The following is a 56,374-nucleotide window of genomic DNA, read 5'->3' on the forward strand; positions in this document are numbered from 1 at the left end:
ACGTCCAGGCCTCCACCGCGCTGCACCTCATCGACGCCAACCCCGAGCAGGCGAGGACCGCCCTGTCCACCATCAAGACGGCGTCGAAGGAGGTGCTCGGCGAGATGCGCTCGGTGCTGAACGTCCTGCGCGAGGGCGCCCCCCGTGCCCCCACCTCCGGGCTCGACCGCCTCGACGACCTGGTGGAGCGCTCCGGGGTGAAGGTGACGCTCGAACGCGTCGGCTCCCGGCCGCTGCCGTCCCAGGTGGAGCGGGCCGCGTACCGGATCGTGCAGGAGTCGCTCACCAACGCCGCCCGGCACGCCCCCGGCTCCGAGGTCTCCGTGCGCCTGGAATACGGCGAGCGCGAGCTGGTCGTCGCGGTGGCCGACACGGGCGCGACGGACGTCCCCCTCCTGTCCGAGGCCGGCAGCGGCAACGGCATCCCCGGCATGCGCGAGCGGGCCTCCGCCCTGGGCGGCACGCTGGTCGCAGGCCCGTCAGGCACCGGCTTCCAGGTCGAGGCCCGGCTCCCCCTACCTGAGGAGACCCCATGATCAAGGTGCTGCTGGCCGACGACCAGGCACTGGTGCGCGCGGGCTTCAAGGCGCTGCTCGACGCCCAGCCCGACATGACCGTGGTGGCCGAGGCCTCCGACGGCGCGGAGGCGGTGCGGCTGGCGGGCGAGCACCAGCCCGACGTGGTGCTGATGGACATCCGCATGCCGGGCACCGACGGGCTGACCGCCACCCGCCAGATGCCGCCGGGGCCGCACATCATCATCCTGACGACGTTCGAGCTGGACGAGTACGTCTTCGAGGCCCTGCGCGGCGGCGCCAGCGGCTTCCTGGTCAAGGACACCGAGCCGGCCGAGCTGATCCAGGCCGTCCGGGTGGTCGCGGCCGGCGAGGCGCTGCTGTCGCCCAGCGTGACCCGCCGCCTGATCGCGGAGTACGCCACCCGCGCCAAGGCCCCGGTCGCCGTGGACGGGCTCGACCAGCTCACCGAGCGCGAGCGGGAGGTGCTCGCCCTGGTGGGCACCGGCATGACCAACGACGAGATCGCGGCCAAGCTGTTCATGTCGCCGGCCACGGCCAAGACGCACGTGAGCCGGGCCATGATGAAGCTGCACGCCCGCGACCGCGCCCAGCTCGTCGTCATCGCCTACGAGTCCGGCCTGGTGAAGCCGGGCTGGGCCTGACTCAACTAGCCGAAATCGAATTAGGCTAACTGAGTTTTGGCTAACATGACTTTCATGGAGGTCACCAAACCGAGCGCGGTGTTCGATCGGGTCGACGAATGGAAAGATCTAGCCCACTTCGCCACCGATCTCACACCAGGTCTGCGCATCGGCGTTGTACGCGGACGCCGCCGTCACGGCAAGTCGTTCCTCCTGGAGCACCTGTGTGAAGCGGCGAGCGGGGTCTACACCGTGGCTCTCAGGCAGAGCAGAGCCGCGGCTCTGACACGATTCTCCGATTCTCTGTCACAAGCCCTCGGTTATCGCCTCGGCGCCTTTCCTGACTGGGTGACAGCGCTCGACACCGCGGTGGACGCCCTGTCGAGCAGAACAACAGGCCGTCCGCCGCTGCTGGTCATGGACGAGTTTCCGTATCTGGCGGATCATTCACCGGAACTGCCCTCCGCCATCCAGGCTCTCTACGACAAACGCGGACCTCGCAAGGGCTATCCGCCTTTCAAGCTCGTCCTGTGCGGCTCGGCGATCTCTATCATGTCCTCCCTGCTCGCGGGCGATCAGGCGCTGCGGGGAAGAGCGGTCCTCGACCTGCGCATCGGCCAGTTCCGCTTCCGAGACGCCGCGAAATACTGGGAAACAGACCCGCGGACCGCCTTCCTCATCGACGCGGTGCTGGGAGGCGCGCCGGGCTATCGCGACATTGTGGGCGATCCGCCGGAACCTGGCGAGGAAGGGCTTTTCCACTGGCTGGAGCGGACCATACTCAACCCATCACACGTTCTGTTCACCGAACCCGACTACCTCCTCGCGGAGGACCCCCGCATCCGTGACCGCGCCATCTACAACGCGATCTGGTGGGCGGTCGCCATGGGAGCGACTTCCCCCACCCAGATCGGCGGCCTGGTCGGCATGGAAGCCAAGGCCCTGACGTACCACCTGAACGTTATGAAAGACGGCGGCTTCCTCCGGCACGAGCAGGACCTCCTACGGCAGCGCCGCCCCACGATCACCATCGCCGACCCGACCGTGAGATTCCACAACCTGATCGTCCAGCCGAACGTCAGCGCCCTGGAGATGCGCCAGGCCGGGGTGGTGTGGGACCGGTCGCGCAAGACCTTCTCCGACAAGATCCTCGGTCCGCACTTCGAGGAAGCAGCCCGCACATGGGTTCGATGGCACGGCGCTGAGACAGGGCTGGACGACATCGGCCACGTCGGCACGACGGAGGTCGCCTGCAGGGAACACCGTGGCCACGAGGTGGACATCATGGCCGTCAGCCGGACGGCGCTGCCCCGGTCGAAAAGCGCGCGCATCACCCTGATCGGTGAAGCCAAGTGCACCAACAAGACCCGTACGATGGCCGACCTCCACAGATTGCGGCACCTACGCGAGCTGCTCTTGTCGCTCGGCTGGGACGCTGGAGACGCCTCATTTGTGCTCTTCTCGCGGGACGGATTCTCCTCCGACCTGGAGACGGCCGCTTCGGACGGGCAGGTGCACCTCCTGGACCTCGAAACCATGTACGCGCTCTAAAGGGGTGAACCAGTGCGCGGCCGCCTCGCGTGACGAAATATGGTTGAACGCCGGGCCCGGCCCCTGACAGGGTCGGAGGATGCGGCGCACGTACGACGACCTCGTCCAGGAGGCGGCCGGCGTCTCCGTCGACGGCTGGGACTTCTCCTGGCTCGACGGCCGGGCCACCGAGGAGCGCCCTTCATGGGGCTACGCCAGGCTGCTCGGCGAGCGCCTGGCCACGGTCGGGTCGGTGCTCGACATACAGACGGGCGGCGGCGAGATCCTGGCCGGGGTGCCCACGCTGCCGCCGGTCACCGTGGCCACCGAGTCGTGGCCGCCCAACCTCAAGCTGGCCGCCTCCCGGCTGCGCTGGCGCGGCGCCTGGGTGGTGGCCGACGACGAGGAGCCGCGCCTGCCGTTCGCGAGCAACGTCTTCGACCTGGTGACCAGCCGCCACCCCGTGCAGACGTGGTGGAAGGAGATCGCCCGCGTGCTGCGCCCCGGCGGCTCCTACCTCTCCCAGCAGGTCGGGCCCAGGAGCGTGTTCGAGCTCGCGGAGTTCTTCCTCGGCCCGCTCGACGGCTCGGCCCGCGACCCCGAGCAGGTCGGGCAGGAGGCCGAGGCCGCCGGGCTGGAAGTGGTCGATCTGCGGTCGGAGCGGCTGCGCATGGAGTTCCGCGACATCGGGGCGGTCGTCTACTTCCTGCGCAAGGTCATCTGGATCGTGCCGGGCTTCTCCGTCGAGCACCACCAGGAGAGGTTGCGCGCGCTGCACGACCGGATCGAAAGCGAAGGACCGTTCGTGGCCCACTCCGCCAGGTTCCTGATCGAAGCGAGGAAACGTCATGGCCAGACTGCGTGACGTGGTGGTCGACTGCCGGCACCCGGCCTCACTGGCGAGGTTCTGGGCGGCGGTGCTCGACGGCTACGCGGTGGCCCCCTACGACGAGGCCGAGCTCGCGCGGCTGCGCGCCGACGGGATCGACGACCCGGAGGACGACCCGACGGTGCTGGTCGAGGGCGGGCCGCCGCGGTTGTGGTTCCAGCACGTGCCGGAGCACAAGGTGGTCAAGAACCGCCTCCACCTCGACGTCGACTCCGACGACCCCGGCGCGGAGATCGACCGCCTCACCGAGCTGGGCGCCAGGGTGGTGGCCACCCACGACGACTGGGTGGTCATGGCCGACCCGGAGGGCAACGAGTTCTGCGTGTTCTGACCCCGGGCTCGTGGACGGAGAAGGCGCCGCGTACGGACGAGTGGGCCAGGTGAAGAGCCGTGCCCACCTTCGCGGTTCGCGGGACGAGCGGACCGGGCCGAGCGCCGCGCCTACTTCCTCGGGCGTACACCGGCCCGCCCTGAGCACTCCCTCGGGCGCAGGGGAAACAGGACCCGGCGTGCGATTCGCCGGACGGCCCCTTGGCGGATTCTGAAAGCAGCAAACCGTCAAGGAGGAGACTTGACTTCTCCCCCTCGTGGACGAGGGGGTTCCCACGGTCGCCCGTGAGGGTTCCTGTTTCACCGCCGGTTGCCCCGTCCGAGAGGACTCTCGTTGAGGTCTTACACCAGCTCCACAGGCGTTTCAGCTCTCCGCCAGCCCGGCGGCGAGCACGTTCTTCGCGGCGTTGACGTCCCTGTCGTGGGTCGCGCCGCAGGCGCAGGCCCACTCGCGGACGTTCAGCGGCATGGACTGGTGCAGGGTGCCGCACGTCGAGCACAGTTTGGAGGAGGGGAACCAGCGGTCCACCGCCACCAGCGTGCGCCCGTACCAGGCCGCCTTGTACTCCAGCATCATCCGCAGGTCACGCCAGGCCGCATCCGAGATGGCGCGGGCCAACGGGTGGTTCTTGACCATGTTGCGGACGGTCAGGTCTTCCACGGCGATCACTTGGTTCTCGCGAACAAGCCGTGTGGTGACCTTGTGCAGGTGGTCGCGTCTGCAGTCGGCGATCCGGGCGTACACCCTGGCGACGCGCAGCCGGGCCTTGGCCCGGTTGTTCGAGCCCTTCTCCTTACGGGCCAGCGCCCGCTGAGCGCGGGCAAGCTTGCGCCGGTCTCGCCGTTCGTAACGCGCGTTGGCGATCTTCTCTCCGGTGGAGAGCGTGGCCAGGGCGGTGATGCCCGCGTCCACGCCCACCGACGCCGCGACCGGCGACAGCGGACGGATCGCCTCCTCCACCAGGACGGCCACGAACCAGCGGCCCGCCGCGTCCCTCGACACCGTGACCGTGGACGGCTCGGCATCCTCGGGAAGGGGGCGCGACCACACGATGTTCAGCGGCGCGTCCATCTTCGCCAGCGTTAAGGCGCCGTCCCGCCAGCGGAACGCGCTACGCGTGTACTCCGCCGACAAGCGCGCCTTCTTCTTGCTCTTGAAGGTCGGGTACTTGGCCCGCTTGGCGAAGAAGTTCGCGAACGCGGCCTGCAGGTGGCGCAGGGCCTGCTGAAGCGGCACGGACGACACCTCGGACAGGAAGTCGTAGTCACCGCTGCGCTTCCACGCCGTCAGCGCTGCGGACGACTCCACGTAGGAGACGCGGCGGCCGTCCAGGGCGTAGGCGCGGGTGCGCTCTTCCAGCGCCTTGTTGTAGACGAGGCGGACGCAGCCGAACGTCCGGGCAAGCTCTTCGGCTTGCCCGGACGTCGGGTAGAAGCGGTACTTGTAGGCCCGCTTCACGATCTGCGCCACGCCTCACATTCTACCGTACGATCAGCTGAGAATAGTGCGGTAGTTCGATACGGCGGTCCGCCCGGCGGCCAATCACCTACCCCTGCCCTGCTCCGCAGGAGTCCGATTCCTCCCCCGCCTGAAGCTGAAGGCGGGGGTTTCCTTGGAGGTATCTGATGAACACCATCGCACTGCTGGTGCCCCACTGGGGCGGTTCCGGCGCGTTCTGGCCGATCATCCCGCTGTTCTGGGGCCTGTTCTGGGTCGGCGTCGTGGCGCTCGCCATCACCGCCCGGCGCAAGGGCTGGTGGGGCCCTCGGCAGGCTCACCCGGCCGGGCCCGCCGGATCTGCCGGGACTGCCGGGACTGCTGGGTCGCCCACCGCGTCCGCGGAGCGGATCCTCGCCGAGCGGTACGCCCGCGGCGAGATGGGCGACGACGAATACTACGAGAAGCTCTCCGTTCTCAAGGGCGGGGCATCGTAACTTGCTCCCCGGCCTGACCTCCGCAACCCGGGCCTTGCGTCGCTTCCACCCAAACGTCACCGCCGGTGCGACAACTGTCACTCGCCGCAAGCGGGGCGCCGGGTTACGTTGCGTGTACGGGCTTCGTAGGAAGTGGGGACGACAATGCGGTCCAGCACCGATTTCCGCCGTACGTTCGCCGGCCGCGCCGCGCTCGCCCGCTAGGCGTGAGCGCCGCCGCCCTGTTCGCCGGTGGGGTCGCCGCCGGGCTCGTGGCCGGCACCGCCTCGTGCACCGCCGCACAGGGTGGGCTGCTCATGGGGCTCGCCGACGGCCGCCACGGGCGCGATCCCGCGCTCGTGGCCTGGTTCCTGGCCGGCCGGCTGGCCTCCCACACGATCGCCGGCGCGCTGCTGGGGCTGCTCGGCTCGGCCGTCACCCTGCCGCCGCGGGCGCGGGCCGTGCTGCTCGTCGTGGCCGGCCTCACGGTGATCGTGTTCGCGATCCGGCTCATGCGGCGCGGGCACGCCGGCTGCGCGGCGGCCCCGTCGGAAGCCCTGTCGGAAGCCCCGTCGGAAGCCGCGTCCGAGGCTTCGCCGAGGGCTCCGTTCGGGGTTCTGTCCAGGTACAAGGCGCCGCTGCTGGGCGCGGCCACAATCCTGGTGCCCTGCGGCGTGACGCTCGGCGTGGAACTGGTCGCGGTCTCCAGCGGGTCGCCGGTGGCGGGGGCGGCGGCCATGGCGGGGTTCGTCGTCGGTACGGCTCCGGCGTTCGCGCTGCTCGGCTACGTGCTGCGGCGGGTCTCCCGCACCCGGCTTGCCAGGCTGGCCGGGGTCGTCGCGATCTCCGCCGGGCTCTGGACCGCCGCCTCCGGGGTCAGCCTCGGCGGCTGGCTGCCCGCCCCCGACCCCGCACAGGCGGTCACCGGGCCGGGAGGCCAGACCGTCACGGTGTGGGCCACCCGCGACGGCTACCGCCCGGCGATCGTGTCGGCCCGCGCGGGCGTGCCCGTCGAGGTCGTCTTCAAGGTGGCCGAGCACGGCTGCACGGACACCGTCGTGATCGGCGGCCGTGACGTCGCGCTGCCAGCCACCGTACGCCTGCCGCCGCATCCACCGGGAAGCCTGCGCTACGTCTGCGGCATGGGCATGTACTCCGGGATTCTCACCTTCTCCTGAACCCGGTTCGCCGGCCTGCCCCGAGCGGTGCTGCCGGTCGCACCACTTGGGGCCGTTGTTCTGTCGCTGGTCAGCATCCGTGGTCGCCGCCCCTTCATACGGGCATGGAGGAGCGACGATCAGCGACGCTGCCTCAGTCCAGGATGCTGAGCCCCCAGGGGTAGTTCGGGGGACCCACCGCATCGCAAGCCCACGCCTTCGCGCCTTGGGCCCCCACGTACGCCGCCCCCGCGTCGCGGCACTCCTGCCAGGTCATGTAGTAGCCCTCGCACCACCACACGGATGGCGATGACAGCCCGGCGCCCGGCGCCACTCCGTCGCAGGCTGCCGCGGCGGCGGTTCCGGGGAAGGCCAGGCACAGCCCGGTCGCAGCCACGACGGCCGCGAGGATGCCTGTGGCGGTCCTCTTACGCATCATCGTCTTTCTCCCTTCGGGTGCGCTCCCGCCTTGTACGGAGCCGCTGTCCAGCTCCAGGAGTGAGCGGCGTTACTCTGTGCGATCTTCATCGTCATGCGCCCGGACAGACCGGGCCAGGGCCTCATGAGGACTTTCAGCGGACACAACGGCGCGACGAGAGACCGCGCCCCGGCGTTCACTCTGGAGCACTTGTCGGCGATTACGGTTCGCGATCGCGTGATCACGTGCCACTCTGTCGCCATGGCCTGGCAAGGAGAGGTGACGGCGCCGGCCGTACCGGCGCCACGGATGGGAGACGAGCACGAGCTGCTGGCCGCTGCGCGGGCGGGCGACGCGCAGGCCGCGCACCGGCTCGGCAGGCTCTACGCCCAGCACGGTGACCGCACGGCCGCCAAGCACTGGTGGGAGCGGGCGGCCGCGGGCGGCAACGTCGACAGCGCCTACAACCTGGGCATCTGGCACGAGAAGCACGGCAGCCTGGAGGAGGCCGTCTCCTGGTACGAGCTGGCCGCGAGCACCGGCGACGCCGAGGCCGCGGCCAACCTGGCGACGCTGCTGCTCGAACAGCGCGGCGACGCGGAGGCCGCCAGGGGCTGGTTCGAGGCCGCGGCGCGCGACGGGTCGAGGGCGGCCGCCCGCAGGCTCGCTCTGCTGTGCGAGGACTCGGGTGAGCTGGCGGCCGCCCGCGAATGGCACCGCCAGGCGGCCGCCGACGGCGACGTGGCCTCGGCGCACGACCTGGGGTTCCTGGCCTATTCCGCGGGCGACGACGAGGAGACCGTGCACTGGTGGGAGCGCGGGGCCAGGGGCGGCCACGCCGAGTCGGCGCACTGCATGGGTCTTTACCTGCACGCCAGCCGCGACCCCGAGGGGGCGGAGGGCTACTACCGGCTGGCCGCCAAGCACGAGCACGCCGGCTCCTCGTCCCGGCTCGGCGGTCTCGCGCTGTCCCGGGGCGACCTGCGTACGGCCCGCGCCTGGTTCGAGCGGGCGGCGGGCGCCGGGCGGGTGGAGGACCAGCGGATGGCCGGGTTCGTCTGCGTGGAGCTGGGCGACAACGCGGCGGCCAGCCACTGGTTCGGCCGGGCGGCGGCGGGCGGCGACCCCGAGTCGGCCTACGACTACGCGCTGCTGCTCATCGCCGAGTTCGGCGATCTGTCGGGCGGGCAGCACTGGTTCAGGCAGGCGGCGCTGGCCGGGCACCACGCGGCCGCGGTCGAGCTGGGCGGGCTGCTGTCGGTGGCGGGGGAGCACGGCGAGGCGCGCGAGTGGCTGTCCGACCCGCCGCCGCCGGCCTGGGGCAGGTCCGCCGAGCCGGAGCTGACGGCTCGGGCGGAGCTGGCCTCGGCCGCCACCGGGCGCAGGGGCGGTGTGCCGCTGGACGTGGCGGACCTGGCGGAGGTGCTGGGCACGTGGGATCTGGTGACCCGGCCGCTGCACGACCATTCCGAGGTGGTCGGGTGGCTGGTGGAGCGGAGCGGGGTGCACGTGAGCGCGATCGAGCACCTGGCTTCGGTGCGCGGCACGCTGCTGCGTCCCGGCAGCGCCCCGTGGCCGAGCCCGGGCGAGCTCCGGCACGTCCTGGCCACCGCGCGCGACCTGCGCAGGCGGTTGGGAGTGCGCTGAGCGGCCGGGGCCGGAACCCGGGTGCGATGGTCAGCGCCGGCCGGGTGGACCCCGGTGCGGTGGTCAGCGCCGGCCGGGGTGGACCACGGTGCGGTGGTCAGAGCCGGGTGAATGCGGTGCGGTGGTCAGCGCTGGCCGAGGTGGAACTGGTGGCCTTCGTCGTCCTTGAAGACGGCCGACCAGCCCCACGGCTGGTGTTGCGGCTCGGTGACGAACTCGACGCCGCGCGCCACGAGCTCCTGGTGTGTCCTGACGATGTCGTCCGCCTGGAACAACACGTAGTGGGGCATGCCCGTGGCCGGCGCGGGCCAGGCGGGGTCGGCCTTGATGAGGACCAGCCGGGCGCCCCCGTCGGGCGGCTGGACCTCGATCCAGCGGTCGTCGCCGTAGGGCATGTCGGTGGTGACCGTGAAACCCATCTTGCCGGTCCAGAAGTCGACCGCTCGCTGCTGGTCACCGACGTAGAGGGTGACCTGGCTGATGGAGAGCGCCATCATACCTCCCTGGTTGTATCCACGACGGATATAACCAGAGTGGTGCTATGGTGTCAATCATGCTCACCGCCGCCGGCTTCCACGTGCTCCTGGCACTGGCCGGCGGCCGCGGGCACGGCTACGCGGTGATGCGGTTCGTCGAGGAGATCAGCGGTGGCGCGGTCAGGCTCGGGCCCGGCACGCTCTACCGCACCATCAACCGGCTGGTGGCCGACGGGCTGGTCGAGGAGGTCGACGCCGGAGACCCGGCCGCACCCCACGACGCCAGAAGGCGCTACTACCAACTGACCCCGCAAGGTGTGCGGGCCGCACGGGACGAGGCAGAGCTGATGTCACGCCTGGTGACGGCCGCGAGAGAGGCAGGGCTGGTCACATGACGTCGCTACGGCCGCAAGGGCTGTGCCCGCACCTGTTCGTGCGCGACGCGGAGGCGGCGATCGGGTTCTACCGGGAGGGCCTCGGCGCGGTCGAGGTGTTCCGCAACACGCTGTCCGACGGGACGATCCTCTTCGTCGAGCTCCAGCTCGGCGCCGGACGGCTGCTGGTGAGCGAGGAGACCCCGGCCTTCGGCGCGCCGGCGCCGCCGACGCTGGGCGGCAGCCCCGTGCTGATCCTGCTGGAGGTCGACGACCCCGACGCGGTGGCCGAGCGGGCGATCGGCGCCGGGGCCGAAGTGGAGATGCCGGTGGGCGAGATGTTCTGGGGCGAGCGGTACGGCGTGCTCCGCGACCCCTTCGGCTTCGGCCACCGCTGGGCCGTGACGACCGCCAGGGAGCAGCTCACCCCCGAAGAGATCGTGCGCAGCACGACGTACCGCGTGGACGGCTAGACGACTTCGGTCACCGGCGTGTACGCCAGCCCGAGCGCCTCCGCCACCGGCTGGTTCGTCAGCCGGCCGCCCTGCGTGTTGAGCCCGCCCGCGAGCCCCGCGTCGGCCTTGACGGCCTCCCGCCAGCCCATGTTCGCCAGCTTGACCGCGTACGGGAGGGTCGCGTTGGTGAGGGCGTAGGTGGAGGTGTTGGCGACGGAGCCCGGCATGTTGGCCACGCAGTAGAAGACCGAGTCGTGCACCGGGTAGGTGGGCTCGGCGTGCGTGGTCGGGCGCGAGTCCTCGAAGCAGCCGCCCTGGTCGATGGCGATGTCGACGAGCACCGAGCCCGGTTTCATGCGGGACACGAGGTCGTTGGAGACGAGCGTCGGGGCCTTGGCGCCGGGGATCAGCACCGCGCCGATGACCAGGTCGGCCTGCAGGACCTCCCGCTCGATCGCGTACGACGTCGAGACCAGCGTCTTGAGCCGGCCCTGGTAGATGGCGTCGACGAAGCGCAGCCGGTCGACGTTGGTGTCGAGCACGGTCACGTCGGCGCCCATGCCGACGGCGATCTGAGCGGCGTTCAGCCCCGACACGCCGCCGCCGATCACGACCACCTTGGCCGGGGCCACGCCGGGCACTCCGCCCGGCAGGACGCCGCGGCCGCCGTTGAAGCGCATCAGGTTGTACGCGCCCACCTGCGGCGCGAGGCGGCCGGCGACCTCGGACATCGGGGCGAGCAGCGGCAGCGCCCCGCCGACCTGCACCGTCTCGTAGGCGATCCCCGTGGTCCTCGCCCTGAGCAGGGCGTCGGTGCACGGGCGGGAGGCGGCCAGGTGCAGGTACGTGAACAGCACCAGCCCGTCGCGCAGCCGGTGGTACTCCTCGGCGACCGGCTCCTTCACCTTGAGCACCAGGCTCGCCTCGCCCCACACCGCGTCGGCGCTGTCGACGATCTTGGCGCCCGCCGCGAGATATTCCTCGTCCGTGATGGACGAGCCCAGACCCGCACCCTGCTGGACGGTGACGTCGTGGCCGTTGCGCACGAGTTCGTGAACGCCCGCGGGGGTCGCCGCGACCCGATATTCGTGGTTCTTGACCTCGGCGGGAACGCCGATCTTCATCCGTGGATCCTTTCGCGCGCCGGCACGTCGTACCGGATGGTGTGACGGCGAGCGGCCCCTAGAGGCGCGCCCATGCTTCGGTGAGCACGTTGCGGAGGATGGACCCGATCTCGGCGAACTCCTCGGGTCCGGCGATCAGCGGGGGCGCCAGCTGAATGACGGGGTCGCCGCGGTCGTCGGCCCGGCAGTAGAGGCCGGCTTCGTACAGCGCCCTGGACAGGAAGCCGCGCAGCAGCCGCTCCGACTCCTCGGCGTCGAACGTCTCCTTGGTGGTCTTGTCCTTGACCAGTTCGATGCCCCAGAAGTAGCCGGAGCCGCGCACGTCGCCGACGATCGGGAGGTCGCGCAGCCCTTCGAGGGTCTCCTTGAACAGCGGCTCGTTCCTGGTGACGTGGCCGAGCAGGTCTTCGCGTTCGAAGATGTCGAGGTTGGCCAGCGCGACGGCGGCGGAGACGGGGTGGCCGCCGAAGGTGTAGCCGTGCGCGAACATGGTGTCGCCGCCCTTGAACGGCTCGAACAGCCGCTCGTGCGCGATCATGGCACCGATGGGCGAGTAGCCGCTGGTCAGGCCCTTGGCACAGGTGATGATGTCCGGCACGTAGTCGAACTTCTGGCCGCCGAACATGGTGCCGAGCCGGCCGAACGCGCAGATGACCTCGTCGGAGACGAGCAGCACGTCGTACTCGTCGCAGATCTCGCGCAGGCGCTGGAAGTAGCCGGGGGCGGGAGGGAAGCAGCCGCCGGCGTTCTGCACGGGCTCGGCGAAGACGGCGGCCACCGTGTCGGGGCCCTCCATCTCGATGGCGCGGGCCACGCGTTCGGCGGCCCAGAAGCCGTACTCCTCGGGGGTCATGCCCTTGACGCCGGTGATCTCGTCGGCGCGGTAGTGGTTGGTGTTGGGCACCCTGATGGAGCCGGGCACGAGCGGCTCGAACATCTCCTTGAACGCCGGGATGCCGGTGATCGACAGGGCGCCCTGCGGGGTGCCGTGGTAGGCGATCTGGCGGCTGATGACCTTGTGCTTGAGCGGCTTGCCGACGAGCTTGAAGTACTGCTTGGCGAGCTTCCACGCGGATTCGACCGCTTCGCCGCCCCCGGTGGTGAAGAAGACGCGGTCGAGCTCGCCGGGGGTGTGGGAGGCCAGGCGCTGGGCCAGCTCCGCCGCCTTGGGGTGGGCGTAGGACCACAGCGGGAAGAACGCGAGCTCCTGGGCCTGCTTGGCGGCGGCCTCGGCGAGCTCCTGGCGCCCGTGCCCGGCCTGGACCACGAACAGCCCGGCCAGACCGTCGAGATAGCGCTTGCCGTGGATGTCGTAGATGTAGGAGCCCTCACCCCGGACGATGGTCGGGATCTCGGACTGCTGGTAGGAGCTGTGCCTGGTGAAGTGCAACCACAGATGGTCTTGCGCGGCCTTGAGGACGTCGTTTTCCGGCTGCGTCATGGCTATCTTCCCTCGTGTCTGACTTCCCACAGTTTGCCTGTTCACCTGATGCTTGCCAAGCGAATCGGTCGCGACACTCTGCAAGAAAATCGAGATCCGCAGAACCGCTCTGTAACAGCAACGAAATCCGTACACCTGCCGCAGTGGCTCAGCGCGGTCAGCGCGTCACGGAACCTCGTATCCTCCCTCCATGACGGCAAAGCGCCTGTCACCCTGTAGAACTGTTCGAGAAATCTCTGTGAGAACGACCCCCGAGGGAACCGTCCGTGACTCCTGACCAGATAGAAAGCGCTGTCGCCGCCGCGATGCCCCAAGGCGTCGAGGAGCTCAAGCGGCTCGCCGCCATCCCTTCCGTGGCCTTCCCCGGGCATCCGGAGGAGCCGGTGCGCGCCGCCGCCGCGCTGACGGAGGAACTGCTGCGTTCCGCCGGTCTGCCGCGCGTCCAGCAGGTGCAGGTGGAGGGAAGCTTCCCCGCGGTCTACGGCGAGGCGCCCGCACCGCCCGGCGCGCCCACCGTCCTGCTCTACGCCCACTACGACGTGCAGCCCGCCGGTGACCTGAAGGCGTGGCGCACCCCGCCGTTCGAGCCGACCCTGATCGACGGCCGCCTGTACGGGCGCGGCTGCGCCGACGACAAATCCGGCATCATCTCCCACGTCACCGCCCTGCGCGCCTTCCAGGGCCGGTTCCCTGTGGGCATCAAGGTCATCATCGAGGGCCAGGAGGAATACGCGGGCGAGCGCCTGGAGGCGTTCGTCGAGCAGAATCCCGAGCTGCTGCGGGCCGACGCCATCGTGGTGGCCGACACCGGCAACCCGCGCGTGGGCGACGCCTCGGTCACGACGTCGCTGCGCGGCATGGCCGCCTTCACCGTCGAGGTCCGCACGCTGCGCGAGGCCGTGCACAGCGGATCGTTCGGCGGCGCCGCCCCCGACGCGCTGGCGGCCCTGATGCGCATGCTGACCGCGCTGCACGGCGACAACGGCGACGTCCGAGTGCCGGGCCTGCCCAGGGGCAACTTCTTCGGCCAGGGGCCGTCGGAGGAGGAGTTCCGGCAGACCGCAGGGGTGCTCGACGGGGTCTCCCTGGTGGGCTCAGGCTCGCTGGCCGACCGCCTGTGGTCGTCCTACTCGATCACCGTGACGGGCATGGACGTGCCGACGGTGTCGGGCGCGGTCAACGCCGTGCAGCCGGTCGCCAGGGCCAGGGTGACGCTCCGCATCCCGCCGGCCGGCGACCCGAGGACGACGGTCAGCGCGGTGACGGAGTTCCTGCGGCAGGTGGCGCCGTGGGGCGTGCAGGTGACGTTCGGCGACGTCGTCGTGGGCTCCGGCTTCCAGGCCGACTCCGGCGGCAAGGCCAGGTCGGCGCTCAACCGGGCGATGGAGCGCGCCTTCGGCCGCCCGCCGCGCGACGTGGGCGCGGGCGGGTCGATCCCGCTGGTCAACACGCTGCTGAAGCAGTACCCCGCGGCGGAGATCCTGCTGTTCGGCGCGGAGGACGAGGACGCCGCCATCCACGCGCCCAACGAGCGGGTCGACCTGGAGGAGCTCCGCCGCGTCGCCACCGCGGAGGCGCTGTTCCTGCACGAGCTGAGCCTCCCGTCGGCGCTCGGCGTCTAGGAGGGGCTCTCGCCGGTCGTTCCTAGGTCGGGGCGAACATGCGGGGGCGGGCGTGCAGGACCACGACGCTCGGCCCCGGCTCGGCCAGGGAGTCGGCGAGCTCCTTGGCCAGGGAACCGGGCGTCGCGTCGCGGGCGGCGACCCCGAACGACGCGGCCAGGCGGGCGAAGTCCGGCCTGGCCAGTTCGGTGCCGGTAGGCGTGCCGAACGCGCCGGTCATGTACTCCCGCAGGATGCCGTAGCCCCCGTCGTCGACGATCAGCCAGGTGACGTCCAGGCCGTGCTGGCGCATGGTGGCGAGTTCCGCCAGGCCGTACATCGCGCCGCCGTCGCCCGAGATCGCCAGCGTGCGCTGTCCCGAGGCCGCCGCGCCGACCGCGGCGGGCAGCGCGTATCCGAGGCCGCCGGCGCCCTGCGCCGACCACATGTGGCCGGGGAAGGCCGACCACGCCCAGTAGGTGAGGATGGTCATGTCCCAGAACGCCGGCACGCCGGACGGGATCGCCTCCAGCAGCGCGAACTCCTGCTCGTGGCCGGCGAGCCGGTCGCGCACCCGCCGCAGCACGTCCGCCACGGCCGCTTCCGCGCGCCCGTCGCCCTCCCTGGTCCGCACCGCCGCGGCGAGCGCGCCCAGCGTCGCCTTCGCATCTCCGTGCACGGCGAGCGAACCGCTCGTGTTGGCCTCCAGCTTTCCCGGATCGGCCTCGATGTGGACGACGCGCCCCCGCGGGCGCATCGTGTGGTAGTTGCTGGACAGCTCCCCCAGCCCCGAACCCGCGACCAGCAGCACGTCCGCCTCCTCGAGGAACTCGGTGACGAAGCGGTCCTCCAGCCACGACTGCAGCGACAGCGGGTGCTCGCGGGGGAAGACACCCTTCGCGGAGAACGTGGTGGCCACCGGCGCGCGCAGCCGCTCGGCCAGGGCGAGGAGCTCCGGCCCCGCCCCTGACAGGTTGACCCCGCCGCCGGCCAGGATGACGGGGTTCGACGCGGAGTCGAGCGCATGTACGGCCTGCCGTACCAGCTCGGCACGGGGCTGCGGCGTGCGCGGGCACACGCTCGGGCCGGCCACCACCGGGACGTCCGTGGGCGCGAGCAGGACGTCCTGCGGGATCTCCACCCACGCGGGGCCCTGCGGCACGCTGAGCGCCGCCTCCCAGGCCTGGGCCAGGGCGGACGGGATCTGCGAGGCCGCCCGCACGACCTGGACCGACGTGGCCACGCCGCGGAAGGAACCCGCCTGGTCGGGGAGCTCGTGGAGGTATCCCTTCCTGCGGCCGCCCAGCCCGTCGGACGGGATCTGGCTGGAGATCCCGACCACCGGGGCGCAGGCCAGGCGCGACTCCATCAGGGCGGGCAGGGTCGCCAGCGCACCGGGGCCGGTGGAGACCAGGAACGGGGTCGCCGTCCCGGTGGCCCGGGCATGGCCGTCGGCCGCGAAGGCGACGCCCAGTTCGGTGCGGCATCCGACGTAGCGCAGCGGGGAGCGGCGCAGGGCGTCGAACATGGCGAGCGCGTGCTGGCCCGGCTCGCCGAACACGGTGGTGGCGCCGAGCGCGGCCAGGGTCTCGGCGACCAGGTCTCCCCCGGTTCTCATGTCCGTTTCCCCAGCGCGAACAGGCTGATCAGGTCGTAGGCGACGTGCGCGGCGGCGACCGAGGTGATCTCGGCGTGGTCGTAGGCGGGGGCCACCTCCACCACGTCGGCGCCGACCAGGTTGCAGCCCGACAGCCCGCGCAGGATCTCCAGCAGCTCGCGGCTGGTCAGGCCGCCCGCCTCCGGGGTGCCCGTGCCCGGGGCGTGGGCGGGGTCGAGCGCGTCGATGTCGACGGAGATGTAGAGCGGCCGGTCGCCGATCCGCTGGCGCAGGGCGTCGGCGATCTCGTCGGGGCCGCGCCGCATGACGTCGGCCGAGGTGACGATGCCGAAGCCGAGCCTGCGGTCCTCGGCCAGGTCGGCCTTGCCGTACAGCGGTCCTCTGGTGCCGACGTGGCTGAGTGCCTCGGTGTCGAGGATGCCCTCCTCCACCGCGCGGCGGAACGGCGTGCCGTGCGTGTACTCGGCCCCGAAGTAGGTGTCCCAGGTGTCCAGGTGGGCGTCGAAGTGCAGCAGCGCCGGCGGCCCGTGCTTGCGGTGCACGTCACGCAGGAGCGGCAGCGCGATGGTGTGGTCGCCCCCGATGGTGACCAGCTTGGCGTCGAACCCCCCGGCGGCCTGCTCGATCGTGTCGATGGCCTGGCCGATGTCGAACGGGTTGCAGGCGATGTCCCCGGCGTCGGCGACCTGCAGGTCGGCGAACGGAGAGACGTCCAGCGCGGGATTGTAGGGCCTGATCAGCTTGCTGCCCTGGCGCACCGCGGCCGGGCCGAAGCGGGCGCCGGAACGGTAGGAGACCCCGCTGTCGAACGGCACGCCCACGATCGCGACATCCGCCCGCTCCACCTGGTCGAGGCGGGGCAACCGGGCATAGGTGTCGGGACCTGCGAAGCGTGGGACCTGCGAGGCGTCGACGGGTCCCTGAAACATGAAACTCCCTCGTTAACGGCATATTTCTGCTTAAGAGGTGCTATTGACACCCCTGGCAACGCAGACCACTATGTCGGAAAACTTCGTTTACCGGAAGGCAACCGCGTTGTCCGAACAGCTCTGGGGTGGACGCTTCCGCTCGCCCGCCGATCCGTCGCTGCTCGCTCTCTCCCGCGCGCCCGACAGCTACTTCCGCATGTCCGCCTACGACCTGGCGGGCTCGCGCTCCCACGTCCGTGAGCTGCTCAGAGCCGAGATCCTCGACGCGGCCGAGGCGGAGCGGCTGCTGGCGGAGATCGACACGCTGGACGAGGACGTACGCGCCGGACGGGTCGGTCCGAACGGCTCCGACGAGGACGTGCACACCTTCCTGGAGCGGGTCCTGGTCGAGCGGCTGGGCAAGGTGGGCGGCAAGGTGCGCGCCGGTCGCTCGCGCAACGACCAGACGGCCAACGACCTGCGGCTGTACCTGCGCGATCACGCGAGGAAGCTGGTGCTGGCCCTGGCCGAGCTGCAGGACGGCCTGGTGGAGCAGGCCCGCGCGCACGTCCGCACCGCGGCGCCCGGCTTCACCCACCTGCAGCCCGCCCAGCCGATCGTGTTCGGGCACCAGCTGCTGGCCCACGCGCAGGCGTTCGCCCGCGACGCCGACCGGCTCGAGGACTGGGACCGGCGCACCGCCCGCTCCCCGCTGGGCTCGGCGGCCCTGGCCGGCTCGGCGATAGCCGTGCACCCTGAGCTGTCGGCCGCGGAGCTGGGCTACGACGGGCCGTGCGAGAACTCCATCGACGCCGTCGCCGGTCGCGACCACGTGGCCGAGTTCCTGTTCGCCACCTCCATGCTGGGGGTGAACCTGTCGCGGCTGGCCGAGGAGATCTCCACCTGGGCCTCGCGCCAGTTCGGCTGGGTGGAGCTGCACGACTCCTTCGCCACCGGCAGCTCGATCATGCCGCAGAAGAAGAACCCCGACATCGCCGAGCTCACCAGGGGCAAGGCCGGCCGGCTGCTCGGCAACCTGGGCGGCCTGATGGCGACGCTGAAGGCGATGCCGCTGGCCTACAACAGGGACCTGTCCGAGGACAAGGCGGCCGTCTTCGACACCGTGGACACCCTCACGATCGTGCTGCCCGCCATGGCCGGGCTGGTGCGCACGCTGTCGGTGAACGTCGACGAGTTGCGCAGGCAGGCGACCGAGGGCTTCACGCTGGCCACCGAGGTGGCCGACTGGCTCTCGCGCCGCGGCGTGCCGTTCAGCGAGGCCCACGAGATCACCGGCGCGCTCGTGCGGATGTGCGAGGACAAAGGGCTGGACCTGCACGAACTGCCGGACGAGGACCTCGCCGCGGTGGACGCGCGGCTGACCCCGGACGTGCGCCCGCACCTCACCGTCGAGGCGGCACTCGCCGCGCGCACCGGCTACGGCGCCACCTCGCCGGACCGGGTCCTGGAGCAGATCGACCGCCTCACCGACCTGCTGGCGCGGCAGCGCGCCTGGGCCCGCGCCTACCGGGGACCCGCGACGTGATCTCGATCCCGGACTCCCCCAGTCTCGGACCGAGGGCCCGCGAACTGCGCCGCCGGAGCAGGCTGAGCCTGACCGAGACGGCCGAGCGGGCCGGGCTCACCAAGGGCTTCCTGTCCAGGTTCGAACGCGGCCAGGTGTCCATCTCGGTCGCCTCGCTGCTGCGCCTGTGCAAGGCGCTCGACCTCGACGTGGCCGACCTGTTCGACGGCTCCAGCGGGCGGCTGGTCAGGTCGGAGAGCCGGGCCAGGCTCGAGTTCGGCGGCAGCGGAATGACCGAGTACCAGCTGACGCCGAAGGACGAGCGCAGGCTGCTGGTCCTGCTCAGTGAGATCGAGCCGGGCGGCGGGTCGGGCCACGAGCCGTACGCGCTTCCCGTCGACATCGAGTTCGTGCACATCCTCAAAGGACTGTTCACGATCGAGGCCTCGGGCGAGCGGGTCGAGATGCGCGAGGGCGACTCGTTCCTGTTCCCCGGCGACACTCCCCACACCTTCACCAACCCCGGCGACGAGATCACCCGAGTTCTGTGGGTGTTGTCACCCGCACTGACCTCTCGCTCGTGAGGAGATCCACATGTCCACAGATGTCGCCCACCTGCCCCGGGTGGCGCGCAAGCACTACGGCCGCTACGTGGCGGCGATCGTCGTCGTGGCCGTCCTCGTGGCGATCGTCTCCTCGTTCGCCGGCGCGCAGATCGAGTGGAGCGTGGTCGGGCGGTATCTGACCGCGCAGGCCATCCTGACCGGCGTGGTCAACACGTTCGTCATGGCCGTGCTCGCCATGATCCTCGGAGTGGCCCTGGGCGTGTTGTTCGCGGTGATGCGGATGTCGCGGAACCCCGTCACCCGCGGCGTCTCGTACCTCTACACGTGGATCTTCCGCGGCACGCCGCAGCTGCTGCAGCTGTTCCTCTGGTTCAACCTGGCGCTGGTCTTCCCCTACGTCGTCATCCCCGGCATCGTCGAGGCGCGCATGGTCGACCTGATGACCCCGTTCGTGGCCGCGCTGCTCGGGCTGGGCATCTGCCAGGGCGCCTACACCTCCGAGGTGGTGCGCGGCGGCATCCTCTCGGTCGACCAGGGGCAGACGGAGGCCGCGCAGGCGGTCGGGATGACGCGCTTCCAGACGCTGCGCAGGATCGTGTTGCCGCAGGCCATGCGGGTCATCCTGCCTCCGATCGGCAACGAGTTCATCAGCATGGTGAAGCTCACGTCTCTGGCCAGCGCGATCCAGTACCAGGAGGTGCTGCACAGCTCCCAGAACATCTACTACGCCAACAACCGCGTCATGGAGCTGCTGTTCGTGGCGACGTTCTGGTACCTGATCGTGGTCACCATCCTCAGCCTGGGCCAGATGGTCATCGAGCGCCGCTTCTCCCGAGGGGTGAAGAAATGATCAAGGCAGTCGACGTCCACAAGCGCTTCGGCGCCCACCACGTCCTCAAGGGCATCTCGCTCGAGGTGGCGGCGGGTGAGGTGCTGTGCGTCATCGGGCCGTCCGGCTCGGGCAAGAGCACCTTCCTGCGCTGCGTCAACCAGCTGGAGACGATCGACGAGGGCGCCGTCTGGGTCGACGGCGAGCTGCTCGGCCACGTCGAGCGCGGCGGGAAGCTGCACCAGCTCAGCGACGCCCAGATCGCCCGGCAGCGGCGGCCGATCGGGATGGTGTTCCAGCGCTTCAACCTGTTCCCGCACATGACCGCGCTGGAGAACGTGATCGAGGGGCCGATCAGGGTGCTGCGCGAACCGCGCGACGCCGCCAGGACGCGGGCGCTGGAGCTGCTGGAGCGGGTGGGGTTGGAGGACAAGGCCGGCGCCTACCCCACGACCCTGTCCGGCGGGCAGCAGCAGCGGGTCGCGATCGCCCGCGCGCTGGCGATGCGGCCGCGGCTGATGTTGTTCGACGAACCCACCTCGGCGCTCGACCCGGAGCTCGTCGGCGACGTGCTCGCGGTCATGCGCGACCTGGCCGCGTCCGGCATGACCATGGTCGTCGTCACCCACGAACTGGGCTTCGCCAAGGAGGTGGCGAACCAGGTGGTGTTCATGGACGACGGCCGCGTCATCGAGACGGGACCCCCCGACCAGGTCCTGGTCAACCCCGCCCACGAGCGTACGAAGACCTTCCTCTCAGCAGTTCTCTAGGAGTTCCGTTGTCCCGTCCCATGCTTCTGCTCGCCTGCCTCGCCCTGACCGCCACCGCCTGCACCGCGCAGGCGCCGAAGAACCTCGCGACCGCGTCGGACGGCGGGCTTCCCCCGAAGATCGCCGAGTCCGGGACCATGGTGGTCGGCAACGTCCCCAACTACCCGCCGCTGGAGTTCAAGGACCCCTCGACCAACCAGCTCACCGGCTTCGACATCGATCTCGGCAACGCCATCGGCAAGCAGCTCGGAGTCACGGTCAAATGGCAGGAGACGTCCTTCGAGCAGTTGCAGAGCGCGGTCACCACCGGGCGGATCGACATGATCCTCTCAGGGATGAGCGACCTGCCGGAACGCCGCGAGACGCTCGACCTCGTCGGCTACCTGAGCTCGGGCGCGCAGTTCTTCTCCACGAGCGAGGTCGCCGATCCGAAGAGCCTGTGCGGCAAGGCCGTGGGGGCCAGCCGCCGCACCTCCTTCCCCGGAGAGATCAAGAAGTGGAGCAAGGAGAACTGCTCCGGCAAGCCGATCAAGGTCGTCGGCACGGAGGGCTCCGCGGACGCGCGTACCCAGCTCACCCAGGGCAGGGTCGACGCCGCGGTCCAGGGCAGCGAGACCCTCCCCTACATCTCCCAGCAGGACCCCGGCAAGTTCCACCTCATCGGCGAGCCGTTCACCGAGGTCAACCAGGCCATGGGATTCGCCAAGCAGGACCCGCGCCTGCGCGACGCGGTCGTCAAGGCACTGCGCGCCCTGCAGCAGGACGGCACCTACGCGAGCCTGCTCGACAAGTGGGGCCTCAAGGGCAACGCCATCAAGCAGGTCACCCTCAACGGGACCGCCGCCCCGTGAGGACGCCGGCCCATGAGGACGCCGCCCACGTGACACCCCTCCGGGCGCTCGCCGCCGTCGTCGCCGAGCCCCCGCGGCTGCCACGCGACGTGATCGAGCGGGCCAAGCGGCACCTCCTCGACACGCTGGGCGCCGCCATGGCCGGCGCTTCCTCCCCCGCTCCCGGCCTGGCCGCGCCCGGGAACGCACCTGTCTGGGGAACCGGCCTGGCCGTGGCGCCGCGCGACGCGGCACTGCTCAACGGCGTCGCGGCGCACGCGCTCGAACTCGACGACACCGGCGGCTGCGATCATTCCGGGGCCGTGGTGGTGCCCGCCGCGCTGGCCTGCCTGAGCCTCGCCGACCGCCCGGTCAGCGGCTCCGAGCTGCTGGAGGCGGTCGTCCTGGGGTATGACGTGGCCCGCCGGACGCTGGAGGCGTGCGGCGGGTACGCCGCGCACAACGAGACCGGATGGCACTCGACGGGCACCTGCGGCACGTTCGGCGCGGCGGCGGCGAGCGCGCGGCTGCTCGGGTTGGACAGCGCGCGAGCCGCCCACGCGCTGGGGCTGGCGGCCGGCTTCTCCGGTGGCCTGTGGGCGTTCGTGCATGACGGCGCGGCGAGCAAGCGGCTGCACGCGGGCCGCGCCGCCGAGGGCGGGCTGACCGCCGCACTGCTGGCCGCGTCCGGCACGAGCGGGCCCGGCCGGATCTTCGACGACGTGTGGGGCGGCTTCCTGCGGACCTACGCGGGCGCCGGCGCCGATCCCGGTGCCCTGACCCGCGACCTCGGCACGGCGTGGCGGATCTCGCGCTGCTCCATCAAGCCGTACGCGTCGTGCCGCAGCACCCATTCCTCCATCGACGCGATCGGCGGCCTTGACCTGCACGCCGGCGAGATCGACCGTATCCACGTGCGCCTGAGCCCGCTCGTTGCCGGCATGTGCGGCGGCCGTGACGCGACCACCCTTCCCCGCGCGCAGCTGAGCCTGCCGTACGCCATCGCCGCCAGGATCCTGTACGGCGACGCCGACCTGGCCGCCTACTCCCCCGAACGGCGCGGCGACCCCCGGGCCACCGAGCTCATGGACCGCATCGACCTGGAGGTGGACCCGACGATGGGCGGCATCGACGAGCCGGCCCTGACCGTCACCACGACCACGGGCGCCGTCCGGCGGGCCAGGGTGAGCGACCCGCTCGGCTCTCCCACCAACCCCCTCTCCGACGAGCGGCTGCTCGCCAAGTTCCACGGCCTCGCGCCGGGCCGGACACCTCTGGCGGATCAGGTCATGGCCCTCGACTCCCGCCCGGACGCGCGCGGCCTTCTCCCGCTCCTGTGACGCCGTCTCGGAGCGGATGGCGCCCGCGGCGAGCGCCGGCCGCGCCGCCCTGGCTGCCGGGCCGCGCGTGCCGACGAGCCGACCGGCCGGAGAATGCCCGGCTGGAGCGCCTGGCCCTTGTACGTTGAGTACGTCACCTCAGCGTCCGGCGTGACCGGGACCACGTCCTCGATGCCGGGCACGCCCAAGAGGTCGACGTCCGGTGCCTCCCCGGCCGGCCACGTCCGTTCGCAGTGATTGCCGCGCGGTCCACGCAGGGGTGTGGCGCCGAGTCCTTGGAGAGTCATGGAGAAGCCGGTGGTGCCGCGCGAGAAGGCGCCCGCGGTGCGGGTGCTGATCGCGCCCGCAGACGTCTGGCGCACCGGGCTCGGCATAGCGGCCGTCGTCGCCGTGGTGCTCTTCGTACGCTTCGTGCTCATCGACGCGGGGTCGCTGATCACCATGCTGGTGATCGCGTGGTTCCTCTCGCTGGCCATGGAGCCCGCCGTGCGCCGCCTGTCGCGGCGAACCAGCCGCGGGAGGGCCACGCTGCTGGTGATGACGCTGTTCATCCTGGCCGTGGTGGTCTTCTTCCTCCTGTTCGGCAGCCTGTTCGTGCAGCAGGTCGCGGTACTGCTGGAGGCGCTGCCCGGGATCATCACCGGCGTCGTGGAATGGCTCAACACCCGTCTCGGAACGCGTTATGACATCTCCGACATCCTCGCCTCCGTCAACCTGACCCCGCAGCAGGCGGCCGAGTACGCCGAGGGTGCGCTCAGCGGCGTGCTCAGCCTGCTGGGGACGGTGGTGGGGGCGGTGTTCAACATGTTCACCCTGCTGTTGCTGACGTTCTACTTCTCGGCCGACGGGCCGCGGCTGCGCCGATGGATCGCGCAGTTGCTGCCTGGCCGGTTCCAGGAGGTCTTCGTCACCGTCTGGGACGTGTCCACCAGCAAGACCGGCGGGTACGTCTCTTCCCGGCTCGTCCTCGCCACCATCAACGGCACCGCCTCGGCTCTGGTGTTCCTGGCGCTCGGCATGCCGTCCTGGCTGGCGCTCGGGGCGTGGACGGGCCTGGTCGCTCAGCTCGTGCCCACCATCGGCACCTACATCTCCGTCGCCCTGCCGGTCGTGGTGGGGCTGGTCTCGCCCCGGCCCTGGATCGGCCTGGCGGCGCTGGGCTGGGGACTGTTGTACCAGCAGGTGGAGAACCTGACGCTGGAGCCGAAGATCAGCTCCCGGGCGGTGGACATCCATCCCGGGGTGTCGTTCGCGGCCGTGATCCTGGGGGCGTCGCTGTTCGGCGCGATCGGTGCGCTGCTGGCCGTGCCCATGGTGGCGATGCTGCTCTCGCTGGTCGACACGTTCGTCACGCGCCAGGAGGTGCTGGAGGCCGCGGCGAAGAAGCCGCCACCGCCGGCGGCGAAACGGGCGCCGCCGAAGTGACGCGGGGGCGCACCCGCGTCACTTCGGCGCTCGCGCCCGGACCTCGCAGGCCCGGCGTGAAATCCCCTACAGGCCGCTTCTGTCGAAGGACTTCATCTCCCGGCCGTGGACCGCCAGCGCGTAGATGATGACGACGTCGAAGGCGATGACGATCAGCGACCAGAACGGGTAGGCGGGGAACCAGGCGAAGTTGACGAGCGCCTGGAGGGAGGCGAGGACGATCCCGACCACCCGTCCCCAGGTCTTGCCTGACATGACGGCGGCGCCGGCGAGGAGGACGACCACACCCATGATCAGGTGGAACCATCCCCAGGCCGTGTAGTTGACGGGAATCGCCAGGTTGTTGGCGGTGACGAGGTAGAAGTCCGTGTTGAAGATCCCTACCAGGCCCATCATCGCCTGGAAGCAGCCCAGGATGATCATCCCGATGCCGGCGAAGATCACCCAGCCCACCCAGCCGGTGGGCCGAGGCGCCTCTTCCGCGAGCGGCGTCTGCGTCCGGGCCGTCTCCGTGCGCGGCGGGGTCGCCTGCTCCGGGATCTGGTCCCGGGACGGCTGCTGCGTGCGCGCGTGGCGTGGGTCTACCATGCTCGGCTCCCTCCGCACGGCGGAGCTTGGGAGGTGGTCCGCGTTCGCGGCCGCGCCTGCACGCCGGCTTCGTCCGTGCAATCTCCGAGAATGCGACGGTCGAGCCGCTCAGAAGCACGCTCGGCGCCGCTCTTTCGCCACCCATCTACCCCGCCTCGTCAGCACTCTCCGCACCTTCTCCCAAAAGTGTGCAAATGAGACGTAACCTCGCTTTTGGGCCTCGGGACGCATCTTTCCCCCTTGGACTTTTTACCTCTTCGCGGCGCTCGCCCGACGAAAACAAGGGGACCACCAGGACATATGGAGAGGCATGGACAGCTTCGACAACTGCCCTGCCGCAGAAGAGAGCGGTCGCGGCTGCACCGATCCGGCACCGCCGCCCGGCCCGTCCTGGGCGGTTGCCTCATCGTGACACCACCGACCAGAGAGAAGACGTCCCATGAGCAACCTCGTCGCCATCTCCTGTCCCGATGCCGCCACCGCCGTGACGGTGCGGAACCGCCTGGCCGCCCGCTAGGCGGTGCTCCTTGTCCGATCCGCACGCGCCGGCTCATCCGCAGGCCGGCGCCGTCCACAGGAACTACACCGGCGCCGTCTACGGATCGCTTCTGGCCGCCTCCGTGGTGGTCGGTGCCGGGAGCCTCGGCAGGTTCCCCCGGCTGGAACTGATCATCTTGTTGTTGGGCACCGGGGTCGTGTTCTGGGCCGCCCACGTGTACGCCCGGGTGTTCGGTGCCCGTACGGTCTTCCGGGCCATGAGCATGGCCGACATCCGCAGGGCCTGTTCGGAAGAGCGGCCGATCGTCGAGGCGGCGGTCCTGCCGGCCGTCGCCGTGGCCGTCGGCCCGCTGCTGGGGCTCGGGGCGCAGGGCACCGCATGGCTGGCTCTCGCGGTCGCCGTCGCCTCGCAGGTCGGCTGGGCGGCCACGGCGGCGGTGAGGATCGGGGCCTCCCTCAGGATGGTGGCGGTCACGAGCCTGATCAACCTGCTGCTCGGACTGGTCATCGTGGCGCTCAAGGCCGTGCTCCACCACTGACCAGGCTCGCCCGCCGGACCGGCGGGTCCGGCCGATCGATGTGAGGTGACTATGCGCAGGTGGAAGAGGGAGGTCCGTGCTCTGCACGCGCGCCGGCCGGCCGGCGGACGGAGTGCAGGGTGACCAGGACTCCCGCCGCCCACGGCCCGGCCGCCTCGTCGCGGAGGCTGCTGGCGCCCCTCGCCCTGGCCCAGTTCATCTGCAGCTTCGCCGGCTCGAACATGAACGTGATGATCAACGACATCGGCGAGGACCTGGACACGACGGTGCAGGGCGTGCAGGGCACGATCACGCTGTTCTTGCTGATCATGGCGGTGCTCATGATCCCCGCCAGCAAGCTGACCGACCGCTGGGGTCGCAAGCGGTGCTTTCTGGCGGGCCTCGCTCTGTACGGGGCCGGCGCCCTGATCAGCGCGTTCTCGCCCGGTCTCGGCGTGCTGATCCTCGGCAACTCGGTGCTCGAAGGGGTGGGTACGGCGTTGCTGATCCCACCGGTCTACATCTTCGCGACGATGGCGTACGACGATCTCCCGTCGCGGGCCCGGGCCTTCGGCGTGATCAGCGGCCTGGGTGGCGTCGGGGCGGCGGCGGGCCCGCTGATCGGAGGATTCATCGCGACGGCGATCGACTGGCGGGCCGCCTTCGTCTTCCAGGCGGTGGTCGTCGCGTTCATCCTCTTCCTCAGCCGGGGGCTCGTCGACCCCGTGGCGCCGGATCCGGAACGCCCCTTCGACGCCGCCGGGGCGGTTCTGTCGGCGGTCGGCATGTTCTTCGTGGTGTTCGGGATCCTCCAGGCCGACAACGACGCCGCGCTGATGGCGGCGTTCCTCGCGGTGGGGGCCGTCCTGCTGGCCTGGTTCTTCCTGCACATCCGATCCCGGGAGCGGGCGGGGCGGGAGCCGCTGCTGTCGACGGGGTTGTTCCGGAACCACACGTCCAATCTCGGCCTCGTCACCCAGAACATGCAGTGGCTGATCCTCATGGGAACGTCGTTCGTCGTCTCCGTCTTCCTCCAGACGGTCCGCGGGTACAACGCGATCCAGACCGGTGTCATCTTCACCGCGGCGACCGTGGGCGCCCTCGTCGCGTCGCTGGCAGCGGAGCGGCTGGCCAGGAAGTATTCGCAGAAGTCGCTGATCTCGGCGGGTTTCGCCATGACCGTGGCCGGGATCGGCATCCTGCTCGCCCTGGTCGGGGCGTCCTCGAGAGTCGTCGCCTTCGCGCCGGGACTGCTGCTGATCGGCCTCGGCGTGGGCGTGATGCTGACCCCGTCGGTCAACGTCGTGCAGTCCAGCTTCCCCGAAGAACTGCAGGGTGAGATTTCCGGATTGTCACGCAGCGTCTCCAACCTCGGCTCGTCGTTCGGCACGGCGATCGTCGGCACGATCCTCATCTCCAGGTCGGCCGAGGGAGAACATTCCTACGCTCTCGCCATGATCGCTCTCGCGGTCTTCGCGCTGATCGGCCTCGCCGCCGCCATCAGCCTCCCGTCCGGTTCGGGACCGCCCGGCCCGGCATAGCCTGCCGGGCCGTGCCGTACGGGCTCCCCCGGTCCGCGGGCCTCCGGCCCTGGGCTGCGCCGCGCCGCCTACCGGCCGGCGCGGTCGAGCTGCTCGTCGAGGGCGACGGCCGCGGCGATGATCGCCAGATGCGTGAACGCCTGCGGGAAGTTGCCGAGCTGCTCGCCCGACGGGCCGATCTCCTCGGCGAACAGGCCGACGTGGTTGGCGTAGGTGAGCATCTTGTCGAAGGCGTAGCGGGCCTGTTGCAGCCGGCCGGCGCGGGCGAGGGCCTCGACATAGAGGAAACTGCACAGGTTGAAGGTGCCCTCGCAGCCGCGCAGCCCGTCCGGGGAGGCGGCCGGATCGTAGCGGTAGACGAGACTGTCGCTGACCAGCTCGCGGTCCATGGCGTCGAGGGTGCTCAGCCAGGCCGGGTCACGCGGGGAGATGAAGCCGACGCGGGGCATGAGCAGGAGCGAGGCGTCCAGCACGTCGGTGGCGTAGTGCTGGACGAAGGCCTGCCTGCGCGGGTTCCATCCGCGGTCGACGATCTGGCTGAAGACGGCGTCGCGGGTGGCCATCCAGCGGACGAGATCGGCCGGGCGCGAGTAGGTGGTGGCCATGCGGATGCCGCGATCGAAGGCGACCCAGGTCATCAGACGGCTGTAGGTGAAGTCCTGGCGCCCGCCGCGGGTCTCCCAGATGCCCTCGTCCGGACGGTCCCAGGCGTCGGCCAGCCAGTCCAGCACGCCGGCGAAGGATCGCCAACCACGGATGTCCCCGATCTCCTGGGCCTGGGCCAGGGCGTCGGCGGCCTCACCGTATATGTCCAGCTGGAGCTGGTCGGCGGCCGCGTTGCCGGCCCGGACCGGCGCGGACTTCTGGTACCCCTCCAGGTGGTCGAGGACCTCCTCGGTCAGGTAGGGGTCGCCGTCGATCCGGTACATGATCTGCAGCGGCTCGCCCGAGGCCGTGCCGCCGGCCTCCAGGCGCTCGCGCAGCCATCTGCGGAAGGCCTGGGCCTCCTCGACGAAGCCGAGGTCGATCAGGGCCCGGACGGACAGCGACGCGTCGCGGACCCACGTGTACCGGTAGTCCCAGTTGCGCTCGCCGCCGATCTGTTCCGGCAGGCCCATCGTGGCGGCGGCGATCGGCGCGCCGGTGGGCGCGTAGGTGAGCAGCTTGAGAGTGATCACCGAACGGTTGACCATATCGTGCCAGCGGCCGCGGTACCGGGACGCGCGCAGCCAGTCATGCCAGAAGGCGCGGCACGATTCGATGCTCGCGCGCACCTCGTCGGCGGTCGGAGGGGCTGCCGCGTGGTGCCCGCCGCTCCCGCCGGCACCGCTCTCGGTGGTCAGGACGACGAAGGCCGTCTCACCGGCCTGGAGGACGAAGTCGGCGGTCACGTCGTCGCCGTCGGGGCGCAGCGAGAGAGAGGGGGGAACCTGCACGTGCAGGTCCATTCCCGGGCCACGGAGAAGAGCCGAGCCGTCATCGAGGAAGGTGAGGGTGTGCGGTGCCCGCCCGTAGTCGAAGCGGGGACGGCAGACGAAGGAGAAGGGCAGGCTGCCCCGGACCACCCGGACGACCCGCACCAGACGGTGCCGGTCGGTGGGGATGCTGGAGGGGTTCGGTTCCATGAAGTCGGCGACCTCTCCGACGCCGCCGGGAGCCATGAAGCGGGTGACGAGGATCGCGGTGTCCGGTAGGTAGAGCTGCCGGATGGTCACTCCGGCGACGCGGCCGGAGTCGACGGCGAGCCGGCAGAAACCGCCGCGTTCGCTGTCGAGCAGGGAGGCGAAGACACTCGGGGAGTCGAACCGTGGCGTGCACCACCAGTCGATGGCGCCCGTTCCGGAGATGAGCGCGGCGGTCTGCAGGTCCCCCACCATGCCGTGGTCCGCGATCTGCGGGTAGTCGTTCATGGTTCCTCCGTCGTTCGCCGGGCGTGCCGAGCGACTGCCTCCACGCCTGCCGGGTGACCGGCCGCCGAGGGGACGGAGCAGTACTTTCCACTCTAACCACGGGACACGGCACGGAGCCGCCTCGGGTGGACGCAGAGTCAACGGGCCCGCGACTCCCGGCCATGGACCACCCGGCGCTCCGCTCCCTAGGTTGATCAGACGTGACCGTCGCCGACCGGCGTCCGGTGGTGCGCCACCTGATCGGCCCCTGGCGCCGGCTGCGTCGTCGGCGTTGCGCCACTGGACGCGGCCGGGCGACCGGGTCCTGATCGCGCCGACCAACTGCGAGACCGTGCTGTTCACCGCCCTGGCCGCCGGGCTGGAGCCGGTGATGGCCCCGGTCAGCATCCGCGACGGCAACATCGACCCGGCCAGGGTCGACTACCGGGGGCTTGCCTGCGTCGTCACCACCCACCTGTACGGCCAGCCCGACCGGATCGTCGAGCTGGAGGCCGCCTGCAGGGAACGAGGCCTCGTGCTCGTCGACGACGCCGCCCACGCGCTGGGCGTGCAGGTGGCGGGGCGCCCGCTGGGCACCTTCGGCGACGTCGGGGTGCTGAGCCTGGCCAAGCACGGCCGCGCCATGTCGGGCGGCTTCCTGACCAGCGCCGACACCGCCCGGCTCGCCGGGGCGGCGGGCACGCTGGACACGCTGCTGCGGCCGGGGACCTGGCACGGCCACCTGCGTGACCTGCTGCGGCCGATGGCCCGCGAAGCCGTCGCCCGGGCCGGGCTCACCGGCACCGCGTGGCAGGCGATGAAGGCGACCGGCCTGGCACCCTGGGGGCCCCGCTGGGAGGGGCACCGCGTGGCCGCGCGCGAGCCCGAGCTGCGTGCCACGCTGGCCCTGCCCCTGCTCCGCGTGCCGCTGCTCGTCCGGCAGCGGGACGAGGTGGTGCGGGCCCTCGAACGGCGCGGCGTGGTGCCCGGCTTCATCTACGACCCGCCGCTGAGCGACTATCTCGCCCTGGTGCGGCCGGGCCCCGCCCAGGCCCACGCCCGCTGGTGGACCCGACACGTCCTGCCCGTCGACCCCCTGGACGCCGAGCGCGTCGAAGCGCTGCTCACCGAGCTCGGCGTCCACCCGGCGCCGGCGCTCCACGACGTCCTGGCCTGAGGCGGGCGCCCACTTCGCCGGGGCCCGGGGCCACAGAGGCGGCCCATGACACTGCGGCGGGCGCCATAACCCGGCACGACTCAGAGCGGTTCGCCACGCTGTTCGCCCGCCACGCCCCCGAGCTCAGGCGCTACGTCATCCGCCGCCTCGGACTGGAGCCTGCGGACGACATCGTCGCCGGGCTCTCACGGCAGGGCCGTCCACGTTCTCGACTCCGGCGACCACCGCTATATGGGCGTCGAGGTCGTTGACGACGGCGAAGCCGTGGGATGTCGGTGCTCGGCGCCTGCATCGTCGACAACGCCGGTGACCTGCCCTGACTCCGTGGACCGTGGCCGGTCAGGAGTGGGCGGGGCGGCGGTGGACGAGCCGCAGGCCCATCTCGATCAGTGCCCAGCCCAGGCGGGTCTCCCAGCGGCGGGCGGCATGGACGGGTGTCTCGGCCAGGCGGCTGCGCTCAGCCTCGGCGCGCAGTTCAAGGGCGCGGACGCGCTCGACGTACAGGAACAGGTCGGTGTTCATCGGCCCTCCCAGGGGTCGTTTCAGGCACGGAGTGGATCGTTTCTGGGCGGGGAGCGGGTCGCTTCAGACGCGGAACGGGAAAGCGTTGACGTGCAGGGCGACATTTTCGCGGCCCTGCGTGTCGCCCGCCTCGCGGGCCGCCGTGCCGCGTTCGCGCCACTTCGCGACCAGCTCGCCGAGCTCGCGGCCGAGCTCCTGCAGTTCCTCGGCCGTGAGCGTGAACAGGAACTCGGAGCTGAACGACGCGCCGCGCCAGTCGTCGCTCCACGCGTGCTTGCTGTCGAGGTATTCCTCGTACATCTCGTTTCGCTGGCGGGCGTACACGCGGGAGACGGCGGTGTGGACGGCGGCCCGTTCGGGGGCGTCGCGCCAGTCCTCGTCCCTGGTGCTGACGGTGGTGGAGACCGGCCGCCACCACCGCTCCCTGCCGTCGCCGCTGCCCGGCTCGGCCTCCTCGATGATGCCGTGCGCGGACAGCTTGCGCAGGTGGTAGCTGACCAGGGACACGGCCTCGTCGACCTTGTCGGCCAGCTGGGACGCGGTCGCCGTGCCCGCCATGAAGAGCGCGCGGTAGAGCTTGATGCGCAGCGGGTGGCCCAGCGCCTTGAGCGTGTCGATGTCCTTGACGCGATGGTTCTTCTCGGCGACCATGATTCCACCATAGAAGCGAAAGGAAATTTGCGCAATACAAGTTGCACAAGTTTCGCTTCCTATCTGGGCGCGAGGACAGCCGGCTCCTAAGCGACGGGAGCGCGCGCAAAGGCCGCCCGGCGCTGGGAGGCGCCGGACGGCCGGTGGAGGTCGCTACCTCACGGGCAGGTCGTAGACGCGGCGCACGCTGCTGCCGAGCCGGCTCACGTCGGCGCCGTACACGTGGAGCGACACCCCGACCTCGTCGCTGGTGTTGCGCACCATGTGGATGTCACCGGGCGGCGCGAACCCGCTGACCTCGCCGGGGCGGTTGGCCGCGCGCCCGATCTCCACCAGATGGTGACCCATGTCGCGGTAGAGGGTTTCGTACTCGATGCCGCTGAGGATGCCGAACGTGCACCACGCCACATGGTCGTGGATCATCGTGAACTGGCCGGGCCGCCACACGACCGCCACCACCGAGAAGCGCTCCTGGGCGTGCAGCACGTGCGAGACGTACCCGTCGGGTGAGCCCGCGCGCTCCTCCGGCGTGAGGATGTCGAGCCCGGGGAGGCCGTCGCGGAGCAGATCGGCGACGGCGTGCGCGGTGTCGCGGGGCTCTATCTCGCGCGCCACGATCGCGGAGATGCCGGACACGAGCAGATCCAGCCCCGGACGGACGGCGGTGACGGTGCGCATGAGGTACTCCCTGGAAAATCGCCTTCCCTTCCACCGTGTCCCACTTGCATCGATAGGTCCAACAGAAGTCTTCTGGCCTATCGATAGATACCATTGATAGATGCTCGACGTCACCCGGCTCCACGTCCTGGTCGCGGTCGCCCGTACGGGGTCGCTCACCGCTGCCGCCAGGGAACTCCACTACTCCCAGCCCTCGGTCAGCCACCACCTGGCCAGGCTGGAGGCGGAGACGGGAGCCAAGCTCATCCAGCGCGCCGGGCGCGGCATCCGGCTCACGGACGCCGGCCGGCTGCTCGCCGAACGCGCCGCCGACATCATCGGCCGCCTCGACGCCACGTCCGAGGAACTGGCCGCCCACGTCGGGCTGCGCACCGGCCGCGTGCGGCTGGCCGCCTTCCCCTCCGCGCTCGGCACGTTCATCCCGAAGGCGGCCGGCCTGCTCGCCGCCGCCCACCCCGGGCTGCGCCTGGAGCTCATGGAGACCGAGCCGCCGGAGGCGCTCAGGCTGCTGCGGGCGGGCCGGGCCGACGTGGCGGTGATGTTCCGGTACGACGACACCGCGCCGGAGGACAACGGCCTCCACATGATCCACCTCTTCGACGAACTCAGCTACCTGGTGTCCAGCGCCCCGGCCGGCGGGCTGGAGAGCGGGCTGGCCGAGCATGCCGGCTCACCCTGGATCGCGGGCTGCGACCGGTGCCGCAGCCACCTGCTGGACATCTGCGACAAGGCGGGATTCACGCCGCGCATCTCGTTCACCAGCGACGACATCGTGGCCGTGCAGGCCCTCGTGGCGGCCGGGCTGGGCCTGACCCTGCTGCCCGGGCTGGCGCTCACCGCCCACCGCCACCCCGGCGTGCACGTGACCGAGGTGCCCGGCTCGACCCGGCACGTGTACGCCGCCGTCTACGGCGAACCACCCCACCCACCGGCCACGGAAGCACTCGTGAAGGCGCTGCGAGAAAGCCTTTGACGCCGTTCCTACGATGGCCGCATGCCAGACATCGCGACGCTCGCCGTCTTCTGCGTGGCCGTCCTCGGGCTGCTGCTCGTGCCCGGGCCTGCGGTCGTCTACATCGTCACCCGCAGCGTCGCGCAGGGCCGCGCCGCGGGCGTCATCTCCGTGCTCGGCGTGCACGCGGGCTCGCTGGTCCACATCGGCGCGGCGGCGCTGGGCATCAGCGCCCTGCTGGCGGCCTCGGCCACGGCGTTCACCGTGGTCAAATACGTGGGCGTGGCCTACCTCCTCTGGCTCGGCGTGCGCAAGCTGATGCGCGGCGAGGACGGCGCGGACACCGTCGAGCTGCACGTGCAGTCGAAGCGGCGGCTGTTCTGGGAGGGGTTCGTGGTCAACGTGCTCAACCCGAAGACGGCCGTCTTCTTCGTGGCGTTCCTGCCGCAGTTCGCCGATCAGCGGGCCGGGCCGATCGGACCGCAGATCCTGCTGCTCGGCGCGATCTGGCTGGTGCTCGGTGTGGCGTCGGACGGCACGTACGCGATGCTCTCCTCCGCGCTGGCCGGCCGGATCCGCGGGTCCGCCAGGGCGCGCCGGCGGCTCGAGCTGGGGAGCGGCGTGGTCTATCTGGGTCTGGCCGCGTGGCTCACATCCGCGAAGGCATGACAAGGGCGGAAATTTCCCAGCCATAGTGCGATAGTTGAGATCACAGGCTCGAGGGGGACGACACGTCGCGACGTACCTAATGGGCGGACCCATGGACACGCCACCACACCGCCTCGCGCTCGAACGGGTCGTCGAGGTCTACTCCGGTCACGACGACCTCGTCGGCGTGACCGGATCCGGATACGTGATCGGCGCCGACCTGGTACTGGCCTCCGGCCAGGTGGTCGGGCCCGGCACGCCGTGCCAGGTGCGCGCGCCCTGGTCGGCCCGGTGGATCGCGGCAGAGCAGGTGTGGCGTGGACGCGGCGCGGCCAGCGCGGTGCTGCTGCGGGTGCCCGGCTCCCCGTGGGCCGAACTGCCCGGCACCGAACACGTGCGCTGGGCCAGGGCCGCCGCACCCGGCGTACGGTGCCTGGCCAGAGGGTTTCCGCGGGCGGGGCAGCGGGCCGGGTTCCGCGACGCCGAGACGCTGGCCGGCGTGGTGGACGCCCCGGCCGACGCGGCGTCGAAGGCGCTGACGGTCTCCGTGGGGAATCCCGCGAGCCACGCGGTGCCGGGCTCGCTCTGGGGCGGCCTGCCGGGCGCCGCCCTGCTCGCCGAACCGGCCGGCCAGCTCATCGGCGTGATCGCCTCAGGTACCGCACCGCGGCTGGACGCCGTACCGGTGACCGCGCTGCTGAGCGACGCGCGTTTCCGTGAGCTGGCCGGCGTGCCGCCCGGCCGGCTCGAGACCGTGACCGGCGACGAACCCTCCGTGCCACTCGCCGACCTGCTGTCGCCCGCCCGTGACGACCCGCCGCCGGACGGCCCCGGCTGGACGCTGCTGCAGGCCCGTCACGCCGTCGTGCCCTTCCTGGGGCGGGAGGAGGAACTGGCGCGGCTGCGCGCCTGGGCCGCCGAACCGGCCCCGCTGTCGATCGCGGTGCTGACCGGCCGCGCGGGAACCGGCAAGTCGCGCCTGGCGGGCGAGCTGTGCGCGGAGCTGGCGGGGTCCGGCTGGGACGCCGGCCTGCTCCCCCTCGACGCGCTCTGCGACCTGGACCCCGAACCGGACGCGGCCGCCGGCTGCGCGGCGGTGGGCGGACGGGCCGGTGCCGCGCTGGATGCCGTCCGGCCGACGTTGCTCGTCGTCGAGCATCCCGAACCGTCCGTTCCCCTGGTGGGCGAGCTGATCCGGCGGCTGGCCAAGCATGGCCGCAACCCCCGCGTACGGCTCCTGCTCGTGGCCCGCGAGCCGGGCGAGCCCGGGTGGTGGCGGCGCCTGGACACGGCGGCGGGCGGCTGGCTGCGGCGGCTCAACACCACGACGATCCAGCTCAACACCCGCCCGCTCACCCTGCCCGAGCGGACGGAGCACGCCCGCGCCGCCATGAAGGCGTTCGCCCCCAGCCGGGCCGCGCTGCCCGCACCGCCCCATCTCGACGATCCCGAGTACGGCCTGCCGCTCCACGTCCACCTGGCCGCCCTGATGCGGCTGCGTGACGAGGGCGAGCACGCGCGCGGCGGGCTCCTGGAGCGGTTCGTCGCGCGCGAACTGCACGAGTGGGCACCGGCCCGGCCCGCCGGCCACCAGCGGATGGACGACGTGACGGCGCGCCAGGCTACGGCGGTGGACGCGGCGACCGCGCGCCAGGCCGTGGCGGTGGTCACGCTCACCGCGCCCACGCCCGCCGAACTGCCCGGCCTGCTCGCGGCCGTGCCGGGACTGCGCGACGCCGCGTCCAGCGGGCCCGGGCTCGACGGCCCCGTCCACGACGTGGTGGCCTGGCTCCGCCGGATCCTCCCCGGCGGCGAACGGCTCGTCCCGCGGCTCGTTCCCCTGGGCCCTGACCTCGTGGCCGAACAGCTCCTGTCCGGCACCGAGGACCTCGAATCGCTCGTGCTCGCCGTGCACGACCTCGACGGCCGGACGACCCGGCATCTCGTACGGATGCTGGACGTCCTGCGGGTGTCCGCGGGTGGGGAGCGGGTCAGGTCGGCGCTGCGGACGCTCGTCACGGCCAGGGCCGGCAACCTGGTCGAGGAGGCCGTGACCCGTCCGGGGACGCGGCTCGGCGACCTGGTCGACGCCGTACTCGGGCTGTTTCCCGCCGAACCGGAGGCCATGGCCGCGTTACCGGTACGGGCCGGGCGCGACCGGCTCGGCCTGCGGGCCCTCGACGTGACGCTCGGCGAACTGGCCGTGCACCGTCACCGGGCACGAGGCGAGCGGCTCGCCCTGGCGGAGGCGCTGTCCACGGTGTCGGGCCGGCTGGCGGCCGCGGGGCGAGTGGGCGAGGCGGTCGCCGCGGCGGCCGAGGCCGTGGAGATCCACGCGGCCGCTCCCCCGTACGAGGAGGGTGCCGGACGCGCGGAAGCGCTGTTCGACCTGGGGGCCTGCCTGTTGCTTGCGGGCGAGGCCGGGAGCGCGCTCAAGCCCGCTCAGGAGGCGGCGGCCAGGTTCCGGAAGCTGGCCGGGGACGACCCCCGGTATGCGGATGCGTCCGCGCGGGCACACCACAACCTCGCGTGCGCGCTGCTGGAGACCGGGCGGCTGGGTGAGGCGGTCCGGGCGTACGAGGCGGCGGGCGGGGACGGCGAGTTCGCGGGGCACCTGGCTGCCCTCCTGTCCGTGCCCGCCGCACGTCACCCCGGCACGACCTCGCAACCCCCGGCACCGCCGAGCGTCCCCGCTCCGCGCCTGGGGCGGTCCGGTTCCCCTCTTGGCGAGGCGGGAACCGGGGCAACCGGGCCTGGCGGCACCACGACCAGCCGATCCCAGGCGGAGGGTGTGGAAGCGGAGGATGCCGGACCCGGAACGACCCGGGCCGCTACGGCCGGGCCTGGCGCGGGGGTTGTCTGGACGGGTGGGGCCGGGGCCGGCGGGGTGGTGCCGTCCGTGCCGGGAGCGGCGGCGACGGGCGGTGTGCGGCCGCTCGGCGTTCCGGTCGGGGGAACGGGTTTCCCGACGACGGACGCCGTCGCCGCGCCCGCGCCGCTGATGCGGTTCGACGGGCCGGATCCCGCGGCGGTGCCCGAGCTGGCCGCGTGCCTGGCCAGGGCCGCCACCGCCGCCGTCGAGCACGTGACCCCGACGAGCAGGGACGTGGCCCGCCGCCTCCACCTCCTCGCCGCGTGGCTCGAAGCTCGGGACAAGCCGGCCGACGCCCTCGTCCCCGCGGGCGCGGCCGCCGTACGGCTGCGCGGCCTGGCCGCCGAGGGGCCGGAGCCGCGGTCCATGCTGGCGGAGACCGCGTGCATGCTGGCCAGGCTCCACACGCGGCTGGATGACCTGGACGCCGCCGCACGTTCCGCCGCGGAGGCCGTACGGAATCTGCGTGCCCTGGTCGCGCTCGACCCGGGCGGGCATCGCACCCGCCTCGCCGGGCAACTGCTGGTGCTGGGCGAGTTGCTGCTGGCGGACGACCGGCCCGAGGCGGCGCTCGGCCCGTTGCGGGAGGTCACGTGCGTGGCGGCGGAGCGGCACACCGCGACGCGGGCGAACGCCCGGCGGCTGCTCGGCCTCTGCCTGGACGAGCTGGGCAGGACCGCCGACGGCGCGGCGCAGCTGGAGGCCGCCGCCGAGCTGTACGACCTGGCCGGCGGCCACGCCCGGCAAGCGGCGGCGGTGCGGGCGAGGCTGGAGCGGATGCGCACGGCGCCGGACGTTCGCCACGTCGAACGGCCCTGGCTGCTGGCGATGGTCGCCCGCGATCCCGGGCAGGCCGTGTCCGGCGCGGAACAGCGGCTGGCGGAGTGCAGGCAGTCCTTCGAGAGCGCGGGCGTACCGGGGCTGGAGGAGATCCACGCCTACCTGGCCGCGCAGGCGACGCTCGCCCGCGCCTGGGCGGACGCCGGGCGGGCCGGGGACGGCCTCGCGCTCGCGACGCAGGCGGCCGAACTGTTGCAGCGGTATCCCGTACCGGATCGGCCCCACGCGATCGCCGTGGGCATGGTCGCGGCGGCGCTCGGGCGCTCGCTCGCCGGGCTCGGCCGCCACGAGGAGGCCGTTCCGCACCTGCGCACCGCGATCGAGTCCTACGAGCCGCAGACCGGTACGAGCGCCGCCTTCCGTACGGAGCTGGCGGAGCTTGCCATCCTGGAGACCGTCGCGCTGTCCCGTGCCGGTTGCCCGCCGGACGCGGAGGCCGCCGCCGACCGGCTGGCGGGGCTGTACGAAGGGCTCGTGGCGGACGGACTCCATGATCCCCTGGCGCACGCCGGCGCGCTGCGGCTCCAGGGCGGCATCCGCTTCGCCCGGCGGAACCCCGAGGGCGCGCTCCAGTCGGTCACCCGGGCCCTCGACGTCACGGGCACGGCGTCCGGCGATGGGCTGCTGGTCGCCACCTGCCTGGAGCTGGGCGGGTTGTGCCTGGCCGAGCTCGGCCGGAGTGGCGAGGCCAGGGCGAAGCTGGAGGAGGGGACGGCGTCGCTGGCGGAGCACGGTCGTGTCCCGCCGGATCTCGTCGACGTGCACGTGCTGGCGCTGATCAGGCTGGCCGGGCTGCGCGTGGCTGAGGAGGGGCCCGCCGCCGGGGTGGCTCTGTGGGCGCGGATTCTCGGCATGCGGCCGTTGCCGGGGGTGGACGTGCTGGAGGCCCTGGTCGAGTCCCTGGCCGGTTTCGCCGGCGACGTATCGGACCTGGGGCCGGCGCTGACGGCGTTCACCGACGCTCTTGAGCGGGAGGTGCCGCTGAGCGGCACCGGCACCGAACTGCACGCGAAGTACGGGCGCTGCCTCGCGAGGTTCCGGGACACGGCAGCGCGGGCGGGAGACGACGGGACCACCCGCGTGCCCCCGGAACGGGCCACGGAACTGACCGCCGAGCTGGCCATACGTGTCCACCGGAACCTCGCCGCCGCGTCAGGCGCGCACCGTACGGAGCTGGGCCTCGCGCTGGCCGCCCTGGCCAGGATCGGCCACGCCGACCTCGCCGTCATGGAGCAGGCCATCGACCTCCTCACCGAACGACCGGCCGGCACGCCTGACCGGCCCGGCGGACAACCGGGCGACACGACGGCCGGCACGCGCCGCCGGCCCGGCGGCGCCCTGGTCGACGTGCTCAACCGTTATGCCGTCCGGCTGCTCGAAGAGGACCGGGCCGTCGAGGCCCTGGCCCACTGCGAGCGCGCCGCCGATCTCTGCGACGAGCTGGACGACCCGGCCCTCGCCGCCGTCACCTACGCCCGGCTCGGCGCCGGCCTGTCCGTGCTCGACCGTCCGCAGGCCGCGCTGGAGGCGATCACCTGGTCGCTGGCGGAGCTGGACCGGGCCGCGGCGTCGGGACAGGAGCTGCCGCACGTGCGGGCCGAGGCCGTCCGGGTGCGCGGGCAGGTGCTGCGGGCGTTCGGGAGGGGGCAGGAGGCGCTGGCTCACCTGGTGGCGGCGCTGGAACTGTTCGTGCAGCTGTCCGACGACGCGGCCACCGCCGATACCGCCGCGACGATCGCCGACGACCTGCTGGCGTCGGGGCGGGCCGAGGAGGCCGCCGGGTACGCCAGGACTGCCGCGGCCGGGTACGCCCCCGGCACCGTCAAGCACGCGCTGGCCGTCCAGCGGCTGGCCAGGTGCCACCTGGTGCTCGGCGAGCTCACCGAGGCCAACACGCTCGTGGAGCAGCTCATCCCGCTGGCCAGGCGGTCGCCGGACGACCTCACCCACCGGGCGATCCTCGCCGACTCGCTGGCGCAGAGCTCTGAGCTGCTGCCCCTGCTGGGGCTGGACGGCGGGACGGAGGCGGAGACGAGAGCGCGGGAGGCGATCGCGATCTACGACGAGCTGCTGGCCGCGGGCATGGAAGCGCAGGCTCTGCACACGGGCCGTGCGGGCGCCTGCCTGACGCTGGCCTCCGCGCTGAGGATGCGGGGCATGGCCGCCGACGCGATCCAGCCGCTGCGGGAGGCGGTCGCGGCGCTCGAACGCCACGGGCCCGGCCACCCCATGCTGCTGGGTCTGCTGTCCAGGGGGATGCTCATGCTGGGCGACGCCCTCATGGAGGCGGGCCGGGCGCTGGAGGCCGGGCTCGTCTTCCACCGGGCCACGCAGGTCACCCGGGACACGCTGTTCAGAGCCGTGGCGCACGCCAAGCTCGGCCTCTGCCAGGAGGAACTGGCCAGGGACGACGCCGCCGACGCCGCGCTGCGGGTCTCCGCGGGGCTGCTGCGCGACCTGCTGGCAGACGGGCGCGGCGAGGGGCCGGCCGAGTTACTGCGTGACGTGCTGCACGGCCGGCTGCGGCTCATGGAGCGGGCCGGGCGGAACGACGAGGCGACGGCGATCCAGGACGAGTTACGCCGCCTCGCCCGCACGCAGGCTCCGTGATCGCGGGTGCGAGCCGGAGCCCCAGCACCACCCGCGCGTGGAATTCGTGATCGCCGGTGACGGCCGCAACCGCGCCGCTCTCACCCGCGCGGGGCTTCGGGCGAGCCGCCCTCCGCGATCTCTCGTGCCCAGCGGTAGTCGGCCTTGCCTGCCGGCGAGCGCATCATCTCCGCCACGAACGCGTACGAACGGGGCACCTTGTACCCCGACAGTGACGTCCTGCAGTGCGCGTCCAGCTCCTCCTCGGTGACCTCGACGCCCTCCCGAGGCTCGACCACGGCCGCCACCCTGCTCCCCCAGCGTTCGTCCGGCACGCCGGTCACCACCGCGTCGAACACCGCCTGATGCCCCTTGAGCACCGCCTCGACCTCTTCGGGGAACACCTTCTCCCCGCCGGTGTTGATGCACTGCGAGCCCCGGCCGAACACGTTCACCGTGCCGTCGGTCTCGACGGACGCGAGGTCGCCGGTGAGCAGCCAGCGGGTGCCCTCCTCGTCGGTGACGAACGTGCGGACCGTCTTGGCGGGGTCGTTGTAGTAGCCGAACGCCACCCGGCCCGACCTGGCCACCGTCCCCATCTGCCCGGAGCCGGGCTCGACGGGTCTGAGCCGTTCGTCGAGCACGGCCAGCTTGACCACGGAGTTGGGCTGGTAGCGCAGGCCCTTCTCCGGCGAGGAGCCGGCCACGCCCGAGGCCGTGTAGCCGGACTCGGTGGAGCCGAGGTTGTCGAGGATCATGACGTTCGGGAGCAGCTCCTGCAGCCGGTCGCGTACGGCGCCGGACAGGATGGCCCCGGTCGAGCTGACCACGAGGAGCGAGGAGACGTCGTAGCCGCCGCCCTCCAGCGCGTCCGCCAGCGGCCTGGCCATGGCGTCGCCGGTGATGTTCAGGGTGAACACGCGTTCCCGCTCGATCGTCCGCCACACCTCCGGGGCGTCGAACTTGCGCACGTACACCATGGCCGAGCCCATCCACCAGGCGATGAACGTGGCCATCTGCGCGGCCCCGTGCATGAGCGGCGGCGCGGCCATCATCACCATCGGGTTGGCCTTGACCGCCTCGTCGACGACCTCCTGAGGGGTGGCGCGCGGCTCGCCGTACGGGTTGCCGCCGCCGAAGCCCATGAACAGGTCCTCGACGTGCCACATCGCGCCCTTGGGCAGTCCGGTGGTGCCGCCGGTGTAGATGATGTAGACGTCCTGGCCGGAGCGCGGCGGGAAGCCGCGTTCCGGCTTGCCGCGTTCGAGAGCCGTCGCGTACGGCACCGCGGAGCCGATCGACGACGGCCCGCCGACCGCGACCAGGTGCTCGAGCAGCGGCGCCGCACCGGCCACCGCGCTCACCCTCGGGTCGAACTCCACGTCGTAGATCAGCGCCCTGATGTCGGAGTCGCGGTACAGGTAGAGCAGTTCGGCCTCGACGTAGCGGTAGTTGACGTTGATCGGCACGGCCCTGATCTTCAGCGTGGCCAGCAGGCCCGCGACGTACGGGATGCCGTTGTAGAGCTGGATCCCGACGTGCTGGCCCGGCTGGACGCCCAGGTCCGCCAGGTAGTGGGCGAGCCGGTTGGCCTCGGCGTCGAGTTCGGCGTAGGTGCGCCGGTCCTGACCGCAGACGGCGGCCGTCCTGTCCCCGATCGTGTCCGCGAGCCCTTCGAACAGGTCAGCGTGGTTGAACTCCATCGAAGTCCTTCCCATGGTCCGGGGTGTGGGGGCCTGCCTCGCAGGTCACGGTCTGTCGCGTCCGACGATCCACATCGCGAAGAACTGGGATCCTCCGCCGTAGGCGTGGCCGAGCGCCGTGCGGGCGCCGTCCACCTGGTGCTCGCCCGCCGTCCCGCGCACCTGCAGCGCGGCCTCGGCGAACCTGATCAGCCCGGACGCCCCGATCGGGTTGCTGGACAGCACGCCGCCCGAGGCGTTCCACGGGATGTCACCGTCGAGTGCCGTGGCGCCCGACTCGGTGATCTTCCATCCCTCTCCTTCCGCGGCGAACCCCAGGTTCTCCAGCCACATCGGCTCGTACCAGGAGAACGGCACGTACACCTCGGCGACGTCGATGTCGCGGCGCGGGTCGGAGATGCCGGCCTGGCGGTAGACGTCGGCCGCGCAGTCCTTGCCCGCCTGCGGGCTGACCGTGTCACGCCCGGCGCGGAAGATCGGCTCCGAGCGCATGGCCGTGCCGTGCACCCAGGCGGGGGTGCCGGTGGCCGCGGACTCGGACGACAGCACCATGGCGCAGGCGCCGTCGCTGGACGGGCAGGTCTCCAGGTAGCGGATGGGTTCCCAGAGCATGGGCGTGGACTCGACCATGGCCCGGTCGATGCCGGGGATCCTCAGGTGGGCGTACGGGTTCTTCAGCGCGTTCAGCCGGTCCTTGACCGCGACGAGCGTGCCGATGTGGCCGGGGGCGCCCGACGTGCGCATGTACTCGCGGATGTGCGGCGCGAAGTAGCCGCCCGCGCCCACCACCAGGGACGCGCTGAACGGCAGGTGTGTGGACAGCGCCCAGGTGGCGTTCGACTCCGACTGTTTCTCGAACGCCACGACCAGCACCCGCTCGTGCACCCCGCCCTGGATGAGCGAGGCGCCGACGAGGGCCGTCGAGCCGCCGACGCTGCCCGCGGTGTGCACCCGCATCATCGGCTTGCCCGCCGCGCCGAGCGCGTCCGCCAGGTACGACTCGGGCATCATCACGCCCTCGAACAGGTCGGGCGCCTTGCCGATGACGACGGCGTCGATGTCCCTGAACGTCAGCCCGGCGTCCTCCAGCGCCCGCAGCGCCGCCTCGCGCACGAGCCCGGCGATCGAGACGTCCGTGCGCCTGCTGCGGTAGCGCGTCTGCCCGATGCCGACGACAGCACAACGGTTTCCCACTACGCCTCCAACACGGTGACGAGGTTCTGCTGCAGGCAGGGGCCGCTCGTGGCGTGCCCGACGGTGCGGCGGGCCGCGCCGTCGTGGATGCGCCGCGCGGCCTCGCCCACGCGGATGAGGCCCGTGGCCATGACGGGGTTGGCCGCCAGCGGGCCGCCGGACGGGTTGATCTCCGTCTCGTCGCGCAGGCCGAGCGCCTCCCGCAGGATGATCTCCTCGTGCGGGAACTGGGCGTGCAGCTCCGCCACCTCGACGGGGCCCTTGCCGACCCCCGCGGCGCGTGCGGCGTCGGCGGCGGAGGCCGAGCGCGCCAGGTCGCGCATGCCCAGGTAGTGGGGCTCCGTGCGGTGGGCGATGCCCCGGATGTAGGCGGGCCGGGGGCACAGCCGGCTCGCCAGGTCGCCCGCCGCGAGCACGACGGCGGCGGCGCCGTCGGTGATGGGCGGCACGTCCGTCGTCTTCAGCGGCCGGACGGCGACGTCCTCGCCTTCGGGGTCCGGCAGGTCGAGCGCGTACGGGTTGCGCCGCCCGTCGGCCCGGCTGCGCCTGACGATCTCGTCCAGCTCGGCCCGGTCGGCGCCGGCCGCGTTCGCCTGGAGCGCGGCGTAGGAGAGCTGGTCGAGCCCGAGCGGCGCCAGGTAGTACGGGTCGAGCTGGAGGGTCATGATCGTGCGCAGGTCGCCCAGCGACGACTTGCCGAAGCCGTAGACCAGGGCCGAGTCGACGTCGCCGTGCTGGAGGCGCACCCATGCCTCGTACAGGGCCCAGGCGGCGTCCATCTCGACGTGGCTCTCGGAGATGGGCGGCCAGGCGGCGAGCGCGTCGAGGGCCGACACGAACGAGAAGGGGGCGCCCGCCAGGTAGTCGCAGCTGCCGGAGCAGGTGAAGCCGAACCGCTTGAGCCCGGTGCGCTCCTTGACCTCGCCGATCACGGGGCCGATGAGCTCGGGCTCGGTCAGGCCGGTGTCGTGGCCCGTGTGCCGCGTCTGGGCGAACGCGACGATCGCTACGTCTCTCATGGCCGCTCCACGTCGGGCTCGCCGGTGGGGGCGAACCAGCGGATGTTCGCCATGGACGCCGTCCGTTCGTGCTCGGGGACCCAGACGGCCTTGACGCGCATGCCCTGGCGTACGTCGTGTGCTGGTATGTCCCCGATCAGGGCGATCATGGGGATGTCGCTGCCGTCGAGCAGGATGTACGCCGACACGAACGGCACCTCGGGGGCCCGCGGGTCGGGCAGGTTGTTGATGGCGAACGTGGTGATCGTCCCGGTGTCGGGGAGTTCGAGCGTCTCCGGGATGGCGTCTCCGCATTCTGGGCAGGTCAGCCGGTACGGCACGTACACCTTGGCGCAGGTGGCGCAGCGGCCGCCGAGGAAGACGCCGCGTTCGATGCCCTCCAGGAAGACGCGGAGGGCGCCGCCCGCCTGGAGGCGGTACTCGGTGCGGACGTTGGCCACGATGTCGGTGACCTCAGGGACGAAACACGAAATGTCGGTAATCTGGCCGGTGGGGCGGTCTTTCCAGACCGGCCACACCCGCAGGCCCGCCCGCAGCCGTCCAGGATCACCCGCGTCCACGGCGTGCACGAGCGCGGTGTCCGCGCCGTCGAGCCTGATCAGCGCCCAGGCGAAGGGCCGGTCGAGCGGGTGGCCCGCACCGGGCTCGGGCACGTACGCCCACGTCGTCACCGTCCCCGCCGGGCCGACCTCGACGAACTCGCCGGTGACCGGTTCGCCGGTCGCGGGGTCGTACTCGAGGGGCGGCACGAGCACCTTGCCCTCTTTCGTGCGCACCCCGACGATGCGGCGACCGCGTAATTCGCTGAGGAACCGGCCGATCACCGGGCCCGTGGTGCGCGAGTAACCGCCCGGGAACTCCAGAACGTGCCGGGCTACCAGCGGATCAGATGGCACGGTCGTGTCCCTCCCAGTACGGGGCGCGTAGCTTGCGTTTGAGCAGCTTGCCGTTGGGCTCGCGGGGCATCTCCGCGATGAAGTCGACGCTCCTGGGCCACTTCATCCTGGCCAGGCGGCCCTCCAGCGACGCGAGCAGCTCGGCGGCCAGCTCCGGCCCCGGCTCGATGCCGGGCGCGGGCTCGACCACGGCCTTGATCTGCTCGCCCCACTCCTCGTCCGGGATGCCGAACACGGCCACGTCCGCCACCTTCGGGTGGACCATGAGCTCGTTCTCGATCTCGGCCGGGTAGATGTTGGCGCCGCCCGAAATGATCATGTCGGCCTTGCGGTCGCAGAGGTAGAGGAAGCCCTCCTCGTCCAGGTATCCGATGTCCCCTACGGTGAAGTAGTCCTTGAGCCGGTTGGCTGCGGTCTTGGCGGGATCGCCCTTGTACTCGAACGGGACGCCCATCATCTTCATGTAGATCGTCCCGGGGGTGCCAGCCGGCACCGGCTCGCCCTGGTCGTCCACGACGAGCAGCTCGCTGATCGGCCAGGCCGAGCCCACCGTGCCCGGGTGCTCCTTCCAGCCCTCGGGCGTGGCCAGGGTGCCGCCGCCCTCGGTGGCCGCGTAGTACTCGTACACGCAGTCGCCCCACCACTCGAACATCGCCCACTTCACCGGGACCGGGCAGGGAGCGGCGGCGTGGATCATCCACCGCAGCGAGGACAGGTCGTACGCGTGCCTGGTCTCCTCGGGCAGCGCGAGGAGCCGCTTGAAGTGGGTCGGGACCATGTGGGAGCTGGTGACGCGGTGCCGCTCGCACAACCGCAACATCTCCTCGGCGTCCCACCGGTCCATGTAGACGAGCGTGTGGCCCATGTGCAGGGCGCTCCCGCCGAACTGGGTCACTGCCGTGTGGTAGCTCGGCGAGGTCACCAGGTGGGCGTTGGGGCGGCCCGGCGTGATGCCGAACAGCCCGAGCAGACCCGTCATCAGCTCGGCCGAGTCGTCCGGATCCATCCCGCTCAGGTGGCGCCTGACGCCCTTGGGCTTGCCGGTGGTGCCCGAGGTGTAGTGCATGGTGGCGCCGGCGGTGCGGTCATCGGGCGCGGTGCCGGGCTGCCCGTCGGTCAGCTCGCGGGCCGGGCGGAAGCCGGCGGCCTGGCCGCCCAGGACGAACCGGCGCCCCGGCTCGACGGCCTCTGCGCCCCTCGCGCCCTCCTGGAGGAAGCGCGGGTGCACGAAGAACGCCTTCGCCTCGCTGTCGGAGACGATGTACGCGATCTCAGGGCCGGTCAGATGCCAGTTGACGGGGGTGTAGTACCACCCGGCCTGCAACGCGGCCAGGTAGAGGACGAGCCCGTCGGCGCCGTTCGGAACCAGCCCGCAGACGCCGTCGCCGGGCTCCAGCCCGAGACCGCGCAGGCCGTGCACGAGCCGGTTCGAGCGGGCCAGCAGGTCGCCGGCGCGGTGCTCCGTACCGTCGGGGTCGACGGCGGCGATCCACTCGGGGTCGGCCTGCGCGAGCCTCCAGAAGCCGAGCGTGCCCATCTACTCCCCCTGTTCATGGCCTCCACTCCGTGGAGGCGGGTTCGGTCGCCTTTGATGCCGCCACCTTCCCCCGCTCTGGTCGCTACGCTCCCGCCGCTCCTCCAGGCGACGGCGCTCCCTCACATCACGGGGCCAGACAGGAACCTGTTCTCGTTTGATGGGGGGAGCGTATCCTGGGGCGAAAGTTTGTAGCAAGCGCTTGATTTAGCAATTCGGAGGCATCCGTGGAGCTCCTGCCGATCAGCACCCCCCACTGCCGGGTCGAACGCGACGGCCACGTCCTGACCGTCACCATGAACCGGCCGGAGGCCCGCAACGCGCTCTCCTCGGACATGCTGGTCGGCCTGGCCTCGGCCTGGGCGTACGCGTCGGCGGAGCCGGAGATCCGGGTCGCCGTCCTGACCGGCGCCGAGGGCACGTTCTGCTCCGGGGCCGACCTCAAGGCGATGGGGCAGCCGTCCACCGACCCCGAGGTCCAGGCCAGGGCCGCGCGGATCCCCGATTTCCACTGGAAAGGGCTGCTGCGCCAGGACCTGCCCGCCAAGCCGGTCATCAGCGCGGTCGAGGGGTACGCGGTCGCGGGCGGCACCGAACTGCTGGTGGGCACCGACCTGCGGGTGGTGGCGGAGTCGGCCACGCTGGGCCTGTTCGAGGCCAAGCGCGCCCTGTTCCCCATGGGCGGGAGCGCCGTACGCCTGCCGCGGCAGATCCCGTACTGCCACGCCATGGACCTGCTGCTCACGGGCCGCGCGATCACGGCCGCGGAAGCGCTGTCCATGGGCCTGGTCAACCGGGTGGTCCCCGACGGGCAGGCGCTCGCGGCCGCCCGCGAGCTGGCCGAGGACGTCGCCGCCTCGGGCCCGCTGGCGGTCCAGGCGATCCTGCGCACCTACCGCGACACGCTCGGCCTGGCCGAGCCCGAGGCGCTGAAGGTCTCGGACGAGCTCGGCTGGCCGGTGATCGGCTCGGAGGACGCCAAGGAGGGCACCCGCGCCTTCCGCGAGAAACGCTCTCCTCTCTACCGCGCCCTCTAGTCGCCGGTGATGCGCCCCAGGCGTTCCAGCGCCTCGCCGTACTCCTCCACCAGCCCGAACACCACGTCCTTGGTCGACCTGACCTGGTTGGTGACACCGATGATCTGACCGGCGGGGAACGTGGCCAGCTCCGAAACGTCCGAGCGGCCGATGCGGCGCAGCGCGTCCGACACCAGCATGAACTGCAGCGGCATCGGCAGCGTGCCCGGCGACTCCTCCGACTCCCACGCCTCGGTCCACTCGTTCCTGAGCAGCCGCGCCGGCTTGCCGGTCCAGCTGCGCGAGCGCACCGTGTCGCGGGACGTGGCCGCCAGGATGCGCCGCTTGGCCATCTCCGGCGTGTCCGCCTCCTCGACCGTGAGCCACAGGGATCCGGTCCACACGCCCTCCGCCCCCAGCGCCATCCCCGCCGCCATCTGGCGGCCGTTGCCGATGCCGCCCGCCGCCAGCACGGGCACGTCCACGGCGTCCACGACCTGCGGGATCAGCACCATCGTGGAGATCTCGCCGGTGTGCCCGCCGGCCTCCGTGCCCTGGGCGACGACGACGTCCACGCCCACCTCCACCTGCTTGAGCGCGTGGCGGGGCGTCGAGGCGAGCGCGGCGACCTTGACGCCCCGCGCGTGGGCGAGGTCCACCACGTCGGCGGGCGGCGGGCCGAGCGCGTTGGCCAGCAGCGCGATCGGGTGCCGCAGGGCCACCTCGACCTGCGGCCGGGCCGTGGCGTCCGTCCAGCCGAGCAGCACCCGCCCCGGGTCGGCGTCCGAGGACAGCGCCGGCACGCCGTGCCTGGACAGCAGGTTCTCCACGAACGCGCGGTGCCCGTCGGGGATCATCGACTGGAGGCGTCCGACCAGCTCATCGGGGGCGAAGTCCGCGCCCTCGTACGAGGCGGGCATGACGACGTCCACCCCGTACGGGCGGCCGTCCACGTGGTCGTCGATCCACTTGAGCTCCACCTCGAGCTCTTCCGGCGTGAAGTAGAGAGCCCCGAGCATCCCCATGCCGCCCGCGCGGCTGACGGCGGCGACCACGTCCCTGCAGTGGCTGAAGGCGAAGATCGGGAGCTCGATTCCGAACATGTCCGTGACCCGTGTCCGCATGGACCGACGATAAGTCCGGGCGAGCCATACTGCAACGCGTTCTACTCTAGAACGTTCGCTCGGTCAGCCTCATGGAATGCGTTCTAACGAGGCAGCCTGCGCCAGAGAGGGCGGGGCAGCAGCCGCAGCAGGCCGAAGGCGGGCCCGAGCGCCCGCGGCACCCAGACGGAGGACGATCCGTCACGCAGCGCGGCCACCGTGGCCAGCGCCACCTGCTGCGGCGTCGAGGACAACGGCGCGGGCGCCAGCCCTTTCGTCATCCGCCCGATCACGAAGCCCGGCCGCACGATCAGCACCCTCGCGCCCGACCCGTGCAGGGCGTCGCCCAGCCCTTGCGCGAACCCGTCGAGCCCGGCCTTGGCCGAGCCGTACACGAAATTGGCCCTGCGCACGCGCGCGCCCGCCACCGACGACAGCACCACGAGCGTGCCGTGGCCCTGCTCGCGCAGCACCCTGGCCGCGTGCAGCCCTGCCGACACGTGCGCGCCGTAGTTGACCGCCACGGCCTCGGCGGCGGCCACGGGATCGGCGTCGTAGCGCTCCTGGGTCCCCAGCACGCCGAACGCGGAGATCACCACATCGAGGTCGCCCACCAGCTCCGTCGCCCTGGCGAAGACGGCGCCGTGCCCGTGGACGTCCAGCGCGTCGAACGGCACGACATGGACCTCCGCGCCGAGGTCGGGCGGGTCGAAGCCGCCCCGCGCGGCCAGCACCACCCGGCTCGCGCCCAGCCCCGCCAGCAGCCTGACGATCTCCAGCCCGATCTCGCTGCGCCCGCCGAGCAGCAGCACGGTGTCGACCCCGCCGAGAGCGTTCTTCACAACCGCAGCCTCCTGGCCAGGTCGGAGCGGAACAGCCCGGCGGGATCGGCCTCGTCCCTGATCCGCCGCCACCGCTCCAGCTCGGGATACATCTCCGCCATCATGGCAGCGCCCAGCCGCGCGTCCTTGGCGAGATAGACGCGCCCGCCCGCCTCGGCCACCCGCCGGTCGAAGCCGCGCAGCAGGCCGCTCAGCCCGCGCCCGCCGGCGGGCAGGTCCAGGGCCAGGGTCCAGCCGGGCATGGGGAACGACAGCAGGCCGCCCGAGCCTGGCCCGAACCTCTTGAGCACCGTCAGGAACGACGGGCTGCCGTGCTCCGACAGGGTCGCGACGATGCCGCGCAGCGTCTCCTCCGCGCCGAAGGGCACCGCGAACTGGTACTGGACGAAGCCGCGCGGGCCGTACATGCGGTTCCAGCCCTCGACGCCGTCGAGCGGGTGGAAGAACGGCGCGATGCCCTGCGTGAGGTTCCTGCGCCGCGGCGCCCTGCGGTACCAGACCTCGTTGAACGCGCGCAGGCTCAGCCCGTTGAGCAGCCCGCCGGGCACCCACGCGGGGGCCCGCGCCAGCGCGCCGGGCGCGAACGGCGACGCCCGCTCCACTTCGGCGGGCGTCGCGTGATCGCCCCTGGTGAGCACGCTGCGCCCCATCCGGCGGCCCCGGGCGAGCAGGTCGATCCAGGCCACCGAGTAGCGGTGGCGGTCGTCGGTGCCCGCCATGACCGCCATCGTCTCGTCCAGGTCCGCGGTGCGCTGGACGTCCACCCGCATCATGGACGTCTCGATCGGCACGCAGCCGAACGTGACCTCGGCGATCACCCCGGTCAGCCCCATGCCGCCGACCGTGGCCGAGAAGAGCGGGTGGCCGGGGCGGAGGGTCAGGACCTCGCCGCCCGCGGTCACCAGGGTCAGCGAGCGGACGTGCGCACCGAACGAGGAGTCGCGGTGGTGGTTCTTGCCGTGGACGTCGGCCGCGACGGCGCCGCCGACGGTGACGTGCCGCGTGCCGGGGCTGACGGGGACGAACCAGCCCCTGGGGACGAGCGCCGTCATCAGCGTGTGCAGGCTCACCCCGCCGGAGGCCGTCACCAGGCCGCCGCCCTCGTCGAAGTGCCACGCGTCCAGGCCGGTGCAGTCGAGGACGAGCCCGCCGGCGTTCTGCGCGGCGTCGCCGTACGAGCGGCCGAGGCCCCGCGCCACCACGCCCCGGCGCGGCGCGGACGCGACCAGCTCGCGCAGCTGCCCGACGGTGCGGGGCCTGGCGAGCCGCGCGGGCGTGGGCGCCGTACGCCCCCAGCCGGTCAGGAACGTGGTCACGCGTAGATCCCCAGGCCGACGAGGAGGACGAGCACGGCGGCGAAGAGCAGGGTCGGCCGGTCGCGCAGGGCGATCTCCTCGGGCTCCTCACCTCCCCCGCGCTCGACCAGCAGGTTGTGCCGGAGCACGAGCAGGACGAAGGGGACGATGCTGAGCCCGTAGAACAGGTCGTCGTGCGCGTTGAGCGCCCACAGGCAGTACGTCACGATCATCGCGCCCGAGCACATGGTCCGCACCTGGGCGAGGTAGGCGGGCGAGTAGGCGGCCAGCGTCGCGCGCGTCCCCGCCGCCTCCACGAGGCGCAGCTCGGCCTCGCGCTTGCCCGCCACCAGTTGCAGCGCGGCCAGCGAGACGACCACCAGGAACCACCCGGTCACCGGCACGTCGACCGCCACGGCTCCGGCGTACGCCCTGATCACGTGGCACCCGGCGACCGCGATCAGGTCCACGACCTCCTGGTGCTTGAGCCACAGCGTGTACGACAACGTCAGGACGAGGTAGCCGGCGACCACGGCGGGCGGCTTCCAGCTCCCGGTGAGCGCGGCGACGGCGGGCGCGAAGAGCAGCAGCGCGACGCCGGTCACCCGGGCGGCCCGCACCGACACCGCTCCCGCCGCGACGGCCCGCCGCCGCTTGCGCGGATGCAGCCGGTCGGCCGCCACGTCGGAGGCGTCGTTGATCAGGTACGAGCCGCTCGCGGCCAGGCAGAACGCGGCGAGCACCAGCAGCGCGGCGAGCAGGTCGCGCGGCTCGCCCAGCACCCCGGCGGCCATGGGGGCGGCGAGGACCAGGACGTTCTTCAGCCATTGGCGGGGCCTGGCGGCCCTGACCAGCGCCAGCGCCGGCGTGGCCGCCCGGGGACGAGCCACCACGCCCTGGCTCATGAGGTCCTGCGGCCGCGCAGGGTCAGCAGGAGGCCCGCCACGAACAGCACGACGCCCACCACGCCGAGCACGACGGGCAGCGTCACCCTGATCAGGTCGATCTGGCTCTTGCCCTCCCGCGCGTCCTTGACGAGCCCGTCGACGGTGTCGTCGGTCATCTTGGCCGTGGCCACGAACGCCTTGGAGCGCTCGACGCCGTCGTCGCTCTTGAGCACCTCGTCGCGCTGCTGCTCCTGGCGGACGGGCGCGCCGGTGGTGGGCTCGATCCAGAAGGTGTTGGTGCCGGAGTAGACGCGGTCGAGCTGCACGTCGCCGGATTCGCCCATGTCGAACCAGTCGGCGGGCGCGGTGAGCGTCTGCGTCTCGGTCTCGGGGACGACCTGCTCGAACTTGTACGTGTTCAGCCCGCCGACCTGCTCCTCGCCGACGAACTTGGCCTCGAACGCCTTGCCCGCCGTGGAGTTGAAGACCATGTAGCTCTTCTTCTCCACGTCGAACGGGAACTTGTAGATCTGGCCCTTCAGCTCCACCGGCTCCTTGTCGATGCTGACGCCGCAGCAGTTGAGCCCGACGCCCGAGCGCTTGTCGAAGGCGCTGCGCCGCTCGGTGAAGTCGATGCCGGGCTTGCCGTGGGTGACGTCGTTCACGGCGGTGAACTCGTCCCACACGACCCGGTCGCCGGACGCCTCCTTCACGTCTCCGCGCGTGGTGACGATGATGTCGAGGTCGGCGGTCAGCACCTTGCCGTCGGCGACGCTGAAGTACTGTGCGCCGGTCGCCCGCAGCTTGCTGATCCCGTACTGGTCGCCTGCGGCGCTCATGAGCGCGGGCGCCACCTGGAAGCGCACCAGGGGAGCCAGAACCACGAGGAATGCCCCGACGGCGATGAGGACGCTGCCAACGACGACCCGGTTCATCGACCCTCCATGTGCCAGGTGCACGGACGCCTGTCTGGGTGGTTAAGTACTGAAACCAAGTTTCTACTCGCCGGTATGTTATTGCGGGGAGTGACCATCGTCACCAGGGATGCGGAAACGTGACCGAAACAGGTTCTACATCGGCGCGGCTGCCGGTGATCTCCGGCCGCCAGGCCCCGCTCGACGGCATCCGCGCCGTGGCCGCCTTCTCCGTGCTGCTCTTCCACGTCGCGATGGAGGCGGGAACGGCGCTGGAGCCGGGGTTCCTCGGCGGCGTGTTGTCGAGGGGCGAGATCGGGGTGCCGATCTTCTTCACGCTCTCCGGCCTGCTGCTCTACCGCCCGTGGGCGGCGGAGGTGCTGACCGGCGAGCGTCCCCCGGACACGCGCCGCTACCTGTGGCGGCGCTTCTTCCGCATCATCCCCGCCTACTGGCTGGTGGTGGCCGTGGCCCTCCTGCTGTGGGGCGGGGCCCACCGGTCCGACCCGTGGACGTGGGCGCAGCTGGCGTTCCTCGTGCACATCTACGACCTGACCCCGTGGTGGTACGGCCTCGCGCCCAAGGGGCTCGGCCAGATGTGGAGCCTCGCGGTCGAGCTGACCTTCTACCTCACGCTCCCGCTGATGGCGGCGGCGCTGCGCTGGTTCGCGCTGCGCGCGGGAGCCGACCTGCGGGCCAGGGCCAGGCGCCTGCTGATCGGGCTGGCCGCCTTCGGCGCCCTGTCGTACGTGTACACGATCTTCGAGTACTTCCCCGAGTACCGCCCCTGGATGAACGTGTGGTTGCCACGCTCGTGGACGTTCTTCGTGCCCGGCATGGCCCTCGCGGTCCTGACCGTCTGGGCCAGGGCGGAGGACGGTCGGGTGCGCCGCCTGTGCGCGGCCCTGGCCGGCTCGTGGGGCACGTTGTGGCTGATCGCCGGGTTCGCCTACCTGATCGCCGCCACCCCGGTGACCGGGCCCCGCTTCGTCGGCCTGGGCGGCATCTGGACGGCCTTCTCCGAGCAGGCGCTCTACACGCTCGTCGCCTTCTGTCTCGTCGCGCCCGCGGCGCTGGAGGCCCAGCGGCCCACCCGGCTGGGCGGGCTGCTCGGCGGCCGGGTCATGAGCTATCTCGGCCGGATCTCGTACGGGGTCTTCCTCTGGCAGTTCGTGGTCATCTACCTCTGGTACGACTTCACGGGCCAGCGCCCGTGGACCGGCGACCTCGTCCTCAACCTCGTCGCGATCAGCGCCCTGACCGTCGCCCTCGCCGGGCTCACGCACCGTTACGTGGAGGAGCCCGCCCGGCGGCTGATCCGGTTCGTCCCTCACGCCGCGGGCGGGGCGGGCCCCGGCTCCCCGAAGGCCGCGGCCCTCAGGCAGAACGCCTGACCCTGGCCGCCCGCCGCGCTGATCCGCATGCCCTTGCCGGCCCCGTCGTGCGGCACGTAGTAGAGCGCGCCCGTCTCGCCGGTCGCCGGCAGCGTGGCCGCCCGCTCGGCGCCGCCGAGATCCACCACCACGTGCACCTGCCGGGGGCTGGTGTAGGCCAGGGCCACCACCATGCCGGGGCCGCCGGGGGACTCGACGGGGAAGACCTTGTCCTTCGCGAAACACTTCTCGCCCTTCATCGCGTCGAAGAACGGCGCCACCCGGCCCACCGGGACGAGCTTGCCCGTGGAGTCGAACACGTACGGCTTCGCCGAGGGCCGCGGGTCGCGCATGCGCCGCCGGAGCCCGGGATCGGCCAGCGGCGCGAGCGCGTACGACGTCAGCCTGCGGGCGCCGTTCCACGGCAGGACGACCTCCGGCGGCACGGGACGCGGGTAGATGTCGGTCTCCGGCGCGGCGGTGGCCAGGGAGGCCCGCGCGTTGTCCATATATTTCCTGATTTTGTCGCCGCTGAGGGTATCACCGTAGGTGTTGATCGAGACCAGCGACGCGGCGAGCACGGCCACGGTCAGCACGCTCGCGGCCATGGACAGGCCGCCGCCCACCGGCCGGCGGCGGGCGTCCTGCTCGCCCTCGACCGGATGCCAGGCCAGCGCCAGGCAGAGGGCGAACAACACCGCGGCGTCGGCGACGTACCGGGTCTCCGCGCCGACGAGGTCCCACGCGGTCGCCCGCGCGATCGTGGTGGGGATCGCGTCGGCCACGACGACGTACGCGGCCAGGATCGCCCAGGCCCGCCACGCCCGCCTGCGGTACACGCACGTGACCACGACCAGCAGCGCGAGCAGCACCCATGCCGCGATCACGGTGGCCCGGGCCGGGTCGGCCAGCCCGCCGGTGGAGGTCAGCCCGCCCCAGCGCAGCGGGCCGCCGACGGCGCCCGTGGGAAAGGTCTCCCCCAGTAACCTGCGCAGCAGCCCCGGCACCACCTCGGCCTTCGGCCCGGTCAGCGCGTCCGGGCCGGCGGTGTCGCGGCGCAGCAGGTAGAGCACGGCGTACCCGGCCAGCAGCACGCCGTGCGCCCACCAGACCGGCCTGCGCAGCTCTGCCCCCAGCGCCCGCAACCACAGGCCCCTTCCGAGGTAGGCGCTGGTGACCCCCAGCACGACGAAGGGAATGAACACCCCCTTCGTGGAGCAGGCCATCCCGGCGGCCGTCCAGATCAGGGCGTGCCAGCGGCCCCTGCCCTCGCGGACGTACCTGACGTGCGCCGCGAGCGCGGCGACCAGCGCGAGCTGCAGCGGCACCGCGTTGAGCGCCGCCGACCACCAGCTCATCGCGGGCACGGTGAGCGGCGCGAACGCGTAGACGGCCAGGGCGGCCAGCACCACGGCGCGGTCGCCGAAGAGCCGCCGCAGCAGCACCAGGAACACGATCGAGGCGGCCGCCTGGAGCGCGAGCGTCACGAACGACACCAGCGCCCAGCTGTACGGCGCCACCCAGGTGAGCAGCCACACCAGGGCCAGCGAGCCGGGCATGAGATGGCCCTTGTGCACGCGGGTCAGGTAGTCCCAGGTGAACCCGCTGTCGGCGGCCCCGGCCACGAAGAGGAAGTCGTCCTCGACGAAGTACGCCTTGCTGAGGACGTGGGCCCTGAAAATCAGCGAGACCAGGACGAGCAGCAGGCCGACGCCCACGATCGGCCCGGTGCGGATCGAGGGCAGCGTGATCCGCACGGGTTCGGAGCTCCTGGCGCCTTCCGTCATCGTCGATTCCTTCCGCTGCGTCAGAGATGCCCCGAATGGACTGCCGTGTCGGCTCTGCCGGGCCCGCCCGCGGCAGGCCGGCAGGCGGGTTCGGTGTTGGTAGGCTCCGCGCCGTGGACACCCCCGCACCGTTCCGAGCGGATCTCGGCAGGTCCGTCCGGCTGCTGCGCGCCTTCCGCCTGGAGCAGAGCAACCCGGACTTCTTCTACGGCACGCTGGCCATGGACACCGTCGCCCAGCTCGGCACGTACACGGAGCTGGCGGGCGCCACGGTGGCCGACGTCGGGGGCGGTCCCGGCTACTTCGCCGACGCGCTGCGCGCGGCGGGGGCGCGCCCGGTGTGCGTCGACTGCGACGCGGGCGAGATGCGCCTGCGCGACGGCCGGCCGCCGCGCGACGCCGTGCTGGGCAGCGCGCTCGACCTGCCGCTGGCCACGGGCTCGGTGGACGTGTGCTTCTCGTCCAACGTGCTGGAACACGTCCCCGACCCGCTCAGGATGGCCGCCGAGATGGTCAGGGTCA

General features: G+C 71.8%; 49 protein-coding genes and 1 pseudogene (2 of these 50 running past the window's edge). 27 read left to right on the forward strand and 23 right to left on the reverse strand.

The features are described from left to right. The 5 genes from ACZ6SA_RS23090 to ACZ6SA_RS23110 all read left to right on the forward strand — a co-directional run. A protein-coding gene (locus ACZ6SA_RS23090; RefSeq protein WP_347643402.1) for a sensor histidine kinase crosses the window boundary here: on the forward strand, nt 1-536 show its 3' end. Its footprint begins 571 nt before the window's first position; only the last 536 of its 1,107 coding nucleotides appear in the window; its start codon lies off the left edge, out of view; its stop codon occupies nt 534-536. Beyond that, nucleotides 533-1,180, forward strand: coding sequence for a response regulator transcription factor (locus tag ACZ6SA_RS23095; protein WP_347616335.1), 648 nt, complete (start codon nt 533-535; stop codon nt 1,178-1,180). Before ACZ6SA_RS23090 ends, ACZ6SA_RS23095 begins: the two co-directional genes overlap by 4 nt. Nucleotides 1,181-1,234: 54 nt before the next feature. Continuing rightward, nucleotides 1,235-2,710: an ATP-binding protein gene (locus tag ACZ6SA_RS23100; RefSeq protein ID WP_465830236.1), complete on the forward strand. Its 1,476-nt coding sequence runs from the start codon at nt 1,235-1,237 to the stop codon at nt 2,708-2,710. A 79-nt stretch (nt 2,711-2,789) separates the two neighbouring features. Next, nucleotides 2,790-3,554: a class I SAM-dependent methyltransferase gene (locus ACZ6SA_RS23105; protein ID WP_465830238.1), complete on the forward strand. Its 765-nt coding sequence runs from the start codon at nt 2,790-2,792 to the stop codon at nt 3,552-3,554. Beyond that, nucleotides 3,538-3,909 carry a VOC family protein gene (locus ACZ6SA_RS23110; RefSeq protein ID WP_347643399.1) on the forward strand — a complete coding sequence of 124 codons (372 nt, stop codon included), beginning with the start codon at nt 3,538-3,540 and terminating at the stop codon, nt 3,907-3,909. Before ACZ6SA_RS23105 ends, ACZ6SA_RS23110 begins: the two co-directional genes overlap by 17 nt. Before the next feature lie 276 nt (nt 3,910-4,185). Here ACZ6SA_RS23110 and ACZ6SA_RS23115 read toward each other — a convergent pair. Then, a pseudogene (locus ACZ6SA_RS23115) lies at nt 4,186-5,379 on the reverse strand (RNA-guided endonuclease InsQ/TnpB family protein); the annotation flags it as partial. Nucleotides 5,380-5,534: 155 nt separating this feature from the next. Here ACZ6SA_RS23115 and ACZ6SA_RS23120 point away from each other — a divergent pair. Together ACZ6SA_RS23120 and ACZ6SA_RS23125 are read left to right on the forward strand one after the other, a co-directional pair. After that, nucleotides 5,535-5,843 carry an SHOCT domain-containing protein gene (locus tag ACZ6SA_RS23120; RefSeq protein ID WP_465830240.1) on the forward strand — a complete coding sequence of 103 codons (309 nt, stop codon included), beginning with the start codon at nt 5,535-5,537 and terminating at the stop codon, nt 5,841-5,843. A 206-nt stretch (nt 5,844-6,049) separates the two neighbouring features. Beyond that, the gene (locus tag ACZ6SA_RS23125) at nt 6,050-7,000 is read left to right on the forward strand and encodes a sulfite exporter TauE/SafE family protein (protein WP_465830242.1); all 951 of its coding nucleotides are present in this window, start codon (nt 6,050-6,052) and stop codon (nt 6,998-7,000) included. 133 nt (nt 7,001-7,133) lie between these two features. On the opposite strand, the gene ACZ6SA_RS23130 is transcribed toward ACZ6SA_RS23125, so the two are convergent. Then, nucleotides 7,134-7,418 carry a hypothetical protein gene (locus ACZ6SA_RS23130; RefSeq protein WP_465830244.1) on the reverse strand — a complete coding sequence of 95 codons (285 nt, stop codon included), beginning with the start codon at nt 7,416-7,418 and terminating at the stop codon, nt 7,134-7,136. 240 nt (nt 7,419-7,658) lie between these two features. Here ACZ6SA_RS23130 and ACZ6SA_RS23135 point away from each other — a divergent pair, with 240 nt between their 5' ends. Then, complete coding sequence (locus tag ACZ6SA_RS23135; RefSeq protein ID WP_347643395.1) at nt 7,659-9,044, forward strand: tetratricopeptide repeat protein; 1,386 nt, start codon at nt 7,659-7,661, stop codon at nt 9,042-9,044. 125 nt (nt 9,045-9,169) lie between these two features. Here ACZ6SA_RS23135 and ACZ6SA_RS23140 read toward each other — a convergent pair whose 3' ends face one another. Next, on the reverse strand, nt 9,170-9,538 hold the full coding sequence (locus ACZ6SA_RS23140; protein WP_347643394.1) for a VOC family protein: 369 nt from the start codon (nt 9,536-9,538) through the stop codon (nt 9,170-9,172). A 59-nt stretch (nt 9,539-9,597) separates the two neighbouring features. Between ACZ6SA_RS23140 and ACZ6SA_RS23145 the strand changes: the two genes are divergently transcribed. After that, nucleotides 9,598-9,915, forward strand: a complete 318-nt coding sequence (locus ACZ6SA_RS23145) for a PadR family transcriptional regulator (RefSeq protein ID WP_347643393.1) — start codon at nt 9,598-9,600, stop codon at nt 9,913-9,915. Beyond that, nucleotides 9,912-10,367, forward strand: coding sequence for a VOC family protein (locus tag ACZ6SA_RS23150; RefSeq protein ID WP_465830247.1), 456 nt, complete (start codon nt 9,912-9,914; stop codon nt 10,365-10,367). The genes ACZ6SA_RS23145 and ACZ6SA_RS23150 overlap by 4 nt, the downstream gene beginning before the upstream one ends. On the opposite strand, the gene ald is transcribed toward ACZ6SA_RS23150, so the two are convergent. Next, the gene (ald, locus tag ACZ6SA_RS23155; protein ID WP_465830249.1) at nt 10,364-11,473 is read right to left on the reverse strand and encodes an alanine dehydrogenase; all 1,110 of its coding nucleotides are present in this window, start codon (nt 11,471-11,473) and stop codon (nt 10,364-10,366) included. The genes ACZ6SA_RS23150 and ald overlap by 4 nt on opposite strands. 58 nt (nt 11,474-11,531) lie before the next feature. Beyond that, complete coding sequence (locus ACZ6SA_RS23160) at nt 11,532-12,914, reverse strand: aspartate aminotransferase family protein (protein WP_347643390.1); 1,383 nt, start codon at nt 12,912-12,914, stop codon at nt 11,532-11,534. Between the two features lie 266 nt (nt 12,915-13,180). Here ACZ6SA_RS23160 and ACZ6SA_RS23165 point away from each other — a divergent pair, with 266 nt between their 5' ends. Then, on the forward strand, nt 13,181-14,536 hold the full coding sequence (locus ACZ6SA_RS23165; protein WP_465830252.1) for a M20/M25/M40 family metallo-hydrolase: 1,356 nt from the start codon (nt 13,181-13,183) through the stop codon (nt 14,534-14,536). Nucleotides 14,537-14,558: 22 nt separating this feature from the next. Here ACZ6SA_RS23165 and ACZ6SA_RS23170 read toward each other — a convergent pair whose 3' ends face one another. Together ACZ6SA_RS23170 and speB are read right to left on the reverse strand one after the other, a co-directional pair. Further along, nucleotides 14,559-16,133, reverse strand: coding sequence for a thiamine pyrophosphate-binding protein (locus tag ACZ6SA_RS23170; RefSeq protein WP_465830254.1), 1,575 nt, complete (start codon nt 16,131-16,133; stop codon nt 14,559-14,561). Beyond that, complete coding sequence (gene speB / locus ACZ6SA_RS23175) at nt 16,130-17,062, reverse strand: agmatinase (protein WP_347643387.1); 933 nt, start codon at nt 17,060-17,062, stop codon at nt 16,130-16,132. Before speB ends, ACZ6SA_RS23170 begins: the two co-directional genes overlap by 4 nt. Before the next feature lie 106 nt (nt 17,063-17,168). Between speB and argH the strand changes: the two genes are divergently transcribed. The 7 genes from argH (at nt 17,169) to ACZ6SA_RS23210 (ending at nt 24,326) form a co-directional block, all read left to right on the forward strand. Next, a complete protein-coding gene (gene argH, locus ACZ6SA_RS23180) occupies nt 17,169-18,587 on the forward strand; it encodes an argininosuccinate lyase (RefSeq protein WP_465830256.1) in 1,419 nt (472 codons plus the stop codon). After that, nucleotides 18,584-19,150 (forward strand): helix-turn-helix domain-containing protein, encoded by a 567-nt coding sequence (locus tag ACZ6SA_RS23185; RefSeq protein ID WP_347643385.1) that lies wholly within the window; start codon nt 18,584-18,586, stop codon nt 19,148-19,150. Before argH ends, ACZ6SA_RS23185 begins: the two co-directional genes overlap by 4 nt. 10 nt (nt 19,151-19,160) lie before the next feature. Further along, on the forward strand, nt 19,161-19,982 hold the full coding sequence (locus ACZ6SA_RS23190) for an amino acid ABC transporter permease (RefSeq protein ID WP_347643384.1): 822 nt from the start codon (nt 19,161-19,163) through the stop codon (nt 19,980-19,982). After that, the gene (locus tag ACZ6SA_RS23195) at nt 19,979-20,731 is read left to right on the forward strand and encodes an amino acid ABC transporter ATP-binding protein (RefSeq protein WP_347643383.1); all 753 of its coding nucleotides are present in this window, start codon (nt 19,979-19,981) and stop codon (nt 20,729-20,731) included. Before ACZ6SA_RS23190 ends, ACZ6SA_RS23195 begins: the two co-directional genes overlap by 4 nt. An 8-nt stretch (nt 20,732-20,739) precedes the next feature. Continuing rightward, a complete protein-coding gene (locus tag ACZ6SA_RS23200; RefSeq protein ID WP_347643382.1) occupies nt 20,740-21,582 on the forward strand; it encodes an ABC transporter substrate-binding protein in 843 nt (280 codons plus the stop codon). Nucleotides 21,583-21,611: 29 nt separating this feature from the next. Further along, nucleotides 21,612-22,901: an MmgE/PrpD family protein gene (locus tag ACZ6SA_RS23205; protein ID WP_465830260.1), complete on the forward strand. Its 1,290-nt coding sequence runs from the start codon at nt 21,612-21,614 to the stop codon at nt 22,899-22,901. 285 nt (nt 22,902-23,186) lie between these two features. Further along, nucleotides 23,187-24,326 (forward strand): AI-2E family transporter, encoded by a 1,140-nt coding sequence (locus tag ACZ6SA_RS23210; protein ID WP_465830262.1) that lies wholly within the window; start codon nt 23,187-23,189, stop codon nt 24,324-24,326. A gap of 66 nt (nt 24,327-24,392) precedes the next feature. Here ACZ6SA_RS23210 and ACZ6SA_RS23215 read toward each other — a convergent pair whose 3' ends face one another. Further along, a complete protein-coding gene (locus ACZ6SA_RS23215; RefSeq protein ID WP_347643379.1) occupies nt 24,393-24,914 on the reverse strand; it encodes a DUF7144 family membrane protein in 522 nt (173 codons plus the stop codon). Between the two features lie 527 nt (nt 24,915-25,441). Here ACZ6SA_RS23215 and ACZ6SA_RS23220 point away from each other — a divergent pair. Both ACZ6SA_RS23220 and ACZ6SA_RS23225 read left to right on the forward strand, forming a co-directional pair. Continuing rightward, nucleotides 25,442-25,951, forward strand: a complete 510-nt coding sequence (locus ACZ6SA_RS23220) for a hypothetical protein (protein ID WP_465830264.1) — start codon at nt 25,442-25,444, stop codon at nt 25,949-25,951. A gap of 119 nt (nt 25,952-26,070) precedes the next feature. Further along, nucleotides 26,071-27,471, forward strand: coding sequence for an MFS transporter (locus tag ACZ6SA_RS23225; protein ID WP_347643377.1), 1,401 nt, complete (start codon nt 26,071-26,073; stop codon nt 27,469-27,471). 68 nt (nt 27,472-27,539) lie between these two features. Here ACZ6SA_RS23225 and ACZ6SA_RS23230 read toward each other — a convergent pair whose 3' ends face one another. Then, nucleotides 27,540-29,381, reverse strand: a complete 1,842-nt coding sequence (locus ACZ6SA_RS23230; RefSeq protein ID WP_465830267.1) for a glycoside hydrolase family 15 protein — start codon at nt 29,379-29,381, stop codon at nt 27,540-27,542. Nucleotides 29,382-29,652: 271 nt separating this feature from the next. Here ACZ6SA_RS23230 and ACZ6SA_RS23235 point away from each other — a divergent pair, with 271 nt between their 5' ends. Further along, entirely contained in the window at nt 29,653-30,537 is an 885-nt protein-coding gene (locus ACZ6SA_RS23235; protein WP_465830269.1) for a DegT/DnrJ/EryC1/StrS family aminotransferase, read from the forward strand. A 339-nt stretch (nt 30,538-30,876) separates the two neighbouring features. Here ACZ6SA_RS23235 and ACZ6SA_RS23240 read toward each other — a convergent pair whose 3' ends face one another. The 3 genes from ACZ6SA_RS23240 to ACZ6SA_RS23250 all read right to left on the reverse strand — a co-directional run bounded on the left by ACZ6SA_RS23240 (nt 30,877) and on the right by ACZ6SA_RS23250 (nt 32,388). Next, entirely contained in the window at nt 30,877-31,059 is a 183-nt protein-coding gene (locus tag ACZ6SA_RS23240) for a hypothetical protein (RefSeq protein WP_347643373.1), read from the reverse strand. Nucleotides 31,060-31,122: 63 nt separating this feature from the next. Next, nucleotides 31,123-31,710 (reverse strand): helix-turn-helix domain-containing protein, encoded by a 588-nt coding sequence (locus ACZ6SA_RS23245; RefSeq protein ID WP_347643372.1) that lies wholly within the window; start codon nt 31,708-31,710, stop codon nt 31,123-31,125. Nucleotides 31,711-31,863: 153 nt separating this feature from the next. Next, complete coding sequence (locus ACZ6SA_RS23250) at nt 31,864-32,388, reverse strand: cysteine dioxygenase family protein (RefSeq protein WP_347643371.1); 525 nt, start codon at nt 32,386-32,388, stop codon at nt 31,864-31,866. 100 nt (nt 32,389-32,488) lie between these two features. Between ACZ6SA_RS23250 and ACZ6SA_RS23255 the strand changes: the two genes are divergently transcribed. From ACZ6SA_RS23255 to ACZ6SA_RS23265, 3 genes are all read left to right on the forward strand, one after another. Further along, a complete protein-coding gene (locus tag ACZ6SA_RS23255; RefSeq protein ID WP_347643370.1) occupies nt 32,489-33,361 on the forward strand; it encodes a LysR family transcriptional regulator in 873 nt (290 codons plus the stop codon). A 21-nt stretch (nt 33,362-33,382) separates the two neighbouring features. Continuing rightward, on the forward strand, nt 33,383-34,009 hold the full coding sequence (locus tag ACZ6SA_RS23260) for a LysE family translocator (RefSeq protein ID WP_347643369.1): 627 nt from the start codon (nt 33,383-33,385) through the stop codon (nt 34,007-34,009). Nucleotides 34,010-34,100: 91 nt separating this feature from the next. Then, nucleotides 34,101-40,310 (forward strand): hypothetical protein, encoded by a 6,210-nt coding sequence (locus tag ACZ6SA_RS23265; RefSeq protein ID WP_465830272.1) that lies wholly within the window; start codon nt 34,101-34,103, stop codon nt 40,308-40,310. A gap of 80 nt (nt 40,311-40,390) precedes the next feature. On the opposite strand, the gene ACZ6SA_RS23270 is transcribed toward ACZ6SA_RS23265, so the two are convergent. Genes ACZ6SA_RS23270 through ACZ6SA_RS23290 form a run of 5 tightly spaced genes read right to left on the reverse strand, consistent with a single transcriptional unit; the run spans nt 40,391 to nt 46,638 of the window. After that, nucleotides 40,391-41,992, reverse strand: a complete 1,602-nt coding sequence (locus ACZ6SA_RS23270) for an acyl-CoA synthetase (protein ID WP_465830274.1) — start codon at nt 41,990-41,992, stop codon at nt 40,391-40,393. A gap of 45 nt (nt 41,993-42,037) precedes the next feature. Beyond that, nucleotides 42,038-43,186: a thiolase domain-containing protein gene (locus tag ACZ6SA_RS23275; protein WP_465830276.1), complete on the reverse strand. Its 1,149-nt coding sequence runs from the start codon at nt 43,184-43,186 to the stop codon at nt 42,038-42,040. Continuing rightward, on the reverse strand, nt 43,186-44,205 hold the full coding sequence (locus ACZ6SA_RS23280; RefSeq protein ID WP_347643365.1) for a lipid-transfer protein: 1,020 nt from the start codon (nt 44,203-44,205) through the stop codon (nt 43,186-43,188). Before ACZ6SA_RS23280 ends, ACZ6SA_RS23275 begins: the two co-directional genes overlap by 1 nt. Further along, nucleotides 44,202-45,101: a Zn-ribbon domain-containing OB-fold protein gene (locus ACZ6SA_RS23285; protein WP_465830279.1), complete on the reverse strand. Its 900-nt coding sequence runs from the start codon at nt 45,099-45,101 to the stop codon at nt 44,202-44,204. The genes ACZ6SA_RS23280 and ACZ6SA_RS23285 overlap by 4 nt, the downstream gene beginning before the upstream one ends. Beyond that, nucleotides 45,091-46,638, reverse strand: coding sequence for an acyl-CoA synthetase (locus ACZ6SA_RS23290; protein ID WP_465830281.1), 1,548 nt, complete (start codon nt 46,636-46,638; stop codon nt 45,091-45,093). The genes ACZ6SA_RS23285 and ACZ6SA_RS23290 overlap by 11 nt, the downstream gene beginning before the upstream one ends. Nucleotides 46,639-46,862: 224 nt before the next feature. Here ACZ6SA_RS23290 and ACZ6SA_RS23295 point away from each other — a divergent pair, with 224 nt between their 5' ends. Then, a complete protein-coding gene (locus tag ACZ6SA_RS23295; protein WP_465830283.1) occupies nt 46,863-47,672 on the forward strand; it encodes a crotonase/enoyl-CoA hydratase family protein in 810 nt (269 codons plus the stop codon). On the opposite strand, the gene ACZ6SA_RS23300 is transcribed toward ACZ6SA_RS23295, so the two are convergent. The 5 genes from ACZ6SA_RS23300 to pgfA form a co-directional block, all read right to left on the reverse strand. After that, nucleotides 47,669-48,775 (reverse strand): NAD(P)H-dependent flavin oxidoreductase, encoded by a 1,107-nt coding sequence (locus tag ACZ6SA_RS23300; RefSeq protein ID WP_465830285.1) that lies wholly within the window; start codon nt 48,773-48,775, stop codon nt 47,669-47,671. The two genes, ACZ6SA_RS23295 and ACZ6SA_RS23300, sit on opposite strands and share 4 nt — an antisense overlap. A gap of 83 nt (nt 48,776-48,858) precedes the next feature. Continuing rightward, complete coding sequence (locus ACZ6SA_RS23305; RefSeq protein ID WP_465830287.1) at nt 48,859-49,596, reverse strand: SDR family NAD(P)-dependent oxidoreductase; 738 nt, start codon at nt 49,594-49,596, stop codon at nt 48,859-48,861. Then, nucleotides 49,593-50,912, reverse strand: coding sequence for an FAD-binding oxidoreductase (locus ACZ6SA_RS23310; RefSeq protein ID WP_465830289.1), 1,320 nt, complete (start codon nt 50,910-50,912; stop codon nt 49,593-49,595). Before ACZ6SA_RS23310 ends, ACZ6SA_RS23305 begins: the two co-directional genes overlap by 4 nt. Beyond that, nucleotides 50,909-51,796 carry a decaprenyl-phosphate phosphoribosyltransferase gene (locus ACZ6SA_RS23315; protein WP_465830291.1) on the reverse strand — a complete coding sequence of 296 codons (888 nt, stop codon included), beginning with the start codon at nt 51,794-51,796 and terminating at the stop codon, nt 50,909-50,911. The genes ACZ6SA_RS23310 and ACZ6SA_RS23315 overlap by 4 nt, the downstream gene beginning before the upstream one ends. Further along, a complete protein-coding gene (gene pgfA / locus ACZ6SA_RS23320; RefSeq protein ID WP_347643357.1) occupies nt 51,793-52,713 on the reverse strand; it encodes a cell envelope lipid trafficking protein PgfA in 921 nt (306 codons plus the stop codon). The genes ACZ6SA_RS23315 and pgfA overlap by 4 nt, the downstream gene beginning before the upstream one ends. A gap of 119 nt (nt 52,714-52,832) precedes the next feature. Here pgfA and ACZ6SA_RS23325 point away from each other — a divergent pair, with 119 nt between their 5' ends. Next, nucleotides 52,833-54,086, forward strand: a complete 1,254-nt coding sequence (locus tag ACZ6SA_RS23325; RefSeq protein WP_465830293.1) for an acyltransferase family protein — start codon at nt 52,833-52,835, stop codon at nt 54,084-54,086. Here ACZ6SA_RS23325 and ACZ6SA_RS23330 read toward each other — a convergent pair. Next, on the reverse strand, nt 54,023-55,852 hold the full coding sequence (locus ACZ6SA_RS23330; RefSeq protein ID WP_465830295.1) for a hypothetical protein: 1,830 nt from the start codon (nt 55,850-55,852) through the stop codon (nt 54,023-54,025). The two genes, ACZ6SA_RS23325 and ACZ6SA_RS23330, sit on opposite strands and share 64 nt — an antisense overlap. Nucleotides 55,853-55,965: 113 nt before the next feature. On the opposite strand from ACZ6SA_RS23330, the gene ACZ6SA_RS23335 reads away from it, so the two are divergent. Next, nucleotides 55,966-56,374: the 5' portion of a class I SAM-dependent methyltransferase gene (locus ACZ6SA_RS23335; RefSeq protein WP_347643354.1), read on the forward strand. It continues 332 nt past the right edge of the window; 409 of the gene's 741 nt are visible here — the first part of the coding sequence; the start codon lies at nt 55,966-55,968; its stop codon lies beyond the right edge, outside the window.

The organism is Nonomuraea sp. NPDC049378 (genome assembly GCF_055586745.1).

Excerpts from the sequence above, each read along its gene's own strand:
- ACZ6SA_RS23105 (WP_465830238.1), top strand. The coding sequence starts at position 2,790 with ATGCGGCGCACGTACGACGACCTCGTCCAGGAGGCGGCCGGCGTCTCC.
- ACZ6SA_RS23120 (WP_465830240.1), top strand. The coding sequence starts at position 5,535 with ATGAACACCATCGCACTGCTGGTGCCCCACTGGGGCGGTTCCGGCGCG.
- ACZ6SA_RS23095 (WP_347616335.1), top strand. The coding sequence starts at position 533 with ATGATCAAGGTGCTGCTGGCCGACGACCAGGCACTGGTGCGCGCGGGC.
- ACZ6SA_RS23145 (WP_347643393.1), top strand. The coding sequence starts at position 9,598 with ATGCTCACCGCCGCCGGCTTCCACGTGCTCCTGGCACTGGCCGGCGGC.
- ACZ6SA_RS23135 (WP_347643395.1), top strand. The coding sequence starts at position 7,659 with ATGGCCTGGCAAGGAGAGGTGACGGCGCCGGCCGTACCGGCGCCACGG.
- ACZ6SA_RS23130 (WP_465830244.1), bottom strand. The coding sequence starts at position 7,418 with ATGATGCGTAAGAGGACCGCCACAGGCATCCTCGCGGCCGTCGTGGCT.
- ACZ6SA_RS23280 (WP_347643365.1), bottom strand. The coding sequence starts at position 44,205 with ATGAGAGACGTAGCGATCGTCGCGTTCGCCCAGACGCGGCACACGGGC.
- ACZ6SA_RS23265 (WP_465830272.1), top strand. The coding sequence starts at position 34,101 with ATGGACACGCCACCACACCGCCTCGCGCTCGAACGGGTCGTCGAGGTC.
- speB (WP_347643387.1), bottom strand. The coding sequence starts at position 17,062 with ATGTTTCAGGGACCCGTCGACGCCTCGCAGGTCCCACGCTTCGCAGGT.
- ACZ6SA_RS23330 (WP_465830295.1), bottom strand. The coding sequence starts at position 55,852 with ATGACGGAAGGCGCCAGGAGCTCCGAACCCGTGCGGATCACGCTGCCC.
- ACZ6SA_RS23270 (WP_465830274.1), bottom strand. The coding sequence starts at position 41,992 with ATGGAGTTCAACCACGCTGACCTGTTCGAAGGGCTCGCGGACACGATC.
- ACZ6SA_RS23250 (WP_347643371.1), bottom strand. The coding sequence starts at position 32,388 with ATGCGCACCGTCACCGCCGTCCGTCCGGGGCTGGATCTGCTCGTGTCC.
- ACZ6SA_RS23245 (WP_347643372.1), bottom strand. The coding sequence starts at position 31,710 with ATGGTCGCCGAGAAGAACCATCGCGTCAAGGACATCGACACGCTCAAG.
- ACZ6SA_RS23230 (WP_465830267.1), bottom strand. The coding sequence starts at position 29,381 with ATGAACGACTACCCGCAGATCGCGGACCACGGCATGGTGGGGGACCTG.
- ald (WP_465830249.1), bottom strand. The coding sequence starts at position 11,473 with ATGAAGATCGGCGTTCCCGCCGAGGTCAAGAACCACGAATATCGGGTC.
- ACZ6SA_RS23300 (WP_465830285.1), bottom strand. The coding sequence starts at position 48,775 with ATGCGGACACGGGTCACGGACATGTTCGGAATCGAGCTCCCGATCTTC.
- ACZ6SA_RS23110 (WP_347643399.1), top strand. The coding sequence starts at position 3,538 with ATGGCCAGACTGCGTGACGTGGTGGTCGACTGCCGGCACCCGGCCTCA.
- ACZ6SA_RS23195 (WP_347643383.1), top strand. The coding sequence starts at position 19,979 with ATGATCAAGGCAGTCGACGTCCACAAGCGCTTCGGCGCCCACCACGTC.
- ACZ6SA_RS23290 (WP_465830281.1), bottom strand. The coding sequence starts at position 46,638 with ATGGGCACGCTCGGCTTCTGGAGGCTCGCGCAGGCCGACCCCGAGTGG.
- pgfA (WP_347643357.1), bottom strand. The coding sequence starts at position 52,713 with ATGAACCGGGTCGTCGTTGGCAGCGTCCTCATCGCCGTCGGGGCATTC.
- ACZ6SA_RS23215 (WP_347643379.1), bottom strand. The coding sequence starts at position 24,914 with ATGGTAGACCCACGCCACGCGCGCACGCAGCAGCCGTCCCGGGACCAG.
- ACZ6SA_RS23100 (WP_465830236.1), top strand. The coding sequence starts at position 1,235 with ATGGAGGTCACCAAACCGAGCGCGGTGTTCGATCGGGTCGACGAATGG.
- ACZ6SA_RS23160 (WP_347643390.1), bottom strand. The coding sequence starts at position 12,914 with ATGACGCAGCCGGAAAACGACGTCCTCAAGGCCGCGCAAGACCATCTG.
- ACZ6SA_RS23260 (WP_347643369.1), top strand. The coding sequence starts at position 33,383 with ATGCCAGACATCGCGACGCTCGCCGTCTTCTGCGTGGCCGTCCTCGGG.
- ACZ6SA_RS23240 (WP_347643373.1), bottom strand. The coding sequence starts at position 31,059 with ATGAACACCGACCTGTTCCTGTACGTCGAGCGCGTCCGCGCCCTTGAA.
- ACZ6SA_RS23315 (WP_465830291.1), bottom strand. The coding sequence starts at position 51,796 with ATGAGCCAGGGCGTGGTGGCTCGTCCCCGGGCGGCCACGCCGGCGCTG.
- ACZ6SA_RS23150 (WP_465830247.1), top strand. The coding sequence starts at position 9,912 with ATGACGTCGCTACGGCCGCAAGGGCTGTGCCCGCACCTGTTCGTGCGC.
- ACZ6SA_RS23170 (WP_465830254.1), bottom strand. The coding sequence starts at position 16,133 with ATGAGAACCGGGGGAGACCTGGTCGCCGAGACCCTGGCCGCGCTCGGC.
- ACZ6SA_RS23190 (WP_347643384.1), top strand. The coding sequence starts at position 19,161 with ATGTCCACAGATGTCGCCCACCTGCCCCGGGTGGCGCGCAAGCACTAC.
- ACZ6SA_RS23255 (WP_347643370.1), top strand. The coding sequence starts at position 32,489 with ATGCTCGACGTCACCCGGCTCCACGTCCTGGTCGCGGTCGCCCGTACG.
- ACZ6SA_RS23140 (WP_347643394.1), bottom strand. The coding sequence starts at position 9,538 with ATGGCGCTCTCCATCAGCCAGGTCACCCTCTACGTCGGTGACCAGCAG.
- ACZ6SA_RS23210 (WP_465830262.1), top strand. The coding sequence starts at position 23,187 with ATGGAGAAGCCGGTGGTGCCGCGCGAGAAGGCGCCCGCGGTGCGGGTG.